This window comes from Phycisphaeraceae bacterium (genome assembly GCA_015709595.1).
Classification (GTDB): Bacteria; Planctomycetota; Phycisphaerae; order Phycisphaerales; family SM1A02; genus CAADGA01.
Genome location: CP054178.1, coordinates 978,574 through 1,036,244 on the forward strand (window position 1 = coordinate 978,574; position 57,671 = coordinate 1,036,244).

At 67.8% G+C, this 57,671-nt stretch carries 40 protein-coding genes and 1 pseudogene (2 of these 41 only partly in view); 24 read left to right on the top strand and 17 right to left on the bottom strand.

Features of this window, described 5'->3' with window-relative positions; genetic code table 11:
• From HRU76_04155 to ruvX, 9 genes are all read left to right on the top strand, one after another.
• On the top strand, positions 1-1,128 hold the 3' portion of the coding sequence (locus tag HRU76_04155) for a fibronectin type III domain-containing protein (protein ID QOJ16826.1). The gene continues 189 nt to the left of window position 1, outside the view; 1,128 of the gene's 1,317 nt are visible here — the last part of the coding sequence; the start codon falls outside the window, past its left edge; it ends in the stop codon at positions 1,126-1,128.
• A 12-nt stretch (positions 1,129-1,140) separates the two neighbouring features.
• On the top strand, positions 1,141-1,872 hold the full coding sequence (locus HRU76_04160) for a hypothetical protein (protein ID QOJ16827.1): 732 nt from the start codon (positions 1,141-1,143) through the stop codon (positions 1,870-1,872).
• 3 nt (positions 1,873-1,875) lie between these two features.
• Positions 1,876-2,796, top strand: coding sequence for a hypothetical protein (locus HRU76_04165; protein ID QOJ16828.1), 921 nt, complete (start codon positions 1,876-1,878; stop codon positions 2,794-2,796).
• Complete coding sequence (locus tag HRU76_04170) at positions 2,793-3,842, top strand: hypothetical protein (protein ID QOJ16829.1); 1,050 nt, start codon at positions 2,793-2,795, stop codon at positions 3,840-3,842. Before HRU76_04165 ends, HRU76_04170 begins: the two co-directional genes overlap by 4 nt.
• Before the next feature lie 103 nt (positions 3,843-3,945).
• The gene (locus HRU76_04175; protein ID QOJ16830.1) at positions 3,946-5,361 is read left to right on the top strand and encodes an efflux RND transporter periplasmic adaptor subunit; all 1,416 of its coding nucleotides are present in this window, start codon (positions 3,946-3,948) and stop codon (positions 5,359-5,361) included.
• Positions 5,358-6,119 carry an ABC transporter ATP-binding protein gene (locus HRU76_04180; GenBank protein QOJ16831.1) on the top strand — a complete coding sequence of 254 codons (762 nt, stop codon included), beginning with the start codon at positions 5,358-5,360 and terminating at the stop codon, positions 6,117-6,119. The genes HRU76_04175 and HRU76_04180 overlap by 4 nt, the downstream gene beginning before the upstream one ends.
• Positions 6,120-6,137: 18 nt before the next feature.
• The gene (locus tag HRU76_04185; protein ID QOJ16832.1) at positions 6,138-7,382 is read left to right on the top strand and encodes an ABC transporter permease; all 1,245 of its coding nucleotides are present in this window, start codon (positions 6,138-6,140) and stop codon (positions 7,380-7,382) included.
• A gap of 188 nt (positions 7,383-7,570) precedes the next feature.
• The gene (locus HRU76_04190; GenBank protein QOJ16833.1) at positions 7,571-9,211 is read left to right on the top strand and encodes a TolC family protein; all 1,641 of its coding nucleotides are present in this window, start codon (positions 7,571-7,573) and stop codon (positions 9,209-9,211) included.
• A gap of 153 nt (positions 9,212-9,364) precedes the next feature.
• Positions 9,365-9,784 (top strand): Holliday junction resolvase RuvX, encoded by a 420-nt coding sequence (ruvX, locus tag HRU76_04195; protein ID QOJ16834.1) that lies wholly within the window; start codon positions 9,365-9,367, stop codon positions 9,782-9,784.
• A gap of 96 nt (positions 9,785-9,880) precedes the next feature.
• Here ruvX and HRU76_04200 read toward each other — a convergent pair whose 3' ends face one another.
• Both HRU76_04200 and pgl read right to left on the bottom strand, forming a co-directional pair.
• Complete coding sequence (locus HRU76_04200; GenBank protein ID QOJ16835.1) at positions 9,881-10,366, bottom strand: DUF1569 domain-containing protein; 486 nt, start codon at positions 10,364-10,366, stop codon at positions 9,881-9,883.
• Positions 10,363-11,298: a 6-phosphogluconolactonase gene (pgl, locus tag HRU76_04205; protein ID QOJ16836.1), complete on the bottom strand. Its 936-nt coding sequence runs from the start codon at positions 11,296-11,298 to the stop codon at positions 10,363-10,365. The genes HRU76_04200 and pgl overlap by 4 nt, the downstream gene beginning before the upstream one ends.
• Positions 11,299-11,480: 182 nt before the next feature.
• Between pgl and HRU76_04210 the strand changes: the two genes are divergently transcribed.
• On the top strand, positions 11,481-12,035 hold the full coding sequence (locus tag HRU76_04210; GenBank protein ID QOJ16837.1) for a hypothetical protein: 555 nt from the start codon (positions 11,481-11,483) through the stop codon (positions 12,033-12,035).
• Between the two features lie 16 nt (positions 12,036-12,051).
• On the opposite strand, the gene HRU76_04215 is transcribed toward HRU76_04210, so the two are convergent.
• From HRU76_04215 to HRU76_04225, 3 genes are all read right to left on the bottom strand, one after another.
• Positions 12,052-14,001 carry an HDOD domain-containing protein gene (locus HRU76_04215; GenBank protein QOJ16838.1) on the bottom strand — a complete coding sequence of 650 codons (1,950 nt, stop codon included), beginning with the start codon at positions 13,999-14,001 and terminating at the stop codon, positions 12,052-12,054.
• 419 nt (positions 14,002-14,420) lie between these two features.
• A complete protein-coding gene (locus HRU76_04220; GenBank protein QOJ16839.1) occupies positions 14,421-16,073 on the bottom strand; it encodes a serine hydrolase in 1,653 nt (550 codons plus the stop codon).
• Between the two features lie 147 nt (positions 16,074-16,220).
• Positions 16,221-17,507 (bottom strand): hypothetical protein, encoded by a 1,287-nt coding sequence (locus HRU76_04225; protein ID QOJ16840.1) that lies wholly within the window; start codon positions 17,505-17,507, stop codon positions 16,221-16,223.
• Positions 17,508-17,763: 256 nt separating this feature from the next.
• Between HRU76_04225 and HRU76_04230 the strand changes: the two genes are divergently transcribed.
• Positions 17,764-18,576, top strand: coding sequence for a peptidyl-prolyl cis-trans isomerase (locus tag HRU76_04230; GenBank protein ID QOJ16841.1), 813 nt, complete (start codon positions 17,764-17,766; stop codon positions 18,574-18,576).
• Between the two features lie 87 nt (positions 18,577-18,663).
• Here the strand turns inward: HRU76_04230 and HRU76_04235 are convergent, their stop codons facing one another.
• From HRU76_04235 to HRU76_04245, 3 genes are read right to left on the bottom strand one after another with little or no spacing between them, the layout of a single operon-like run.
• Positions 18,664-19,476 carry a sulfotransferase gene (locus HRU76_04235; GenBank protein ID QOJ16842.1) on the bottom strand — a complete coding sequence of 271 codons (813 nt, stop codon included), beginning with the start codon at positions 19,474-19,476 and terminating at the stop codon, positions 18,664-18,666.
• A complete protein-coding gene (locus HRU76_04240) occupies positions 19,473-20,465 on the bottom strand; it encodes a hypothetical protein (protein QOJ16843.1) in 993 nt (330 codons plus the stop codon). The genes HRU76_04235 and HRU76_04240 overlap by 4 nt, the downstream gene beginning before the upstream one ends.
• A gap of 20 nt (positions 20,466-20,485) precedes the next feature.
• Positions 20,486-21,931: a hypothetical protein gene (locus HRU76_04245; protein QOJ16844.1), complete on the bottom strand. Its 1,446-nt coding sequence runs from the start codon at positions 21,929-21,931 to the stop codon at positions 20,486-20,488.
• A gap of 94 nt (positions 21,932-22,025) precedes the next feature.
• Here HRU76_04245 and HRU76_04250 point away from each other — a divergent pair, with 94 nt between their 5' ends.
• Positions 22,026-23,996 carry a SpoIIE family protein phosphatase gene (locus tag HRU76_04250; GenBank protein QOJ16845.1) on the top strand — a complete coding sequence of 657 codons (1,971 nt, stop codon included), beginning with the start codon at positions 22,026-22,028 and terminating at the stop codon, positions 23,994-23,996.
• Between the two features lie 99 nt (positions 23,997-24,095).
• On the opposite strand, the gene HRU76_04255 is transcribed toward HRU76_04250, so the two are convergent.
• Positions 24,096-24,719: a PEP-CTERM sorting domain-containing protein gene (locus HRU76_04255; protein ID QOJ16846.1), complete on the bottom strand. Its 624-nt coding sequence runs from the start codon at positions 24,717-24,719 to the stop codon at positions 24,096-24,098.
• Positions 24,720-25,074: 355 nt separating this feature from the next.
• Here HRU76_04255 and HRU76_04260 point away from each other — a divergent pair, with 355 nt between their 5' ends.
• The 3 genes from HRU76_04260 (at position 25,075) to HRU76_04270 (ending at position 34,209) form a co-directional block, all read left to right on the top strand.
• Positions 25,075-26,334 carry a hypothetical protein gene (locus HRU76_04260; GenBank protein QOJ16847.1) on the top strand — a complete coding sequence of 420 codons (1,260 nt, stop codon included), beginning with the start codon at positions 25,075-25,077 and terminating at the stop codon, positions 26,332-26,334.
• Between the two features lie 24 nt (positions 26,335-26,358).
• Positions 26,359-32,580, top strand: coding sequence for a hypothetical protein (locus HRU76_04265; GenBank protein QOJ16848.1), 6,222 nt, complete (start codon positions 26,359-26,361; stop codon positions 32,578-32,580).
• Positions 32,581-32,658: 78 nt separating this feature from the next.
• Positions 32,659-34,209, top strand: coding sequence for a CPBP family intramembrane metalloprotease (locus tag HRU76_04270; GenBank protein QOJ16849.1), 1,551 nt, complete (start codon positions 32,659-32,661; stop codon positions 34,207-34,209).
• A gap of 12 nt (positions 34,210-34,221) precedes the next feature.
• Here the strand turns inward: HRU76_04270 and HRU76_04275 are convergent, their stop codons facing one another.
• Positions 34,222-35,157 (bottom strand): hypothetical protein, encoded by a 936-nt coding sequence (locus HRU76_04275; protein ID QOJ16850.1) that lies wholly within the window; start codon positions 35,155-35,157, stop codon positions 34,222-34,224.
• 384 nt (positions 35,158-35,541) lie between these two features.
• On the opposite strand from HRU76_04275, the gene HRU76_04280 reads away from it, so the two are divergent.
• Complete coding sequence (locus HRU76_04280; GenBank protein QOJ16851.1) at positions 35,542-36,474, top strand: MoxR family ATPase; 933 nt, start codon at positions 35,542-35,544, stop codon at positions 36,472-36,474.
• Between the two features lie 238 nt (positions 36,475-36,712).
• On the opposite strand, the gene HRU76_04285 is transcribed toward HRU76_04280, so the two are convergent.
• The gene (locus HRU76_04285) at positions 36,713-37,225 is read right to left on the bottom strand and encodes a DinB family protein (protein QOJ16852.1); all 513 of its coding nucleotides are present in this window, start codon (positions 37,223-37,225) and stop codon (positions 36,713-36,715) included.
• 187 nt (positions 37,226-37,412) lie between these two features.
• Here HRU76_04285 and HRU76_04290 point away from each other — a divergent pair, with 187 nt between their 5' ends.
• The 3 genes from HRU76_04290 to HRU76_04300 are packed head-to-tail and all read left to right on the top strand — an operon-like array spanning position 37,413 to position 41,257.
• Positions 37,413-39,050, top strand: coding sequence for a 2,3-bisphosphoglycerate-independent phosphoglycerate mutase (locus HRU76_04290; GenBank protein ID QOJ16853.1), 1,638 nt, complete (start codon positions 37,413-37,415; stop codon positions 39,048-39,050).
• Between the two features lie 57 nt (positions 39,051-39,107).
• Positions 39,108-40,016, top strand: a complete 909-nt coding sequence (locus HRU76_04295) for a TIGR00730 family Rossman fold protein (GenBank protein QOJ16854.1) — start codon at positions 39,108-39,110, stop codon at positions 40,014-40,016.
• Complete coding sequence (locus HRU76_04300) at positions 40,013-41,257, top strand: methyltransferase domain-containing protein (GenBank protein ID QOJ16855.1); 1,245 nt, start codon at positions 40,013-40,015, stop codon at positions 41,255-41,257. Before HRU76_04295 ends, HRU76_04300 begins: the two co-directional genes overlap by 4 nt.
• Before the next feature lie 94 nt (positions 41,258-41,351).
• Here HRU76_04300 and HRU76_04305 read toward each other — a convergent pair whose 3' ends face one another.
• Together HRU76_04305 and trkA are read right to left on the bottom strand one after the other, a co-directional pair.
• Positions 41,352-42,902: a TrkH family potassium uptake protein gene (locus HRU76_04305; GenBank protein ID QOJ16856.1), complete on the bottom strand. Its 1,551-nt coding sequence runs from the start codon at positions 42,900-42,902 to the stop codon at positions 41,352-41,354.
• 206 nt (positions 42,903-43,108) lie between these two features.
• The gene (gene trkA / locus HRU76_04310; protein ID QOJ16857.1) at positions 43,109-44,446 is read right to left on the bottom strand and encodes a Trk system potassium transporter TrkA; all 1,338 of its coding nucleotides are present in this window, start codon (positions 44,444-44,446) and stop codon (positions 43,109-43,111) included.
• 303 nt (positions 44,447-44,749) lie between these two features.
• Between trkA and HRU76_04315 the strand changes: the two genes are divergently transcribed.
• Positions 44,750-45,358 (top strand): DUF1579 family protein, encoded by a 609-nt coding sequence (locus tag HRU76_04315; GenBank protein QOJ16858.1) that lies wholly within the window; start codon positions 44,750-44,752, stop codon positions 45,356-45,358.
• A 348-nt stretch (positions 45,359-45,706) separates the two neighbouring features.
• Positions 45,707-47,479 (top strand): exo-alpha-sialidase, encoded by a 1,773-nt coding sequence (locus HRU76_04320; protein QOJ16859.1) that lies wholly within the window; start codon positions 45,707-45,709, stop codon positions 47,477-47,479.
• 65 nt (positions 47,480-47,544) lie between these two features.
• Here the strand turns inward: HRU76_04320 and HRU76_04325 are convergent, their stop codons facing one another.
• The 4 genes and pseudogenes from HRU76_04325 to HRU76_04340 form a co-directional block, all read right to left on the bottom strand.
• Positions 47,545-48,807 (bottom strand): hypothetical protein, encoded by a 1,263-nt coding sequence (locus HRU76_04325; protein QOJ16860.1) that lies wholly within the window; start codon positions 48,805-48,807, stop codon positions 47,545-47,547.
• 143 nt (positions 48,808-48,950) lie between these two features.
• Positions 48,951-50,123: a hypothetical protein gene (locus HRU76_04330; GenBank protein ID QOJ16861.1), complete on the bottom strand. Its 1,173-nt coding sequence runs from the start codon at positions 50,121-50,123 to the stop codon at positions 48,951-48,953.
• A 439-nt stretch (positions 50,124-50,562) separates the two neighbouring features.
• Positions 50,563-50,685: pseudogene (locus HRU76_04335) on the bottom strand (prepilin-type N-terminal cleavage/methylation domain-containing protein).
• A gap of 286 nt (positions 50,686-50,971) precedes the next feature.
• Entirely contained in the window at positions 50,972-51,484 is a 513-nt protein-coding gene (locus HRU76_04340) for a hypothetical protein (protein QOJ16862.1), read from the bottom strand.
• 579 nt (positions 51,485-52,063) lie between these two features.
• Between HRU76_04340 and HRU76_04345 the strand changes: the two genes are divergently transcribed.
• The 3 genes in view from HRU76_04345 to HRU76_04355 are tightly spaced (at most 46 nt apart) and all read left to right on the top strand, a layout consistent with a single transcriptional unit that may run on beyond the window.
• On the top strand, positions 52,064-55,870 hold the full coding sequence (locus HRU76_04345; protein ID QOJ16863.1) for a hypothetical protein: 3,807 nt from the start codon (positions 52,064-52,066) through the stop codon (positions 55,868-55,870).
• A complete protein-coding gene (locus HRU76_04350) occupies positions 55,867-56,604 on the top strand; it encodes a hypothetical protein (protein ID QOJ16864.1) in 738 nt (245 codons plus the stop codon). Before HRU76_04345 ends, HRU76_04350 begins: the two co-directional genes overlap by 4 nt.
• Before the next feature lie 46 nt (positions 56,605-56,650).
• A protein-coding gene (locus HRU76_04355; protein ID QOJ16865.1) for a terpene cyclase/mutase family protein crosses the window boundary here: on the top strand, positions 56,651-57,671 show its 5' portion. The gene runs 74 nt beyond the window's last position; the window shows 1,021 of its 1,095 coding nt (coding positions 1-1,021); the start codon lies at positions 56,651-56,653; its stop codon lies off the right edge, out of view.

Here is a 57,671-nt window from a genome sequence, read left to right on the forward strand (position 1 = left end):
GCGGGCGTGCGCCACTACGAAGTCCGCCGGGCGATCGCGTCCATCGGCGGCAACCGCGTGGCGACGCCGGTGTTCGACGTGGTGGCCAAGGTGCCCGTCAACAACGGGAACGGCGGGACGTACGCCTTCACGGTCACCGACCTGCCGTACGAGATTCGCAAGCGCGACTTCAAGAATTTCCCCTCGCTGGAAGGTGCGCAGGCCCTGCTTGACACGGGCCGACCGACATTCCGCCCCACGTTCCTCTTCGAAGTCGCGGCGGTCGGGAAGGACGGAGCCGCGTCCGCCGCAGCCCGCCTGTCGGAGCCGATACAGCCGATCATGCAGTGGTTCGACGGCGGTCGGTTCTACTTCCTGCTCACACTGATCGTGTTCTGCGGCGCGGTGCTGGTGTTCATCGTGCTGGCGCGCGGGGGCAAGCCGCTGAAGGTGCGCAAGATCGCCGGGCTGGAGGCGGTGGATGAGGCGGTGGGCCGGGCCACGGAAATGGGCCGGTCGATCCTGTTCATCCCCGGCATTCAGGACATGAACGACATCCAGACCATCGCGGGCATCAACGTGCTCTCGCACGTGGCCCGCACGTCGGCGGAATACGACGCCAAGGTCGAGGTGCCCACCAGCCGCTCGCTGGTGATGACCACCGCCCGCGAGACGGTGCAGAACGCGTTTCTCGCCGCCGGACGACCCGACGCCTACAACGAGGATCTGATCTACTACGTCACCGACGAGCAGTTCGGGTACGTCGCGTACCTGCAGGGCATGATGGTCCGCCAGAAGCCGGCGGCGTGCTTCTACATGGGTTCGTTCTTCGCCGAATCGCTGATCCTGGCCGAGACTGGCAACTCGATCGGCGCCATCCAGGTGGCGGGCACCGCGCAGCCGGCCCAGTTGCCCTTCTTCGTGGCGGCCTGCGACTACACGCTGATCGGCGAGGAGTTCTTCGCCGCCTCGGCCTACCTGTCCGGGTCGCCCGAGGAGCTGGGCTCGCTCAAGGGTCAGGACGTGGGCAAGGTGATCGTCGGCGTCGGCATGCTTCTCGGCGTCGTCGCATGGACCCTGGCGGCCATGACCGAGAGCGAGTTTCTGCAGGGAATCGTGGACTTCATGCGAGGCACGCTGCTGGTTTAGGAACCTCCCACCATGAAACGCACCGCACCGCTCATCATCATGGCGATCGGGGGCTTCGTCCTCATCTTCTCGTTCTTCATTCCGTGGGCGCAGAACTGGGGCGAGGTGGTGGGGATCTGGTTCAACATCCTCGCGGGCATCGCCTTCATCCTGGGCGGGGGCAACCTGCTCAAGATCCACCTCAAGAAGATCTCCGACCGCAAGGCGGGGTACGGGTATTCGATCATCTGCCTGGCGGCCTTCCTCGCCACGCTCGCCGTGGGGCTGGGCAAGATCGGCGTCAATCCGAACCCGCAGTATCCCGCCTACGGCTGGTCAGGCGACTATCGCGAGCTGGGCAGCCCCTTCTGGTGGTTCTACGAGTACGCCTTCAAGCCGCTCACCGCGACCATGTTCGCCATGCTGGCGTTCTACATCGCCTCGGCGGCGTTCCGGGCCTTCCGCGCCAAGAACATCGAGGCGGTGCTGCTGCTGGGCACCGCGTTCGTGATCCTGCTGGGGCGCACGTTCGCGGGCGTGCTGCTGACCGCGTGGCTGCCCTCGGCGCCGGCGCAGGACCCCACGTTCTTCCAGCTGCTGATCAACTACCTCAAGATCGACAACATGACGGTGTACATCATGAGCGTGTTCAACACCGCCGGGAACCGCGCGATCATGATCGGCATCGCGCTGGGCATCGCCAGCACTTCGCTGAAGGTGCTGCTGGGCGTGGACCGGTCCTACCTCGGATCGGGAAAGGAGTAGCCCATGGCCGCTGACGCCACCAACCAGGCCGGGCCGGGCGGGTTCGACCTGTTCACGTTCCTCAAGACGCTGGATCGCCGCTGGATCTTCCTGCTGATGTTCCTCGCGGTGGCGGTGCCCATTCTCTTCCAGTTGAAGTTCCCGGAGAAGGCCTCCGGCCTGGCCGAGGCGGTGTACAACGAGATCGAGGCGCTGGAGGAGGGGGACAAGGTGCTCCTCGCCTACGACTTCGACCCCGCCAGCGAGGGCGAACTGGGGCCGATGGCCACCGCCTTCGTGCGGCACTGCGCGGAGAAGAAACTCAAGATCTACTTCATGGCGCTCTGGCCCGTCGGCCCGCAGATGATCGACGACGTGATCAACGACGTCATCAAGACCGACTTCCCCCACATGGTCTACGGCGAGGATTACGTCAACCTCGGCTTCAAGACGGGCAACGAGGGGGTCATCCGCGTCATCGTGACCAACCTGCGCGAGTTGTACTCCACCGACGCCGCGGGCACCAACCTGGGCCAGATTCCCATGATGCAGGGAATCGAGAACATCCAGGCGATGAAACTCATCATCAACGTGTCGGCGGGATACCCCGGCACCAAGGAGTGGGTGCAGTACGCCGCCACCCCCCACCGCATCCGCCTCGTCGCCGGCTGCACCGGCGTGCAGGCGCCGCTGCTGTACCCCTACATTCCCAACCAGCTGCCCGGACTGCTCGGCGCCATCAAGGGGGCGGCGGAGTATGAGAAACTGGTGCTGGACAAGTACGGCAAGCGCAACGCCGCCGGAGAACTCGTCGAAGACCCCAAATACCTCAAGGGCATCAAGCGCATGGGCCCGCAGCTCATCGCTCACGTGCTCATCATCCTGCTCATCGTGGCGGCCAACGTGATCTACTTCGTCGAGAAGAAGCGGGAGGCCCGCGCATGAACCGCGAGTCGATGATCTTCACCGTTCTGCTGGTGGTCGGCGCCGTCTGCCTGCTGGTCAACGGACTGGTGCGCGGCGCCGGCGCCTCGTACGTCAAGGTCACCAAGCACGAGTTCGTCCAGGTGGTCGATCCCGCCTCCGTCGACGGCAAGCCGACGTGGATGCCGATCGCCGTCGCCCGTGCGAAGGGAATCGCCAATCTCCCCGCCGCGGGCAGCCCGGACCATATCACCTGGGATTCGGAGTCCTCCATCACCAAGCGCACGCACGACCAGGAGCGCCTGACCGCGCCGAACCCGGAACAGTACCGATTCTCCCTGGCCCGCACCGCGGGCGTGTGGGCGGCGGGACTGTTCACGCTCGCCATCTTCTCCTTCCTCTACCGCGACAACCCGCTCTACAAGGTCGCGGAAGCGGTGCTCGTGGGCGTCTCCGCCGCCTACTGGATGGTCGTCGCCTTCTGGGACACCATCGTGCCCAACCTGATCGGCAAGCTCTCGCCGGACACCGTGCAGCAGTGGGCGATGCCGGGCCTGGCCGAGGACCGCAACCTGTGGTACCTCATTCCGCTCGTGCTCGGCGTGATGCTGCTGTGGCGACTGGCGCCCAAGGGCAACTGGATCGCCCGATGGCCTCTCGCCTTCATTATCGGAACCACCGCCGGATTGCGCCTGGTCGCCTACATCCACGGCGACTTCCTGGCCCAGATTCGCAACGGCATCCTGCCGCTCTACGTCGAGGTCAACGATGCGTTCAACCTGTGGGAGTCGGTGAAGAACCTGCTCATCGTCTTTGGATGCCTGGTGTGCCTGGTTTACTTCTTCTTCTCCGTCGAGCACAAGGGCATCGTGGGCAAGACGGCCCGCGTCGGCATCTGGGTGCTGATGATCACCTTCGGCGCCGGCTTCGGCTACACCGTCATGGGGCGCATCGCACTGCTGGCGATCCGGCTCGAGTTCCTCTTCGACGACTTCCTCTGGCTGATCGACCCGGAGAACAAGCGCGCCATGCTGATGCCTCTGCTGGCGTCGTTCGGCATCGCCTGATCGCCGAATCCGGTCCGCGACGCTGAATGGTCTGACTCCCCGCTGAAACCCCGGTCGGGTGCAGCCCAATAATGGAGCATCCCGGGGGGCCTGGGGCTGCAGCGTGAAGATCATCATCGGCGTGATTGTCGGCTTCGTGGTGCTCGCAATCGGCGGGCTGGCGATAGCCGGCTTTGTGTTCAGGGACCACATGACGTTTCTCGCCAGCGCGCCCCGCGCCACCGAAGTGCGGGTCGAAACGGTCGCGGCCCGCGAACTGATCGAATCGGTCCCGGCGCCGGGCGAGATCGAACCCAACACCAAGGTGGACATCAGCGCCACCGTGGTCGCCGAGATCGTCGCGCTGCCCTTCCGCGAAGGCGACCTGGTGAAGAAGGGCGACGTGGTGGTGCGTCTGGACGATCGCGAACTCACGGCCCGGCTGCTGGGGGCGCAGGCGTCGCTGGAATCCACCAAGGCCAATCTCGAATCCGTGCGAGCCAGCCGCGCCCGCACCCAGGCGCAGCTGCTCGAACAGCAGGCGCGGCACAAGGGCGTGCTGACCACGCTGGAGTTCGCGGAGAAGAACCTGCAGCGCAAGCGTGAGCTCCACGATTCGGGCGACATCCCGCTGGCCGAACTCGAGACCGCCCAGGAGCGCGTGCGCGAGGTGCTGGCCCAGATCGACGCCTCGAACATGCTCATCGCCGCAGCGGAAAGCTCGCTGCAGGCCGCTGACGCCCAAATTCTGCAGGCGGAGGCGGCGGTGCGCCAGGGCGAGGCGGAAATCCGCCTTGCCGAGGAAGCGCTCCGCAACACCATCATCGCCTCGCCCATTGACGGCAAGGTCACCAAGCTCAACGCCGAGGTGGGCGAGCGCGTCGTCACCGGCACCATGAACAACCCCGGCACGGTCATCATGACCATCGCCGACCTGTCGCGCATGAAGATGATCGCCCGCGTCGCCGAGGCGGACGTGGCCAAGCTTCAGACGGGGCAGAAGGCGCGCGTCACCATCGAAACCTATCGCGACACCGTCTTCCACGGCGTGGTGGACCGCATCGCCCTGCAGCGAACCACCGCCAACGACGGAACCGGCTTCTTCGAAACGGAGATCATGCTCCGGCTCGACGGGCGCGAGATCCGCTCGGGTCACGTGGCCAACGTCGAGATCGAGATCGCCACCCATACCGGCATCGTGGTCCCCAGCCAGGCGGTGGTCGAGCGGGCCGTCGAGGATCTCCCCATCGAGGTGGTCGAAAACAACCCCCACGTGGACCGCAACAAGAAGACCATTCGCGTCGCCTACCGGGTGGTGGACGGCAAGGCCGTCGCCACGCCCGTGCGCGTCGGCCCCAGCGATCTGACCCACACGCTCGTTCTCGGCGGACTTGACGCGGGCGACGTGATCGTGACGGGTCCGTACAAGGTGCTGGACAAGATCAGGCATGATGAGCGCGTGGTGGACCTGACCACGCTGCCCCGCAAGCCCGCCAGCGGCGCCGCCGCGGGCGGCTCAACCGGCGGATCCGCGTCATGACCATCCGGATCCGCCAGATGCGCAAGACCTATCGCGTGGGCGTGGAGCGCATCCACGCCCTGCGTGGGGTTGACCTGGATATCGAGAAGAACGAGTTCGTCGCCATCATGGGCGCTTCCGGCTCAGGCAAGAGCACGCTGATGAACATCCTGGGCTGCCTTGATCGCCCCAGCGCGGGGGAGTATCACCTGGCCGGACGCCGCACCGACCGCATGAGCGGCGCGGAACTGGCCCAGGTGCGCAACGAACTGATCGGGTTCGTCTTCCAGTCCTTCGAGCTGCTACCGCGCCAGACCGCGCAGAAGAACGTGGAGCTGCCGCTGGTCTACGCCCGCGGCGGGTGGCTCAACCGACGCAAGCGCGCCCGCGAGGCCCTGGACCGGGTGGGCCTTGGCGAGCGCGTGCGCCACCGACCCAATCAGCTGTCCGGCGGGCAGAAGCAGCGCGTCGCCATCGCCCGCGCGCTCGTCAATCGACCCGCCATCCTGCTGGCCGACGAGCCCACCGGCAACCTCGACTCGCAGACCACCGCCGAGATCATCAACCTGTTTCAGGAGCTGCACGCCGAGGGGCAGACCATCATCCTCGTCACGCACGAGGAAGATGTGGCCGCCGCCTGCCAGCGGATCATCCGTCTGCGCGATGGCCAGATTCTCTCCGACCTGCCCCGCGCGCAGGATCCCGTTCACCTGGAGCACATGAAGCGCATGGTGCATGCCGCCCCGTTCGCGCCGCGTTCCGTCGCCGACTCCGCCTGACCCGTGGTTCGCCCGCCCATGATCCTCAACCCCCTTTTCCTGGCGCAGACCGTGATGCTCGCCCTGTCGCAGATCTGGGCGAACAAGACGCGGTCGTTCCTCACCTCGCTGGGGATCATCATCGGCGTGGCGTCGGTGACGGCGGTCATCGCCGCGCTTGACGGGCTGAAGACCAAGGTTCTCACCGAGTTCCAGACGCTGGGCGCCAACAAGATCTTCATCATCCACGACCGGCCCGACGGCGAACCGCGCAACAAGTACCCGTGGGAGAAGATCCGCCTCAAGCCGGAGGAACTTGAGGAGATCGCCGCCAACTGCCCGTCGATCAAGCACGTCACGCCGCAGACCACGCTGGGCGCGATCATCCGCGCCGGCGACGAGATGCGTGAAGGCGTCGAGGTCACGGGCATCTGGCCCACCTGGCATGAGATCGAGAATCGAAGCGTGCTGATGGGCCGCCCGTTCAACCGCATCGATGAGGAAATGGCGCGGCAGGTCTGCCTGGTCAACGAGGACGCCATCAAGGAGCTCCGTCTCGACGCCGATCCGACCGGCGACACCATCCTGCTCAACAACCGCCAGTTCCTGATCGTGGGCGTGGTGGAGAAACGCCCCGCCAGCATCTTCAACCAGCGCAACGTGGCCACCGAGGTCATCATTCCGTTCTCCACGGCCCGCAAGATGCAGCCGCCGGACTTCTTCTTCTTCATCCTGGGGCAGACCTGGTCGCCCGACGTGGCGGAGGAGGCCAAGGCCGAGGTGCGCTTCGTGATGCGCAAGGCCCGCAACCTGCAGCCGGGCGACGCCGACACCTTCGAGGTGCAGGCCATCGACCAGTTCATCGCGCAGTTTCAGGCGCTGGCGGCGGGCATCACCGCCATCGCGGGCGGCATCGTCGCCATCTCGCTGCTGGTGGGCGGCATCGGCATCATGAACATCATGCTGGTGTCGGTCAGCGAGCGCACCCGCGAGATCGGGCTGCGCAAGGCCGTGGGCGCGCGCCCCGGCGCGATTCTGATGCAGTTCCTGGTGGAGGCGGTCATGCTCTGCTTCGCGGGCGGGCTGGCCGGTCTGACGATCGCCCAGCTCCTGGCCTTCGGGCTGACCAAGATTCCCAACGCCGGGCTGGAGCAGGCGGCCATTCCGCTGTGGGCGGTCATCATGGCCTTCGCCTTCAGCGCGGCGGTGGGCATCATCTTCGGCATGTTCCCCGCCGTGAAGGCCGCCCGACTCGACCCCATCGAAGCCCTGCGGCATGAGTGAACATGGTCCGCCGATGAACACGGATAAAGAGGATCATGCCGATCGGAACGTGTTCGGCCAGCCATCTCGGGTGCTTCGGCTCGATCCCCTGGTCGCAAGGGAGCACCGTGCCAACCAGCCGCCCTTTCGGTACTCGACCGCTTGACGGGAGCCGACCAGTCGTGACGAACTCTACACGCTTTCCATCCGTGCTCATCTGTGTTTATCTGTGGATGAACCTGACCGGCTGCGAGAACGCCAATCCGCTTTCCCGCAACGACTACTACCTCGAGATCGCCCGTGAGGGCGCGGTGGAGATAATCGACGCGAAGGATTTCGCATCCTCGTCGCGCACGCCGCCCGTGTCGGTGGAGGAGGCGACCGCCGCGATGCGGCGCGACTGGTCGCCTCAGTCAATGGTGCGCCCCGGCGAGCCGGTGTCGCTTTCGCTGGCCGAGGCCCGCGCCGCCGCGCTGGCGGGCAATCTCGACCTGCAGGTGACCCTGTACGACCCTGCCATCGCGCAGGAATCGATCAACGAGGAGGAAGCCCGGTTCGAGTGGGTGTTCACCGCCTCGGCGCGTCGCACGCACGTGGACGCCGCCACCGCCTCCACGCTCGCCAACTCGCAGGCGCTGATCGACGAGTTCGACTTCGGCGTCAACATTCCGCTGCGCACGGGCGGCACGGTCAACGTCAACCTGCCGGTCAACCGCACCGAGACCAACAACGCCTTCGCCACGCTCAACCCGTCGTTCTCGACCGACCTGCGGTTCTCGATCTCCCAGCCGCTGCTGCGCAACGCGGGCGTGCGGCCCAATACGCACGGCATCCGGGTGGCGAAGTACCAGAAGCGCCTGACGGACGCGCTCACGAAGCTCGAGGCCATCCGCGTGCTGGCCAACGTGGACCGCGCCTACTGGAACCTGTACGCCGCCCGGCAGTCGCTGGACGTCGCGCTCAAGCAGTATGAACTGGCGGTGGCGCAACTGGAGCGCGCCCGCCGTCGCGTGGCGCAGGAGACGGCCCCGCGCATCGAGGTGACGCGGGCCGAGTCCGGCGTCGCCCAGCGGCTTGAAGCCATCATCGTGGCCCAGAACGCCGTGAAGCAGCGGGAGCGCGACCTCAAGCGACTGATGAATCGCACAGACCTGCCCGTCAATAACCAGCAGGCGGTGCTGCCCACCACCGAGCCCAACCCGCTGGGGCTGCAACTCGACGCCGGTGAACTCGCCGCCTTCGCCATCGACAACCGCATGGAGATGCTGGAGCAGGAGCTGCGGCTGGCGATCAACGCCAGCACCATCGACTTTCAGCGCAACCAGGCCCTGCCGCTCGTGGTGCTGGACTACTCATACACCGTGAACGGACTGGGAGGCAACCTCGGCAACTCCTTCGACCTGATGGCCAGCAAGCGGTTCGAGGACTGGTCCGCCGGGCTGCGCGCGGAAATCCCCATCGGCAACGAAGCCGCCAACGCCCGCATCAACCGCGCCATTCTCGAGCGGCTGCAGCGACTGGCCACCAGGGAGCAGCGGCGCCAGGCCATCGAAACCGAGGTGCGCAACGCCGTGGACACCTTCGACACCAACTGGCAGCGCGTGCTGGCGGCCAGGCAGGCGGCCATCCTGGCGGGCGAGGTGCTGCTGGGCGAGCAGCGCCAGTACGACGCAGGAGCCCGCACCAGCACGGATGTGCTCGACGCCGCCGCCGCTCTCGCCGACGCGCAGAACGCCGAGATTCGCGCCCTGGTGGACTACCAGATCGCCCAGGTCGATCTGGCTTTCGCGACGGGAACTCTCCTTGGACAGGGTCAGGTGCGATGGGAAGCCAAGGGACTGGAGGAGTGAGCGGAAGACGGTTGGGCTGATGGACCGGCTTTCGGCTTTCGGCTTTCGGCTTTCGGCTGCATTCCCCTCGTCCCGTGTCAGAAGGCCGGAGTGAGGGCTCTTCTGACGGCGCACGGACCATCACCGCACACTCCACCGCCCCTACACTCCGTCATGCGGCTGATGGCGGTTGATCTGGGCGACAAGCGCACCGGGCTGGCCGTGGGCGATGATGAGACGGGCATCGTCACGCCCGTGGAAGTGCTGAACATCATTCGCCCGGCGCAGGAAGCGCGGCTGATCGAGGCGATTCTCCATGCCGCCCGTGAGCACGGAGCCGCCGTGCTGGTGCTCGGCCTGCCGATCAACATGGACGGTTCGGAGAGCGACCGCGCCCGGCTGGTGCGCGCGTTCGGCGCGCGCCTGGAGGCCGCGGCGTCGCCGCCCATTCGCATCGTGTATCAGGACGAGCGGCTGACCAGCGACGCGGCGGAGGCGTACCTCGACCGCTCCGGACGCACGCGCGGGGAGAAGAAACAACGCCGGGACGCCCTGGCGGCGATGGTGATTCTGCGGGATTACCTGAATCAGTGAGAACCGACTGATGGGGACTGTGGCGCGGACGTCTCGCCCGCGACCATCATCCGCACCTGTGGCGCGGGCGTCTCGCCCGCGACCATCGGATCCGGCTCAAGTCCCACCGTGCTTGAGAAAACTGAAGTGCATCTCTGCATGGCGACAGTGGAGTTGCTCCCACTCTTCGTGCGTCAGCGGGCCGAGAACCGGGCTGGGCTGCTCCATCCGCTCGCCCTGCTGCACGCGATCGACCGCGCGCCACAGCTCCGACACGGCGTCGTCCCACGTCACGTCCGGGTCCGGCAGAAGCAGGTCAAAGCGGCCCGGAAGCGTGATTCCCGGCTTCAAGGGCCTGGTGAGCATGTGACGCTTGAACAGCCGCCCCAGCGCCCGCAGGATGAACGGGGCCATGAGGCCCTGGAAGCCGTCAATCGACAGATGAATGAGTTTCGCCACGTGCTGCACGATCTGGGCGGGCGTCCAATTGCCCGTGGCGATGACGGTCGCGCCGTCGAACTGCTGCACGTCGGCCAGCAGGTCGCCCAGCCAGGTGAAGTGCAGGGGACGCCGATCCTTGACGAGGTTCGTGCGAACGGTCATTTGAACTCGTTCTCATCGAAGGGCGGCGCGTCGCCCTCGAGTTCGTCGAAATCCATGCCTGGTCGATCGCGCCATGTCAACGGTTGGCCCGCCTCGGCGCCGGTGGCGGATGATCCCTCACCTTGACCCTGCAAGCCCAGCCCGGCGGCCTCGCGGTCCAGATACCACACCAGGTCGCCTCCGGTGGGGCGCACTCCCAGGATCGGCAGCTCCTGCACCGTGTCGCGCGCCGAGGCCACGCGGCGGATTGTCTCCGCCTTGCTGAAGCCCGTCACCATCACCGCCACGTAACGTGCGGAGTTGAGAAGCGGGTACGTCATCGTCACACGACCGGGCGACGGGGTCTGCCCGCCCCGGTTGAGCCGCACCAGCCGGGCGTCCTCGTTCACCGCGTCGCTGTAGGGGAAGAGCGAGGCGGTGTGCCCGTCCGCACCCATCCCCAGGAGCACGAAGTCCAGTCGATCCTGCCCCTTTTCGCGCCACATCAGGTGCTCGCGCAGCTCGCGCTCGTATTCCTCGTCGCACGCCGGTGAGCACGTCGAGATGGGATGCACCTGCTCGGGCGGAATGTCGGCGTGATCCACGATCGTCTCGCGGATCATGCGATAGTTCGACTCCGCATGGTCGTGCGGCACCAGACGCTCATCCACCAGCCACAGGTGGGTGCGACGCCAGGGCAGAGCGCGGCAGGCGGGGTCGTACATCAACCGCTGATAGAGCGGCTCAGGCGTGCGCCCCCCGGAGAGCGCCAGGTGGAAGTCGCCGAAGCGCCGCACGCACTCCAGACCCTGCACCACCATCTCGGCGGCGATGCGGTCGATCACCGCGTCTACGTCCTCGCACACGATGACATCGCTGGCGCCGGGCAGCCGCGGACCGGCGGGGGGCGGCGTGATCGCGTACGGATCGGGCTTGCGACGTGAGCCAGGCATGGGAAGCCCCTGATTATGCCACGTTCCAGGGCGGATCGCCAGACGGGAAACGTCTGGTTTCGGGTGTGATTGCGTGAATCGAGCGTTGCCGATGCAGCGCCGCCGTGCCGCGCGACGCCCCGGCGGGTACACTCCATGCAGCCCGCGATGGAGCGCGGCCGCACCGCGTACGGAGACCCGCCATGCGCCGACACCGAGAGACCGTCATCCCCGCCCGACTATCCATGCCAGTCCGCCTGGCCCGGCTCGTCATCGCGTGTACCGGGCTTGGGGTGGGAATCGCGCTCGCCTCGTGCGCACCCTTCGCCACCTACCCGCCCATCGAGGGCGCGTCGAGCATCGACAACCCCGCCTACGAGCCGGTCCCGTCGATCATGGCCGCGGCGATCCAGCACGTGCACGCCCGTTTCGGGGGCGAGCGTGAGTACTTCATCAATCTGCCCGCCGGCTGCCCCGCCAAGGTGTACGACCTGGTGATCGCCAAGCTGGGGACGGGCGCGCCCATGACGCAGCCGGACCAGTGGACCTATCACGTCACGCAGGTCCGCTCGCGGGCCATGAACGCCGAGTGCGACCTGGTCTTCCCCCGCGCCGGCGGCGGCGTGGGCCAGATCACCGTGCACCTGCGCAAGGAGTTGACGGGCTACAGCGTGCAGTCGTCCAAGATCTGGAACCTGCCCGTGGAGGCGCCTCCGCCGCATTACGTGCCGGCGCCGACGCCCGGCTCGGGCGGATGATGCGGGCGCTCCGTTCTCAGGCCGCCATCGACATCGCGCGCGACTCGTCGTCCCGGCCCGCCTCCTCCGGCGCTCCCGCAGCGCCGGTCAGGAGTCCATTGACCACGCCGATGAACCGGCGGATGGTGAAGGGCGTGGAAAGCTGAATGACCCGACGGCCTTCCATCAATGAGGGCATGGGCGCGATTCGTCCGCCCGCCGAGAGACAGATGAGCGGTAGTTTCGGCAGTCCCTGGGCCCGTTCGCGCTCGGCATAGGCGCGGGACATGGGTTCTCGATCGCGGGGGTTGCGGAAGCGGATGAGCCCCAGGTTGGCGGGCTCGCCGTCACCCCAGTCCGCGAGCTGCTCGACGAAGATGCGATGCGCGTCGATGGCCGGCGCGGGGGCGACGTACAGGGGACGCAGCGGCCTGAGCAACTGCGACTGATGCACCAGGTTCAGTTGATCCCAGTTCGACAGGTTCGATCGCGCCAGCAGGGCGAACTTGATCTTGTCGGTCTCGTCGCGCGCGGTCATCTCGATGCGCGCGACGACGGACGGATCAAGGTCGAGCAGTTCACAGAGATCCTCGGTGGGAGCAATCGTCTCATTGCCGCTCGAACCGAGCATGAAGGCGTGGGCGAGCCGGTCGGCCAGGCCGAGCGTGGCGACCTCGGTCGCCTCGTTGGAGGCCACCTGGCGGATGTTGCCCGCCGAGACGTGGTGCATGGTGATGGGCGTGATGAGATGGCGCGAGAACTTCCAGGTCTGGAACACCCGCGCGGTCACGTCCGCGTGGGTGATCTGAAGCATGGCCTGCTCCACCTGCTCAAGCGGGAGCATGAGTCGTCCGGCCGCTTCGAGCACCTGCTCATAGGGTTCGCGGGCCTCGGTGAGCAGCACCATGCGCCCCACGTCGTGCAGCAGCCCCATGGTGAAGGCGCCGTCCACTTCCTTCTCGTCGCGTGAACGGGCGATCTCGGAGGCGATCAAGCCGGTGGCGATGGCGTGCTCCCAGAACTGGTCCCCGTCCACCGTGCCGTCGATGGAGCGCACGCTCAGGCGCTCCACCAGGGCCAGGTTGAGAACCGCCTGCCGAATCTGTCCCACGCCGATGCGCAGCACGGCCTTCTGCATGGAGTCCACCGGCTCGCCGCGCGTATACACCGCCGAGTTGGCCAGCCGCAGCACCTTCAGCGCGATGGCGTGGTCGCGGCTGATCGCCTTGGCGATCTGTTCGATGGAGGCGTTCTGGTTGCCGGTGAGTTTGAGCACCTCGCTCACGGCTGGCGAGAAGCCCTTGAGCTCGCCGCAGCCATCGATCATCTCCAGCAGGCGCGACTTGCCGATGGGCGGGCGCAGCGACTTGAGCGCCGCGGTGTCCTCCTCGAGCGTGGGGGGAACCTCGATGATGAGAGGATGCTCACGGTCCGACGATGAACCGCGCGGAGACGCCTCCACCACCGACGCGGCGGTGAGAGAACGCGGCGCACCCACGCCGCCCGTCGGCGACCTCCGGGCATCGACGTGGTCCGGGGACACCGGTTCGGACCTTGTCGCGGCCGGGGGCGGAGTCGCGGCGTCCGTCATCGTCACCGCGGTTCCGGAGGTCGCCGACGGAGCGGCGAGAATGCGATCCAGCTGCGCCAGCACGGCGCGCAGCGAGAACTCCTGTTTCAGCACGATCCCGCGCACGCCGAGTCGGGCGGCTTCGATCAGGCGGGCGCGATCGCGCACCCTGGTCAGAATCACCACCGGCAGCGACCGCGTGCGCTCGTTGCCGCGCAGGGCGCGCAGCACACCCTCGCCGTCGAGTTCGGTAAGCGCCAGGTCAAGCAGCAGCACGTCCATGGGCGCTGTTCGACAGATCGTCGCGGCTTCCCGGCCGCTGGCGACCGTCGTGACGGCGTAGCCGCGCTCGCGGAGCGCTTCGGACAGCAGTTCCCGGGACATCGGGTCGGCGTCGGCCAGGAGGATCGACTTCATGGCGTTCTCCCCGCGAGAACCGCCGTGCGTGATCTGATCCCGAATTGACGGCGCCGCCACCTGGGGCGGTCTCCGGCGGAACATGACGGCGCAACGGCGCCGTCGTCGGGGTAGAGTCACGCATCATGGCGGAACCCTCGCTCATGGCCCTCCACAGGAAGGCCCCAACCTGAACTCCGCGCCAACGGCCCTCGCGGACCATGCCTCCGACAATCCAGGTCGGAAGCGGCGCGATCGAACGCCATCTTCATCGGCTCAAACAGCAGGCCGCTGAACCCGACCTGCGTGATTGGACTTCGATGCAGGTTTGCGGACGTGACGCGCGTCGCTTATCGGCCGCGGGAGATGACCATGTCGCCCCCGGAGGATACGGGAGGCGTTGCACGAGGCGCCATTACCACGATTCCCCACGTCTTCGGTCAGATTCCGCCCAGCGAGAGATTGGCCAGTCGCTCCGCCGCTGGCAGGCCGGTGTCGGCGTTGAAGAGGATCACCACGCCGCACTTTGAATCCGGATACCAGCGCATCAGGCAGCCGACGCCCTGACGAACGCTCGACACCTGGGCGCACCGGCCGAACTCGGTCTCCCGCACCTCGATTCCCAGTCCGAAGTGCCAGCCAGCGAGTGCGGGATGCTCCAGCCCCGGCGCATGCATCGACGCGATGGACTCGATCGTCAGCACGGGTCGGACGCCGTCAGCGTGGCTGCCGAGCATGAACTCGAGCAGCAGGCCCAGATCGCCCGCGGTGGTGAAGATCGGCGAGGCCGGCTTGCGGGGCTCCATCGCCGCCAGGTAGGGCGTGCCGTACTCCGAATGGCCCGTGGCCACGTCGAACCGCTCGCGCGTGACGTAGCCAGTGCGTGTGGCGTTCATGCGCAGCGGCGTGAGCACCCCGGCTCGCACGCGCTCGCCGAAGTACCCGTCGAACTCGTCGCTTTCGCGCTGATCGGCGGTGTCCGGGTTGGCCAGGGCCTTCTCCACGGCGCGCCCCACGGCCAGGTACGCCTCCGGCGCCCACGTGTACTTCACCCCCACGCGGGACGGGTCGAGCACGATGGTGCGGTTGATTTCGTCATCTACGCCCTCGGCCGGCTCGGTGAGACGACGGGCCGCCAGTCCGGCAGTGTGATTGAGCGCCCGCCGGATGGTCACGTCCCTGGCGAAGTCGAGCGAGCCGAAACGCAGCGCGCTCGTCCACTTCGACAACGGGTCATCAAGCGACCAGGCCTGACGCTCATGCAACTGCATGGCCACAATGGCGGTCAGCAGCCGCGCCGGTCCGTCCACGCGAAAGAGCGTGCCCATGCTCAGTCGCTCGTCGCTGCGCTCGTCCTTGCGACCGAAGGCGCCGGTCCACACCACCCTGCCGTCCGACACCAGCGCGATCGAAGCCCCCGGCACGTGATGACGGGCAAGGATGGCCGGCGCCTCCCGCTCCAGGTCGCCCACCGCCGTCTGCCACGCATCCGTGCGAATAGGTCGCGGCGTGACCGCTTCCTCCGCGACCAGCCGCGTCATTCGCTCCGTCAGGGCTGCGAATCGCGGATGCGACCGCAGGGGGTCGAGCGACCCATCCATGGACGTGTGCCGCTCATGCCGCCAGCCCAGGGCGATGGCCTTCTCGTAGGCGTCAAGGGCCTCGTTGATCTTGCCGCGCGACGCCAGCACGCAGGCGAGGTTGTAGTGGGCCGCAGGCCGTTCCGGAACGAAGGCCACCAGCTCCCGCGCCGCCTGCTCCGCCTTCGCCGGTCCATCACCGGGACCGGTCATGCCGCTGATGATCTCGTACACCAACTGCTCGGCGACGCGGCCCCGCGTGCCCCGGTCGGGCTTGCGCGGATCGACGAGCGTGTCGAACTGGAACCAGTACGGATCCTCGCGCGTCAACGGAGCCGACGTACGAAAACGCCCGTCACTTTCGGTGATGCGAATGACGCCCACGTCCGGAATCTGCCCGGACGCCGCTCCGCTTCCCCATCCTCCAAGCCCAACAACGATGGCGGCGGCGACCCGCAGCGCGCTCGAACGCCGCGCGAGACGCCCCCCACCGCTGAGCGTGTTCCGGGTCATTCAGGACACCTCCGACGAGTTCTCGGACCTGCCGTGGGTCTTCCCTCGCAGGCCAGCACCCACCATTCACCACGACGCTTCAACCGCCCTGGGCTGTCACAAAGTCACCTAAGGCAAGACGAGGCCACGTCAATCGACGCGGGCGGCTCAGGGAAAGAACTTCTTGAGCTCCAGTTTCTTCAGGGCGCGCTCATAGGCGGCGATCAACTCCGGCAGGTCGGCGGGACGTTCGGACTCCGGCGACGACGCCAGCACTCGTTTGAGGATGTCGATGGCCTGCTTCATCGCCTTGATGCGCTCATCCAGATCGAGGTCGGCGTTCTCCGACTGCCTGGCGAGCGATCGGGCCTGCTCGACTTCGACCAGGAATGGCGAATCAACCGGAGCATCGCCATTCCCCGGCGGCGAGCCGTCAACACCCGCGCCGCCCGGATCGCCCGGCGCGGCGCCCGCCCCCGGCGGAGTGGAGCCGGGGGTGCCGGGGTGAGCGGTATCTCCGTTATCAGCGACTTCCGACCCGCCATCAACCACGCCCCCGGTTCCACCGGGCGGCAACTTTGTCACACCATCGACGGCTCCGTCACTCTCTCGCGTTTCCCCGATCGTGCCGCCAGGCCCACCACCGCCGGTACTCGGCGCCGGACGGTTCTTCTGGTAGGCGATGATGCCGCTGACGCCCGCCACCGCGAAGGCCAGCACCAGCAGGATCACCAGCATGCGCACGGTCTGCTTCTGACGGGCGATCTGACGCTCGAGCGTGCGCTGACGCGCCGCCAGGTACGAGGCGTCCACGTCGAGCCCGATGCTCGGAGGCGGCGCCGGCTGGGCGGTCGCCACCGCCGGAGCCGACGCCAGCGCCGAAGCCGCCCCGTGCGTCACCCCCTCGAAACGGGAGCCCCCGGCCATGAGTTCCTCGTCGGTTCCGAAACTGGACAGCCCCGGCGCGGTGGGGCGCAGCACCTCTCGCGCGGTCCACTGACCGGGTGATGTGTCGCTCGGGTCCACGTCCCCCGGCATGGGCTTGACCTCAGGAAGCCCCAGGAAGTTGCGATCGAGGTACGCGCCGAACGGCGCCCCGCACTGCGGGCACCCCAGATCCTTCTTGTTCACGGCGGCGTCGCAGTGGTGACAGTACCCCAGCAGGTGAGCCACGCCGGGCGTGTGCTTGGCGATGGTCCAGAACTGCTTGGTCGTCGGCCCGCGGATGATGGTGTACTTCGACACCCGTCCCGCATCGATCAGCTTCACCAGCGTCTCGTAGCTGCAGCCGGGCTGGAACGGGTTGTTGGGATCGCGCACGAACCACGGCCCCATGGCGTTGTGAGTCGCCTGCCGGCTGAGCGGCTCGAACAGCCCCTTGCAGTGGCGGCACCGATCCCCGGAGGGCTGCGTGTCGCCGCAGTACGGGCAGATCACCACCTTGACCTTGGGCATGCGGTCGCGGCCTCCGTTTGACTCGTTCGGCCTGTGCGGATTCCCTTGCACCATGGCAGCGTACCGCGCGCGGATCGTCCGGGGAAGTCTCTGTGCCCTGACGGGACTCTGGTTATACGGATGCGCCGCCACACCGGATTCGGCAGGGAATGACGCGAATCCCACCGAGACGGCGACGGCGCAACCCCCCGACGCCCCCCCAGCCGCCGGGCGGACCGCGGCCCAGCCGCCGGGGACCGGGCGGACGATGGCCCTGGTGGAAGGCAAACCAGTTCGGATGAGCGATCTGGAGCCGCTCCTGCTGGAGATGGCCGGAACCCAGGCGCTCGCCGAAATCGTGCTCGATCGGCGTCTGGAACTGGAGATGACCCGGCGCGGGCTGTCGCTCGACGCCGGGGCCGTCGAGCAGGAGCGTCGGCTGCTGCTGGCCACGCTCAGCCCCAACGCCGATGACGCCGTGCGCCTGCTGAGCGAACTTCGGACCCGCCAAGGGCTTGGCCGGACCCGGTTTGACGCCCTGCTTCGGCGCAACGCCGCCCTGCGCCGACTCGTGCGCGACGAGGTGCAGGTGACCGACGCCGCCCTCCGTCAGGCGTGGGAAGCGCTGCACGGCGAACGTCGGCAGCCGCGGCTGATCGTCACCCCAACGCTCGCCCAGGCCGAGCACGCCCTGCGGCGCGTGGCGCGGGGCGAATCCTTCGCCGACATCGCCGTGGACATGTCCACCGACGTCAGCGCCTCGCGCGGCGGGCTGATTGAGCCGATCAGCGCGGGCGACCCGTCGTTCCCCCCCGCGGTGCGCGAGGCGCTCTTCTCGATGCAGGCGGGCGAGGTGTCGCGCCCGATCATGGTCGATGGCGGATTCGCGCTGCTCCGCCTGGAGCGGCTCGTGCCCGGCACGGGCCGGACCATCGAGGAGGAGCGCGAGCCGCTGACCGAGTTCTCGCGGCGCCGGCAGGAGCGCCTCTTGATGGAGCAGCTCGCGCGGCGGCTGGTGGATGAGGCGTCGCTCACCATTCTGGATGACTCGCTCCACGACGCCTGGCGACGCAGCCGGGGAGGCGAGTGAGACCGGGGCTGAGCAATTGCCGATGCCGGTTGTTGATCCTTGGTGATCGTCTTCCTGCGACAACCAATGACCGGGAACTGAAACCGTTCAGCGGGAGCCGCCGCCCGCCTCATCGCCGTAGTTCCAGAACGTCGCATAGTCAGGCATCAGGTCGAAGAGCATGCGGGCCTGATCACGCAGCGCCGCGTCCGGCTCATCGCGCCAGCGACCGGCGCGCCGGGTCGTGATCGAGCCGCCGTGCAGAGCGTGCTCATCCGACCGTCCGGGCGCGCGGGCGAGAAACCCGCCGATCTCGCCCGTGGCGGCCACGGGAATCGGACTGTCGATGAACCGCCTGACACGCTCGATCGCGCCAGGGTCCGCGGTGAAGTCCTCGTAGCGCACGCGCAGGGTCGGCCCGGCGGCGTGCATATCGAGCTGGAAGGCGAACTGTACGTTCAGGTCCGCCGCCACGCGCTGAGGCGTGTACTCACCCTTCCACGTGCCAAGCCCCTGCCTCTGGCGGTGATAGAGCGAGATGTAGATGTCGCGCGGGTCGCGGGCGGTGAGGATGATGCGCATGGACGGGAAAGCACGCTGGTACGCGCGCCAGCCCTCGTGGCGGATCTCCTTCACGCCCAGCTGGCCGATGCGGCTCGCCAGCGGCGTCACGACGTCATCGCGCAGCACCTCCACCGCGTGGGGCGTGCGGCGCCCGGCGAGCCACCGCTCACGCCGCGCCTCGAGATCGAGGCCGAAGGGGGCGAGCAGTTCAGCGTCGCCGGGTTTGATCGACCAGCGATTCTCGCCGAACTGCGGCTCGATGAAGATGTACGAGTGCGGCAGCGCGGTGAGCGCCTCGGCCAGCACGGTGGAGCCGGTGCGGCGCAGCGACGCGATGTATACGAAGGGGCGGATCATCTGAACGAAGCACCCGATGCACCCGTCGCACTCACGTGCAGCCCGTGAATCGTGTGATGCACATCGCGCGAGAGCGTGAACAGGTCGAGCAACTCGCCCCGGTCGAGATCGAGCAGCGCGATCGACGCAGGCGACAGACCGACGAACAGCCGCCCGTCCGGCAGCAGGTGCTGGCCGCGAACGAACAGCGGCAGCGCGGCGGGGCGAACCGGGCCCACCTGCTCCAGCAGGGCGGCGACGGGAGCGAACTTCGCCAGGTCGATGGAGCGCTCGCACGCCCCGTCAGGACCGTACATCCGCACGCGCCGCCCCCTGGAGTCGTTGATGACGCAGCGATCGCCCCGAAAAGACAGATTGTGCGCCCCGTGCAGCAGCGGATCGTGAACGAGCACCTCATCGCGCGTGACGTTGTAGACCACGCCCAGCCGGTTGAGCAGGGCGAACACCTCGCCATGATGCACGCGCACGGCGTTGAGATGGCAGTGGCTGGGGCTCTTGGCGTGCGATTGATCCAGCCAGCGCGTGCGATTGTCGGCGTGTCTGTCGATCACCAGCGGCGACAGACCGAAATCGCGCTGCAGCCGGGGCGTTTCACGCGGCCACCACGATTCCACCACGCGCCCTGACGCATCCAGCCGAAGCGCGGCGTCAATGGCGGTGGAGCACACCCAGATGGAGTCATCCCGCGGATCATCGCACAGTTCATGCAGACCGACGAAGAGAGGGTGCGAGAGCCGGCCCATCTCCCGCAAATCCTGGTCGAACTGATGCAGAGTGTGATACGAGGCGACCCAGAGCCGCCCGCCCCGCGGCAGGATGCCCCGCCCGCCGCGCGCCCCGCCGCGGGGGTTGCCGTCCACCACGTCCGGATCGTCGGCGTACAGGGGCCTTCGCGCGATGACCCGTTTCGAGCTCCAGTCGAGCGCGACGATCTCGCCGCTCTGCTCGTGCGGCACGGCGCGGACGATGGTGGTGAAGTGGATCAGCACGAACAATGGACCCGGTGCATTTATTGATACGGCAAGGGCAGCGTGGGGTCGCCGAAGAGCATGAACTTCATGCCCTGGAAGAAGATGCTGGCCGGGTACCACGAGTCGGTGGGGACGAGGTCGCGCAGCCGCTCGTGCCGCACGTAGTAATTGATCGCGTGCTTCCAGCAGTCGCCCAGTCGGGGCGAGTCAAGCGTGCCGATCGCCTCGGCGAAGCCGTCCAGCAGCGTCAGCCCGCAGGGCTGGCTGCCGGTGTTGCAGCCGAAGTAGGCCGCCGCGCCGTTCTCGCCGGCGCGCAGCAGTTGCTCGCCCAGACCGGTGGGGTTGTGCCCGCCGCGCTGGTACGGCGCGGGCGGGGGCGGCGGGGCGCCGAATACCTGCCCGGCGTTGGTGCCCGCGTGCTCCACGCCGTCGATGTCCACGTAGGGCTCGTAGGGCGGCAGCGTGGCGAAGCGCGCCGTGGAGCAGCCCGCCGAGAGAATGATCGCGGGATGTTTCGCGTTGTTGATCTTCGTGAGCGAGCCGGTGTGGATGCAGTGCTCCCACCCGTGATCATGCCCGTGCCCAGCGTGGAAGAGCAGCGTGACGCCGTTGTTGAGCAGATCGACCACCTGCTGTTCATCCGGTGGCGGCGTGTCGAAACGTTCATCCCCCCCCCTGTAGTACCGCTTCTGGATCATCCACGACTCGCCAAGCGAGGCGGCCATGCGGTCCATGCGGCTCCGCGCATCGACCCATCCACCCACCATGATGAACGCAGCCGTTCGACCGCGCAGCGCCGCGGCGCCGCGTCCCTGCGCCCCGCCGGACGACGAAGGCGCTTCGTCACGGATGGATCGTTCGTACGCCAGCGTCTTGGCGACCACGATGGCCGTCTCCCCGGGCGTGCTCACCGGCCATCGTCCCAGAGCGAGTTCGGGCAGGTAGTCAATATCGTCGAAGTTGATCGGATCGTTCTTGTTCTTCTCGCCGCGCACCTCGCCGAAGTAGCGGGCGTGGAAGCCGTCCTTCGCGCCGTTCCAGTCCTCGAACGAGCCGTCGGGCTTGGCCACGTCGGCGTAGTAGAGGTCAGAGGGGTAGAACGCATAGTCGAAGGCCGGGGCGGTCACGCGATCGAGCACCATGTAGCGGACGGGCAGCACGTCGGCGTCGCCCACCAGCAGCACGTACCGAGCGGCTCGCTCCTTCCATGCGTCGTACAGGAAACGCTTGAGTTTCTCCGGGTCGTCCACTCCCTCGTGCTGCGCGAGCACGGCTTCAAGCAGGATCACCTCGACTGCGAACTCCCCAGATCGGTGCTCGATGTACGGGGCAAGCGCCTCGCGCAGCGATGAGGGCGTCACCACGATCAGTCGGGGGGGGCCGTCGGGCGTGCTCGAATCGGCGACCGCGACGGAGCCGCCGCCCACCGCCGCAATGGTCGCCGCAAGCCATGCCAGTTGTATGACGCCGCACCAGTTCCGCATCGAGTTTCCTCGCCTGATCGGGGGTGTTGCCGGGCAGACCGCGTCCCGAACGGTCCGGCATGGTATCGTTCCGCCTTCCCGCGGGACATGAGTGATGCCCGGACGACAGCCCTCCATCCGCACGCTGATCGCGCTCATGGTGACGATTCCCATGGCGGCGGTGGCGGCCTCGCTGGTCACGCTGTCGGTGGTCACCAGTCGCCGCGTCGCCGAGGAGCTGGGCGCCAACCTGGTTCGCCACACCACTGTCAGCGTGCAGGCCCAGGTGCGTCAGTACCTCAGCGAAGCGGTGCGCGTCAGCGACCTGTATGCCCGGCGCGTCGCGGATGGCGTGCTGCCCCTGGATGGATTGACCGCGTGGGAACGCCCCATGCTCGATGACCTGCTTACTTCGCCCGATGTGGCGTCGATCTGCCTGGGCACCGAGCGGGGCGACGCCACCTGGCTGCTGCGGGCGCATGGCCGGCTGGAAGTGGGTCGCGTCACCGGCGGGCGCAACGACGAGGCGGTCGAGTACGTGATGACGCCCGACGGCGTCGTGGCGCCCGACCCGATCCGCATCTACTTCTACGACCCCCGGATCCGACCCTGGTACGACTGCGCCCTCAAGCACGATGGGCCGGTGTGGACGCCCATCTACTTCTGGTTCGGCGAGCAGGGCGAGGAGTCGGTCACCGGCACCGGCTACGTGCGGCGCGTGAGCGATCCCGCGACCGGCCTGAACGGCGTGCTGGTCATCGACGTGGCGCTCGGCGCCCTGAGTTCCTTCATCGCCACGCTGCCCATGGCGGAAGTGGGAGCGATTTTCATCATCGACGAGCAGGGGCTGCTGGTGGCGTCGTCGCTCGGGCCGGTGAACTCCGAAGCCGGCGAGCGACTCTCGCTGCGAGGGTCCGCTCATCCCGCCGCCCGCGCCGTGACGCCGATCGTGGAACGGGCCTCGGCGGCGCCGCATTCGATGCACCGCGTTCTCGTGGATGACGCCTGGGCGCGGGCCGCGATCGTGCCGCTCAAGCCCCACGCCGGGATCGACTGGCGCGTCATCGCGGTGCTGCCGGAGTCGGCCTTCATGGCCGAGGCCCAGGCGGTGCAGCAACGGGCGATCCTGCTGGGGTTGATCGCGCTGGCGGCGGCGATGCTGTTGGGCTTCATCCTGTCAAGGCGGCTGGCCGACCCGCTGGTGCGCCTGGCCGATCACGTGCGCCGCGTGGCGTCCGGCGACTTCGACAGCCGGATCAACCTGCGCGCCTCGCGCGAACTGACGCAGCTCTCCGCGGAGCTCAACGACATGGCGTCGGGACTGCGCCAGCGGATGGAACTGCAGCAGTCGCTGACCCTGGCGACGCAGGTGCAGAAGTCGCTGCTGCCCGCCGCCCCGCCTGTCGTGGACGGAATCGAGATCGCGGCGCGAAGCCGGTACTGCGAATCGATGGGGGGCGATTACTTCGACTTCGTACCCGTGGAATCCCTGCCCCGCGGCCGCCTGCTGCTGGTCGTCGGCGACGTGATGGGTCACGGCATCGCTTCCGCGCTGTTGATGACGACCGCCAGGGCCGCCCTTCGCGCCGCCGCTCCCGCGGCGACGGACCTGGGCGACGCCATGTCGCGGCTGAACCATGTGCTCGCGTCCGACGCACGCCACGGACGCTTCATGACGATGACCATGCTGACCGTCGATCCGAGTCACGGCGCGGCATGCTGGGCCAGCGCCGGACATGACCCGGCTCTGCTCTACAGACCCGCCACCGGCCAGTTCTCCATGCTGGATGGAGGCGACATCCCCCTGGGCGTCATGCCCGACCTGGCGTACCAGCAGATCACGCGCGACGGGCTGCGTCCCGGCGACGTCATCATCCTCGGCACCGACGGTCTGTGGGAGGCACGGAACCCGCAGGGCGAATCGTACGGCAAGGATCGGCTCCGCCAGGTGATTCAACGCACCGCCACACCCGGCGCCACCGCGGACCAGATCGCCGCCGCCATTGAGTCGGATCACGCGGCGTTCCTCAACGGTCGGGCGATCCAGGATGATGTGACATTCCTGATCGTGCGTATTCCGGACTGATCCCCACGGCGATTCAGGTCGGCCGCGAATGACAGCCGCCCGCATCCGGGGATGCGGGCGGCTGGAACGAATCACGAATCCGGCTGTCGTGCGAACGATTCACGCTCGGCGCCGACGGCGTGTGCCCACGGCCGCGCCCAGTCCCAGCAGGGCCAGCGCGCCCGGCGCGGGAATGACGTAGCCGATGTCCACGATCCCGTAGTGGTAGCCCGCCAGTGTGCTGGTCGGATACTGCACCGCCGCGGAGTTGTGGAAGCGCATGGTTTCGTACTTGATGACGCCGGTGGGGTACCACTCCGCCGGCAGGTTGTTCCTGAAGTAGTACGCGGCGTTGGTGCCCGGCGAGTGGATGCCCACGGTATAGCGCTCGCCGTTGATCAGCGGCACGGGCGTGATGGAGTGGTACTCCCACACGTTGCCGGGGGTCAGAATCGTCGTGGTGCTCGCAACCAGCGTCATGGTGCTGTTGCGCCACAACTGCAGCGTCACCTGCTGACCCGTGGCGGGGGTGCGCAGGCCGATCTCGGTGGCCACGACGTTGTCGCCCTGCACGGTGAACTCGTAGCCGCGGAACCACGCCTGCACGCCGAAGTTGGTGCTGAACCCGTAATCAACGGGATTCAATCCCTCCAGCGGGTGGATCTTGCCGCCGGCCATCGCTGGCGAGGTCGCCACCGCGACGCCCACGATGGCGGCCGCACTCTTGCAGATCAGTCCTCTCATGTCTGGGTCTCCCCTTTCACCCGGAACAATCGAACGTGGCGCAACCACGCGGCCGCACCCACACCATCCATTGAACCACGTTGATGAAAAAACGCAAGCCGAAAACGATCATGATCCAGTGAAGGTCAGTCGAATCGAATCACCGATGCAAATCACGTTGTTTGAATGAGTTACGCATCGAATGCAACGCGAGCCAATGGCGAACTTGCCCAGTTTCACAATGACGGCGGTCGATTTCCCCATCGGTGAACGCCGCTTCGATGCACGCCACTGCATGGGCGTTGGAGGTATCATGAGCCGCGTTGGGTCGTGATGCCGGCACTCACCAGCGGTCATTCGGCCACGGAGGCGACCAATGACCCTCGCCAATCCTTCGCTGCTGCTCGCCGTCCTCATCTCAAGCGTCCCGGCGTGGGCCGCCCAGGATGACGACACCCCCGTCCGCCAGCCGCGCGGCTGGCGAGGCCTGTGGAAGGTCACGGCTCACGAGGTCACCGACCCGCGGAACCGCGTTCACCCGGAAGAGACGTTTCACGGCATCGTCGCCGTTCGCGGAAGCGTGGCGCAGGTGTACGGCCGTCTTTCGACGTGGGCCATTCCCGTCGAGTCCTTCATCCTTTCCGGAGACACGCTGACCGCCGAGGTGGCGAGCAACTGGACCAACCCTGAGATCCCGCAGAAGGTCAAGGATGAACTCAACAGCCGCAAACTGCCCCACCGCGTCGAACTGAACCTCGCCGGCGATGGAATGACCGCCACGGGCGTGGACAGCGGCCCCTGGGCGCGGTGGAGCCGGGAACGGGAGGAAGTCACCGAAACGTATCACTTCGACCGTCCCCTCACGCTCGAGCGGATCGGGACGATCACGCGCTTCGTGCGCGTGAGCAGCGATGGCGTCAGCCGTCCGATCGTGCGCATCGGCGAGGATGATCCCTTTCATCTCGAACTCATCACCCGCGAGGAAGTGTCGATGCCGAGCGAGCGGCCCTTCGGCACCAACATCCCGCTGGCCCTGGTGGTGGAGGGCGGTTCGGGCGCGTTCAACATGTTCCGTCCCGCCGGCGCACGGACAGCGGAGGCCGGGGGTGGATTCATCCACCGCAGTCCACCCATCCGGCTCAGGCAGGGGCCCGCCGGCGCCACGGCGCGGTTCACCAGCGCGGATGGCGCCGTGGTCATCACCCTGGCGCCGGGCTCTCGACTGCTGGGAGCGTACGGCCCCCCGATCATCGAACGGACCGACCGTTTTCCGAGGATGCTCGCACCGGACGATCACGTGGCGGTGACGTTCGACCCCAGGCCCCCGGTCCGGTTCTACGCGGTCAGCGCCACCGGGCTGCGCCCCGTGGAGCGCATCGCCCTGGGGCTGCCGATGGTGGTGGAGGTGCTCTTCGACCGTCCCATTCCCGAAGCGGCCTGCGAAGTGATCTGCAAGGCCGGCGCGGAGACGCTGCGGCTGGTGGCCCACCGCACGAAGGAAGACCCCCTGCTCTACCGCACGGGCGCCTTTCTGGTGCGCGCGGGGAGCACCGAAGGGCTCGATCCCCCGCTGCCCGGCGAACTGCGCGTGACGCGGCCCGGCACGGATGACGGCGACGAACAGCCGGACGATTGACGCCTTCCACACAGAGGTGTGTCCATGCGACAGCCGCTCTGTTTCCTCTTCGGCGCCTTGTTCTTCACGCTGCTCATCGCGCCGCCCGTGCGCATGATGGCGGCGCAGGATCCGCCGGACCGGCCTTCCGAGCCATCCATCGCCCCATCGCTCGCTGGGCGCTGGGCGGTCTACTACGAGGACACGCTGCTGGGGCCGATCTCCGGCGAGGCGCACGGCTCCGACGACGGCGCGAGCGTGGAGGTCTTCCTCGATCACGGCGGGAATCGCTACCACCTGCGCTCCACCAGCGTGCGATGGGAGGGCGGCAAGGCGATCATCGAACTGGCGGGGCGCTCGCCCGCGGCGATCCGCACCACGCAGTTGCCGCTGGAGAAGATTCCGCATCTCCGCGTCGTCGAGGGCGTCACCAGGATCGACGTGACGACGCCCGAGCGCACCGCGGGAATCGAAGTGTCGCCGCGCGGCGGGATCGACCACGACCGCGTGGTGCTGGAGCTGACCGTCAAGGAGCCGGACACGCTCGAAGGCGAATGGCATTACCGCGCCGACCCGCTCACTGAGCGCGACCGCACCGGGCACGGGCGCGTGGGCCGCTTCACGCAGAGGGACGAGAACGGGCGCCTCGTCGGCGAGCAGCGCGGGCGCGAGGTGTGGCTGCGCTCCCGTCCCGCCATCGCCGCGGTGATCGTGACCGATCGGCAGCTCTCTCGCGATGTCACCGCGGCTCACGCCTTCGCCTTCGGCGAGAAGGACTCGGCGCGCCACCTGGTGGTCTTCGGGCGCAACCTGCCTCAGCGGAATCAGGAGATCCGTGAACTCGTCTCACTTCAGCCGGATGTCCTGCCGGACTACCAGGTGCTGTCGTTCTCCACCGCGCTGAGCCAGCCGCACGTCTACAGCGACCTGTACGACCGGGCCTTGGAGTCACTTCAGTCCGGTGCGGGCGGGCAGGGGCCGCCACTGCGCTACAACACCCGTCCCGGCCCGCCCCGCGCGGATGAAGAGGGCATGGAGCTGGACGCGCTGCTGATCCGCGTGAAGGTGCCGGTGGGAACGGCGCCGGGGCGGTATGACTTCCGCCTCAACGGCGCGCGGGCGTCCTGGACGTTGCAGTACGGCGACGCGACCGGCGCGATTCAGATCATCCACGAGCAGGATGAGGAGCAGACGTACTCGACCGATCGAGTCTTCCCCCCGCAGCGGGTGCGAATCCGCATCGACACCGAGGCGCGGCTGCCGCAGGATTCCTTCCCCATCGTGCTGGGACGCAACGGTGAGGTGGCCGCCCTGCGCGGGCGCGCGGCGGACGGCGGCTCACCCGCCACCGTGGCGGCCAAGCGCACGGCGGATGATCCGACGATCTACCTGACCGACCCGATCCTATTGGCCCGGTCCGACCGGGACGCGGCGCCGGGCGAGGTTTATCTGATCGTGGCTGACGGGGACACGATCCGGGCCACGGCGGATGAAAAGGCGGGGCTCTCGCTCACGCCCACGCAGGTGGAGGCCCGCGTCAGCATCCACCCGGAGTCCATCAACGCCTCGTGGAAGAACGCGCTCAAGCGCGCCGCCGACTGCGCGGGCATCGCCGTGCAGGACTGGGGGCAGGTGGCCTTCGAGACCGCCAGGACCGAGTGGAACCTGGTGCTGACCAACCTGGGCTACCACACGTCGCCCATCATGCAGTTCGTGCGCACGCGCGGCGATCGCGATGTGCTCAAGACCAAGGAGATTCAGGTCGGCGATCACGCCGCCATGCTGCTGCTGCGCGACGGGTTCATCGAGATGATGGAAAAGGAGCTCTCGGAGTGGGCCAGGACCACCTCCGGCCCGGTGCGCGAGCAGTTCCTGTCGCAGATGCGGGCCGCGCTCGATCGGGGACAGGACATCCCGCTTGGGTATGTCCGCATCGTGGACCCTGAGGGCGATGAAGTCGCGCTGCGCACGCTCTTCCCCGCCCTGAGGCCGATGCGCGAGTACGGCATCTCGGAGTTCGAGGCCGATCGCCTGCAGCAACGCGCCCTGGACCGCGCGCTGCTCGAATACCGCAAGCACATGCGCGACGCGGTCTGGAAGGCCAAGGGCGTGGGCGACTGCGACATTCCCGCCCTGCTCGACCTGACGGGCTACGGCTTCAAGCCCGTGGCGGATTACATCATCCCGCGACTGATGAAGTTGGAGGACGTGGGCGACCCGCCGCGCCAGCGCTGGGTGCCGGACCGCGTGGCGCGGGCCCGCGTCGCCTCGCTGTACGTGCTGGGCGAGGCGATCCGCGCCCAGCGCGACGAGGCGGACCTGGACACCGCGGTGGTGATGTCGCTCGCCGCGCTGGCGACCTTGCCGCTCAACGCGGTGCGGGCGGCATGGGCGGCCTACACGGTGCTCGCCGTCGATGCCGCCGACGTGGCGTATGTGGTCCTTCACGAGCTGCCGGAGTTCGTGCGAAGGCAGGAGGACGTGAGCTTCTCGCTTGGGGCATCCGCGGTCACGGGCGCCGATCGCATCCGCGAGGCGGAAGCCCGCGAGCAGCAGGCGTGGGAGCTGCTCCTGAGCGGCGCGGGCGCGGGGCTGGGCGCGGCGGGCAGCTCGGTGGACGCCGTTCGCGCCGTGCGGGGCATCCGCGACGTGCCCGTGGACGAGATCCGCGATGCCGGCGCCGCGCTCGTGCGCCGCCTCGATGAAAAGGGGCTGGATGAAGTCAGCCGCTTCACGCGCGAGGAGGCGCGCACGCTCGGGGCCTATCTGTCCGAAGCGCGCGAGATCGTCCGCCGAGCCGGCGTCGAGGCGCTGACGGACGACCAGCGGCTGGCCCTGCGCAATCGCGAGCGGCTGCTCGATCATCTGGCCGCCCGCGGCGAGGCCCTCAGCGAGGCGGAGGCCGCCGCACGCGCGCTGGACCGGGCTCATCCGCCCGACCCCCGTCCGGCCCTGCCCGCGACCACCGCACAGTTGGAGGACACGGCCCGATCGCTCGCCGGTCGGATCGAGCGCGCCTCCAGCCAGCTCGACGAGATCAGGAACAACCCGCGACTTCAGCCCACCGACGCCATGCCCCCGGACGAGGCCGCTCGCATCAACCGGCAGCGTGAGACGGCGGTGCGGCGAACCGCCGACCACATCGGCGACCTCAAGGCGCGGGAGAAGATTCTGAGCGCCATGATCGAGGAGTCCCGCGCCTCGGGCGGCGCGGCGGCGATCAAGGCCGATGACCTCGACTGGCTCACCGGGCGACGGGCGCGTCTCAACGAAACCGACTACCTCGAAGCGCGGCGAACCGTGTTCGGCGACAACCGGGGCGACTGGAAGCGCGTCACCAACCTCGCGGACGGGTCGGCGTCGGATCAACTGAAACTCCACAAGGCCCTCACCTACCGGCGCGAACAGGTCAACGGCCTGCTGGACGAAGTCATGCGGCGCGTGGAAGCCGAGGAGGGCGTCTCCGGGCTGCGACGCCAGTCCTTCGGCTCCAACAACCTCAAGAGCGACTACGACCTGTCCATCGAAGGACCGGGGGCGGAACTGGTCGTCAAGCGATTCAACGAGGAGTTCCGCAAGCGCTTCGGCGGGCAGGAGAGCGGAACCGTCTTCGACACCAACGTCTACACCGACCCGGTGTACCGCATGTTCCGCGCTGACGCGGAAGTCATCGGACCCGGCGGCATGAGTTACGCCCAGTTCGATGACCTGCGGCAGTTCATGTATGACCAGATGGCCACCGTCAAGTACATGACGCCTGAACAATGGAAGCGTCACCGCGCCCTGCTGGAGGAGGGGGCTTCGGAGGCATCGCGCGGGGCCCTGCGCCGCGTGCTCAACGAGGTGGAGTACTTCCAGGCCTCGGCCCACCAGCAGTTCCTCTCGCGAGTGGGACGGATGCGCGAGGCGCGCACGCCCAACCTCGAGCTGCGCGTCACCAACGATCTCTACGGCGAGACGCTGGAGCAGATTCACGGCCTGCGCAAGGTGGCCGACGCGCTCTCCGACGCGCGGCGCGGCAAGCCCATCTCGATGTCCATGCTGCCGCCCTGGATGCACGGCAGCGAGTTCGCCCTCAAGTTCGACCTCGTCAGTGACCTGATCCGGCACGGCGACCCGCAGGTGCGGCGCTATGGCGAGCAGATTCTCGATGAACTGCAGGCCCGCGTGGCCAATCAGCTCCGCATCAAGCAGGGCCACGCGCTCTACTACGCCAGCGAGGCGTATCAGACCGAAGGCACCATCCGCCATGTGGTCGGCGAGATCCAGGCGGGCGGCGAGGCCGTCACCGCCGAGCGACTGCTCACGCGCCCGCTTCAGCACCCCGAACTGCCGGGCGGTGGGCCGTACCTCAACTCGCTGGCCGAGAACCGGGCCAACATGTACAAGGAACTGAACGCGATGCACGCGTTCGACGAGGCGGGCAACCTCGCCTCGGGGTTCGAGAAGGCGGAGAAGGCCGCCATCAAGGTGGCCAAGTACTTCGTCCGCCAGCTGGATGCCGCGCACCGCGCCGGCATCGACCTGCGCGAAGCGCTCTCGCACGACCTGAAGCTCATCGCCCAGACGGTGGAGCTGGACAAGGCGCGCTCCAGCAGCGAGGCCTTTCAGGAGATGCTGCGCCGCATGGACATCACGCCGGAGGACTTCGTCGCCCGCGCGCTCAATGCCTCGGACGTGCTTTCGCGGCGCGGCATGGAGAACTCGCCGCTCCACGACTTCGCCGACGCGCTGGCCAGGTTCTACCGCAACGGCGACGAACACGCGGCGTCGATCGTCCGCCGCGCCCGCGAGAACCCCGGGCGGCTCGGCCCGCCTGATCCGCCCGGCCTCCCGGGCGGGTCGCGCGCGGCGTCGCAGCCGCCCATCGATGACGAGGCCGTGGTCGCTGAACTGAGGCGGCTGGAGGAGGTGATGGAATCCCGAGCGCCGGCCCGCTACGCCGACCCGGTGCTGACGACGCCCGAACCGCCGCCGGCCTTGCGCGTGGATGACGCCGTGCGCTCCGGCGACGAGACGCTCGACAACGCCATCGCCTCCGCGGATGAGACCATCAACCGGCTCGCCGAAGGCACGGTGGACATGGCCCGCGCCGCCGAGATGGAGAGCACCGCCGACATTCTGGCGCGGATGCGCCGCAACAACCCCACGGCGGATGAGACGATCGCCCCACCGCCCGCGGATCTGCCGCCGCCCGCCGTTGGTCCCGGACGTACCGCGCCGACCGGTCCCAACCTGCCGGGGCGCGACGGCGCGTACACCGCCGGACGCAACAGCGAGTTCTACGTGGGCGAATACGTCGGCCAGGGCAAGTACTCGGTGGTGTACGCCATGCCGCCCTCGCCCGACCGACCGAAGGAAGTCATCAAGATCCTCGCGGGCGAGGCCATCGAGAACGGCGAGGATCCCTTCATCGTGGCCCGCGAGATGGACGAAGCCCAGCGGCTCCTGCGCGACGCGGGCATCGAGCACCTGCCGTCCGAAATCGTCACGCGCAACGTCGATCGGCCCCACATGTTCCAGCGCGACCTGCGCGGCGACCCCAACTACCAGCTCTTCAGCGGACGGCAGGGAACCGACCCCACCGTCTTCACACGCGACCACCAGGAAGCGGTGGTCAAGCTGTTCAAGAAACTCGCCGACAAGGGGCTGATCTGGGAGGACGCCAAGATCGACAACATGTACTTCACCATGAAGGACGGCGAACTGGTCGCGGGCATCCTCGACACCGATCGCATCGTGCCATTCGGCAAGCGCGACATGCGCTGGGCCGAGATCCGCCAGGGCATCGAGGTCGCGCCGTTCTACACCAAGTTCAAGATCCGCTCGCTCACCGATTCGCGCCGCCCGCCCGATATCGGCGATGACCCGACCAAAGCCATCTTCCCCGACGCCGAGTTCTTCATGGAGAAGATGTTCGAGTACGGCGAGCGATGGATCGCCTTCGATCGCGACACGCGAACCTTCCGACGCACCAAGATCGACCCCGACCTGATCGCCAGGCACTTCCCCGGCTTCCGCGATGGACGCAACGTGGACTTCGACTTCGTGAACGGCCGTCCGCTGCCCGAGGCGGAGCGACCGCCCGTCTCATGGCGGGCGCCGGAGGAAGCCCGGCCCGATCCCCTGTTCGACGCCGCGGGAGAAACGCACGACATCGGGCTGCGGACGTGGCGGGATCGGTCGCCCCACGCGGCGGCGTCGCCTCTGCGCGACGGTCGCGACGTGGTCGCATGCATCAGCTGCTTCGAACGACGGGCGGCATAGCGCGCCGGAATCACCAGGCATGGCGGGGCACGGACGACCGGGATCGGCTATCGTGTGCCCGACCCCAGGACACCCTGCATGAGCAGTTTTCCGCCCGCCTCTCCCCCGCCATTTCCACCGTTCAACGCGCCGCCCGATCCCTTCGGCCCGGCGCCGCGGACGCGCATCGCCCTGGGCGGGCTGGGTGCGGCGGCGGCGTGGGTGGTCATCCTCGTCATCACGCTGGGACTGGTGATCACGGTCAACCTGCCCAAGACCGAAATCGAAGGCGGACGCGACGTACTGGGGCTGCGCATGATGCAGATGCAGGCGCAGTACCTGCTGGCGATCGCCCCGAGCGAGCCGGCCTCGCGGGCGAGCTTCCTCGAACGCCGCGAGATTGAGCAGATCAACACCGGTTCGATCGCCCAGCGGCTTCGGTTCGCGGTGGTGGCCGGCGACCTGGGCGGTCCCGCCGCGGCGCTGGGCGTGCTGGATGAACTGGAGCAGCGCGTCAACGATCACAACGCCGAGGCGGCGTCCAATCCGCGGCTCACCCGCGTGGAGTGGACGGCGGATGAGGCCGCCGCGCTGCGCCTGCTTCGCACGCTCTACGACGCCCGCACGGGCGGCGCCCCCGGCAACGACGTGCTCAGCGCCGACGACATCGCCCTGCTGGAGCGCGAACTGGAATGGTTCGCCCGGCTGGCCCTCAACCCCCCGGGCGGGGACGAGGCCGCCCGCAAGGCCGTCATGGCGCCGGCCACGCGGCTGCTGGTCATCATGGTCACGATGGTCATCGCGGGGCTCTGCGTGGGCGGACTGGGCCTGATCGGGTTGATCGTGCTGTTCATCCTCGCGGCCATGGGAACGGTTCGCATGGGGGTCGCGCCGTCACGCGCCCCGGCGGGCGTGTACGCCGAGACCTTCGCCTTCTGGCTGCTGCTGTTCTTCGGGCTGCAGGTGGTGATCGAGACGGCGCCTGTCCCGCCCGGATCGGAACTCTTCGCCGGCGCCGTGGCGTTCTTCATCAGTCTGCTGGCGCTGGCATGGCCCTGCATCCGCGGGGTCTCCTGGCGCGACGCGCGGCGCGACATCGGCCTCACCCTCGGACGAGGCGGCGTGCTCGAGCCCGCCTTCGGCGTGGCGGCGTACGCCATGATGCTGCCCTTCCTCGCCGTCGGCGTACTGGTGACCCTGATGCTGGTCTTCATCGCGGGAGCGGTGTCCGGCGCCGTGCCCGACACGGGACTGGGACCGTTCTCCCCGTCGGGCGGACCGGCCCACCCGCTGCTGGGCGCGGCGGGCACCCAGTGGTGGACGATCATCCAGATGTACCTTGTCGCCAGTGTGGCGGCGCCCGTGGTGGAGGAGATCATGTTCCGCGGCGTGCTCTACCGCAACCTGCGCACCGGACTGGGCGCCCTGGGCCCGGTGATGGCGGCCGTCGTCGGTACCTGCATCAACGCGCTGATCTTCGCGGCGATCCACCCGCAGGGGTGGGTGGCGATTCCCGCGCTGGGGGGCATCGCGGTGGGCATGACGGTGGCCCGCGAGTGGCGCGACTCGCTCGTTGCGCCGATCCTCGTCCACGCCATCAGCAACGGCGTGGTGACCACGATCATGCTCGTGGTGCTGGCGGGCGGGTGAGGACGAGGCGACTCACATCCGCGACGCATCCGGCTCGATGCGGATCACGTCGCGCAGCCGCAGCGACGAACGACGCAGCGCCAGGAAGATCCACCACCCGTTGACGACCAGGTACGCCAGCCCGATGAGCAGCATCACCACGCTGCTCTGCACCAGCACCTCGCCCACGCGCTCCAGGGCCGGCAGTCGCCGGTATTCCGAGATCGCGTCGGCCAGCACCCCGACCATCAGCGCCAGCAGGGCGAGGGACATGGCCCGCATGCCCTGTCGTCCGCCTCGCGCCTCGCGGTAGACGCGGCTGCGTGAGCCCACGATGCGCAGCAGACGCCCCTGTCCGCGCAGCGCCAGGGCGCCGCCCAGGGCCATGGCGGTCGCCAGGGACGCCTCGGTCCATTCGGCTCTCGCGCCGACCGTGACGCCCGCTCCCCCGGTCAGCGCCAGCAGCACCAGCGTGCCGGACGCCGCCGCGATCAGCATCTGGCCCGCGGCGGACACCAGGCACTGGGATCGCGGCGTTCGATCCTCGCCGCTCCACAGGCGCGACCCGAGAAACAGGCACGCCGACGCCCCCAGCAGCGAGAGCGCCGACGCCCCGCCGGCCAGAATCGCGGTCTTGGACCTTGGATCAACATCCACCAGCAGCCGCAGGATCGGCTCCCGATTCCCCCAGCTGTCCACGGCCAGCAGGGCCATCGCGGCGATCGCCAGGTCCAGCGTCATCACCAGCAGGATGGTGGACCCCACCAACCGCTGATCGCGCAGGCGGGGCAGGCGGGAGGCCTCGGGATCCACCTCGGCGGTGACGGTGGCTTCCACCGGCAGCCCGCACTCGGGACACGGGTGCTCCACGCGCACACCACGCAGGTTGTAGCCGCATCCCCGGCAGTGCAAGGTGCATGCGATGACCGCACGTTTGATGACCGGGGGCGACGGCGACGAGTCGCCCATGAAGCGGCTCCAAGGCCCGGCGGGGCACGGGGCGAACGGACGGGATCGAGGCATCCGCCGGGACGGATGGATTATAGAGGATCGTCATGGGCAACCGCCATGTGACCCGATCAACCCGCCGAACCGATCCTCGATCAACGCGGCGTGGGGTGCTCCATCTGCTTTCGGGGGTCGCGTCCGCTTCCGTCGAGCGATCCGTCCCGGCTATACTCGCACCTTCGCCGACCCGTGCCGGTTCATGTCTTGCGTCGGCTCCCGGCGTGCTTCCCGCGTGCCCCCAGCGGCGTCATGCAGGCGGACCGGGATTCCTGCCGCTTTCCCCGGCCCGTGCGGAGATCACGCGTGCGGGGGGACAGTCCATCGCTGAGGAAGGATGCCGACCCCATGGCCCTTGAGTCGCTCGAACGCCTGCGCCAGAACATCACCAGCGTCTACATGGGCAACGTGGCGGCGGTGGACCGCATCATCGTGTGCCTGCTGGCCCGCGGACACGTGCTGATCGAGGACGTGCCGGGCGTGGGCAAGACCGTGTTGGCCAACGCGCTGGCCAAGTCGCTCGACTGCACGTTCGCCCGCATCCAGTGCACGCCGGACCTGCTGCCCAGCGACATCACGGGCGTCTCGATCTTCAACCGCGACGGTCGTGCGTTCGAGTTCAAGAAGGGGCCGATCTTCCACAACATCGTCATCGCCGACGAGATCAACCGCACGACGCCCCGCACGCAATCCGCCCTGCTGGAGGCGATGAGCGAAGGCACCGTGTCCGCCGAGGGCGAGACCTACCGCCTGCCCGAGCCCTTCATGGTGCTGGCGACGCAGAACCCCTACGAGTTCGAGGGCACGTACTTCCTGCCCGAGAACCAGCTTGATCGGTTCATCATGCGCATCTCGCTGGGCTACCCGGCCCCGGATGATGAGAGCCGCATTCTCATCAAGCAGCCCGCCCGCACCACGCTGGCGGAACTGAAGCCGGTGATGAACGGCGCGGACGTGATCGCCCTGCAGGGACGGGTCGATCAGGTGAAGGTCGACCAGTCGCTGCTGGACTACATCATTGCACTGGCCACCGCCACGCGCGAGAACGAGGATCTGCAGGTGGGCGTCAGCCCCCGCGGCGCACTGGCGCTCACGCAGGCGGCCCGCGCCACGGCGGTGCTCAACGACCGTGACTACTGCGTGCCCGAGGACATCGTCTCCAACGTGATCCCGGTCTGCGCTCACCGCGTGATCTCGAAGACCTACATGCACACCGGGGACACGCTGACCACCAAGCGACTGATCCAGCAGGTGCTGGAGACGGTGCCCAGCCCGGCGTGATGAAACTCGGAGCGGCGGCGAAGCCACCAGTGGCACAGGCATCAGTGGCACAGGCGTCTCGCCTGTGATCCTCGGATCGTGCTCAACGCCCGATCTGGCGATGCCAGTGCGCGGCGTGTCGCTACACCGCGACTCACCCCGATCCGCCCGATCCGTGTGATGACCCTGCTCGACATACTCCAGTCGACCTTTTGAAGTCGGCTGGTCGATCGGCAGGCGGGGACGCCTGCCCACTGATTCACCCGAACGCCGAAGGTAGGCCGAAGCCCCTGCGCAACGTGGCGAGCTGCCCGCCGTGGTACCCCTCGTGCCAGGCGGCGAAGTGACCCAGATCGCCCAGCGTGGGGGCGTAGTTGCGCCAGTTCTCCGCCGTGGGCGTGTCCATCTGCTCAGCGGTCATCGACTCCAGCCAGCGGACGACCGCCCCGTGCCGCTCGTCCATCGCCTTGAGCACTTCCGCGTACGACGGGTACTGCGAAGTGTCCGAGGTGGGCTTGGAGCCGTAGCCGAAGATCGTGTGCCACTTCTCCGGCAGGGCGAAGCCGGCCGCGCCGCCGAACTCCTTGAGGAACCAGTCATCGGTGCAGGCCAGATGGCCCGCAATCCACAGGGCGTGGTTGACGCACGAGCCCGGCTGCTCGCAGCAGCGATCAGCGGGGATGCCTTCCAGCAGTTTCTTCGTGGCCCCGCGAGCGAAGCGGACCTGATGAACGGCGCGGGCGTTGGGATGCGCGGCGACGGTGGCTGACATGGCGTGATTTCCTCTTTCTGAGCGGATGAAGAACCGGACGTGATCCGGGTTGGATGCCGGATCATGTAGTTTGGTTTCTGTACGGTACACGAGGAATCCCGGCGCGTCAAGGGGTGAACACCCGTCCGTTCATCCGAGAGAATGGCTGAAACCGGACGCCGAAAACTACGCCCCTATCGTTCCCACCATGACCGCTTCGTCACCATCCCCCGCGCGCCCCCCCGTCATCCTCATCATCCGCGACGGATGGGGCGAGAACCCCCATCCCGAGCACGATGCGTTCAACGCCGTCAAGATCGCCCGCAAGCCGGTGGATGACATGCTCCGCCGCGACTGGCCGACCACGCTCATCACCACGAGCGGCGAGGATGTGGGACTGCCGAAGGGCACCATGGGCAACAGCGAGGTCGGGCACCAGAACATCGGCGCCGGACGCATCGTCGATCAGGAGGTCATGCGCATCACCCGCGCCATCCGCGATGGATCGTTCTTCGTCAACTCCGCCCTGCGCGGGGCGTTCGAGCACGCCCGCTCCCGCGGCACGAACGTCCACATCATGGGGCTGGTCTCCGACGGGCAGGTCCACAGCGACCTCGATCATCTCTTCGCCCTGATCGACCTGGCGAAGCGCGAGGGGTTCCCCGGCGAGCGGCTGTTCATCCACGTCTTCACTGATGGACGCGACACCGGCCCGCGCACCGGGCTGGGGTACGTGGAGCGGCTGGAGGCGAAACTGCGGGATGCCGGAGTCGGGCGCATCGCCACGGTGATCGGCCGGTTCTACTCCATGGACCGCGACCACCGCTGGGAGCGCGTGCAGCGCGCATACCAACTGCTCACAGGCCGCTCGACGGGAAGCGGAGGACCGCCCATCCGCACCGCGGACTCCGCCCGTGAGGCCATCGAGTGGGCCTACGCCAACCCCATCGACGCCAACCGGCAGGGGGACGAGTTCATCCCCCCCACCCGAGTGAAGGGTGTTCCCGGCACGATCTGCGACAGTGACGCGGCGATCTTCTTCAACTTCCGAGGCGATCGACCGCGCGAGATCACCAAGGCCTTCGTGCTCGATGACCAGGCGTGGAGGAACGTTCAGGGCGGCGGATTCGATCGCGGCCCGCGACTGGCCAACCTCTACTTCTGCGGTATGACGGGCTACGAGGCGGGACTGCCCATGACCGCCGTGGCGTTCGACAAGCCGCCCCGGATGGTCGGCATTCTCGGCGAGGCGGTGTCGAAGCACGGGCTGACGCAGTTCCGCTGCGCCGAAACCGAGAAGTTCCCGCACGTGACATTCTTCTTCAACGACTACCGCGAAGAGCCCTTCCCCGGCGAGAGGCGGCTGCTCTGCCCCAGCCCACGGGATGTCTCGACCTATGACCAGAAGCCGGAGATGAGCGCACCAGCGGTGTGCGAGGGCGTCCTGCAGCGCCTCGCCGCCCCGGACTGCGAGGCGCTGCTCGTCATCAACTTCGCCAACCCCGACATGGTGGGCCATACCGGCAACCTGCACGCGGCGGTGAAGGCCGTGGAAGTGGTGGACGCCTGCGTGGGGCGGATCATCGAAGCGGCCTTGAAGCGGGGCGCCTCGCTGGTCATCACCGCCGACCACGGCAACGCCGAGCAGATGTGGAGCCCCGAGCACAACGCGCCGCACACGGCGCACACGGTCTACGACGTGCCGCTTCACGTGGTGGGCGAGCCGTGGCGAGGCCGCCCGCTGAGACCGGGTGGACGCCTGGCGGACGTGGCGCCGACGGTGCTGGCGTTGATGGGACTACCCCAGCCGCCCGAGATGACGGGGCGCTGCCTGCTCGGCACGTGACCCGCGCAGCCCGGTTCTTCCGATACAGTGTCAGGACGACGAAGGAGTTCACACGCGATGAACGATGACCTGGGCGGCCGCGGCGCCGGGAATCCGCATGACCGAGCACCGTCGAGGCCCGACCACAACGGCAGGCCCCCGCGCTGGGGCAAGGCCTCGGGCACGCCTGAGGAGCAGTACTTTCTTGAAGGCCCGCGCACCCGCCGCTTCGAATTCTTCCGCGCCATCCGCATCCTGATGGAGTTCATCCGAGGGTTCCGGCGTCTTCACTTCGTGGGTCCGTGCGTCACGGTGTTCGGCTCGGCACGATTCCACGAGGACAACGAGTACTATCAACTCGCCCGGCGCGTCGGCGCCGAGCTGGCCGGCGTGGGGTTCACCGTCATGACCGGCGGAGGCCCCGGCATCATGGAGGCGGCTAACCGCGGCGCCAAGGAAGCCGGAGGCACATCCATCGGCTGCAACATCGTCCTGCCCATGGAGCAGAAGCCCAATCCTTACCTCGACCGCTGGATCACCTTCCGCTACTTCTTCGTGCGCAAGGTGATGCTGGTGAAGTATTCCTACGCCTTCATCGTGCTCCCCGGCGGGTTCGGCACCATGGATGAACTCTTCGAGGCGGCCACCCTCATCCAGACCGGCAAGATCCGCGACTTCCCCATCGTGCTCATGGGACGCGAATACTGGCAGCCGCTGCTGGACTTCATGAATCACCGGCTCGTGGCGCAGGGCACCATCGACGCCAGGGACATGGAGCGCATCTTCGTCACCGACTCGCCCCGCGAGGCGGTGGCTCACGTCGTCGAGGCGGCCACGGGACGATTCGGCTTCACCTGGCGCACGGCGGCGCCCAGGCCGCACTGGTACCTGGGCGAGCGAGCCGCCGCCGCGCCGGTGGTGGAGCCAGTCGCCGCCTCACCGGGCGGCGGGAGTGAACGATCGGGCGGCCCAGGAAGCACGCCATGACGCCAACGTCAACACCTCGTTCGACCGCGGCCGCCCCCGCGTGGAGCACGCTCCGACGGACCGATGACGTCGTGCTTCTGCATGCCGCCAGCGCGGGCGAGGTGCGGCCGGATGACCCCCTGCCGGCGTTCGCACGCGCGCTCGTCACGATCCACCGCGCCGGCATCGTGGGCGCCAAGCGGCTCTCCCACGACGGCCGCCTGCACTCGATGGGCGAGATGGTCATCCACCCCAAGGGCTTCCACTCGATCGGTCGCGGACTCCCCGCCGAGGCGTTCGGCTACCCGGAGGAGGTGGACGCCATCACCGGCGGTGTGATGGCGGTTCGTCCCGATCTCTTCAATGAACTCGGCGGCGAAACCGCGTTTTCCGGCGCGCTGGACGCGCTGGCCGCCTGCCTGGAAGCGCGGCGTCGCGGCTGGCGCATCATCACCCTTCCCGAGGTGATTGTCGCGGACGACGCCAAGGTCGATTGCTCCGCCGCGGAACACGAGTCGCTCGTCCTTCGCTTCGGCTTCGACTGGCGCTCGCCCGACCTGGACGCCGTGAGGCGTCTGCACGCCGGCACGGGGCTGCTGTGGAACGCCCGGTTTCTCGGCGGCCCGGCCCGCTATCTCAAGTACGAATCCCGCCCCGCGCTGCACTGGAAGTCCTACGCCGAGGTTCCCACCTACCGCTCGCGGGCCGAGGCCATCGTGAAGTTCATCGCCGAGCAGGCGACGACGCTGCTCAGCCGCGGGACATCGGGCGTCGCCGGACTCGCACTCCTCGACTTCGGTTGCGGCGACGGGCTGTTCTCGCACCTGTTCGCCCAGCGCGGCTTCAGCGTGACCGGCGTGGATGTGGAATCATCCGCCATCGCCCAGGCGCGTGAGAAGACCGACCAGCAGGCCTACCCCGGCCCGCGTCCCGCGTTTCGACCCGTCGAACCAGGGCCCCTGCCGATCCCCGCCGCGTCGATCGATGTGGCCGTCATGCTGGATGTCATCGAGCATCTGCCCAACCCGGTGGCGGTGCTGCAGGATCTCCGCTGCGTCCTCAAGCCGGGCGGGGTGCTGGCGGTCGTCACGCCCGAATGGCAGTACGGCGGATGGTCCGATGCGATCTATCACATCTGCGAGTACACGCTGGATGAACTGGCCAGCCAGGTACGCACGTGCGGCTTCGCGCCGGCCCAGGCGGGGCGCGTCGGCGCGCCGTATCGGGACGTGATCCTGGTGGCGAAGTCCGGGGCGTCGTGACACCGCAAGCGCCCGAGGCGCCGAGTGAACCGCCGCGGTGGCCGGGTGAGCCGCGACCGCGAGCGAGCGGAAGTCCTATCGGATGCGGAGCACGTCACACGCGCCGCCAGAACCGCGGGGTGACAAGGGCCACCAGCGTCACGATCTCCAGTCGCCCGAGCAGCATCATCATGCTCAGGGTGATCTTGCTGCCATCGGTCATCCAGCCGTAGTTCGCCATCGGCCCCACCTTGCCGAAGCCGGGGCCGGTGTTGCAGAAGGTCGAGAAGTTGGCCGAGATGGCGGTGGTCAGGTCGAGCGTGCCTCGCGGTTCGAAGACATAGAGCAGCAGCGTTCCCACGCCGTGCAGGATGACCATGCCGACGGCGAAGCCCATGCAGGCGAGCTGGACCTCATCATCGACGATGCTGCGACCGATGCGCACGGGTCGAACGACGCTGGGGCGGAAGGCGCGCTCGAGAATGGCCATGAGCGCCTTGATGATGATGAGCAGGCGGATCACCTTCAGCCCGCCCGCCGTGGACCCGGCGCAGCCGCCAAGGATGGACACGAAGGCGATGACGGCCCGGACTTCATCAGGCCAGCGATCGAAGTCCGCCGTGGCGAAGCCGGTGGTGGTCTGCACGGAGACGACGTTGAACACCGCCGCCTGGAGCGCGTAGCCCACGCCCGCCTCGACATGCTCGCCCGTGGTCTTGACGACGACGCGCCCCACGATGCCCGCCGCCACCACGATGGTGCAGGCGGCGAGAATGCCGAAGTACAACCGCAGTTCGCGGTCGGCGAGCACCTCGGCGTACTTCCGTCGCAGCAGGTGGTAGTACAAGGCGAAGTTCACCCCGCCCAGAATCATGAAGATGGTGATGACGATGTCCACCGCCGCCGAGTCGTAGTGGCCGGTGCTGGCGTTCTTCGGGCTGAAGCCGCCGGTGGAGATGGTGGAAAGGGCGTGGCACAGCGCATCGAAGGACGACATGCCGCAGAGCAGCAGGGCCACGATGAGCACGGCGGTCATGCCCGAGTAGATCTGCAGCAGCACGCGGGCGGTGGAGCGGATGGTGGGCATCACGCCCTCATCCACCGGGCCGGAGACCTCGTTGAAGAACAGCCGCTTGGCGCCCACCCCCACGCTGGGCAGCACCGCAATGAATACCACCACGATGCCCACGCCGCCGATCCACTGCGTGAAGGCGCGCCACAGCAGCAGGGCATGCGGGACCGCCTCGATGTCGGTGAGGACGCTGGCGCCAACGGTGGTCAGCCCGCTCATCGACTCGAAGTAGCAGTCCACGTAGTTCAGAAAAGGGTGGCCCGGCGGAACGGCGTCATCCAGATGCGCCCACACCCAGAAGGGCAGCGCGGCGTACCCCGCCCCCAGCAGCCAGGAGAGGGCCACCAGCAGCAGGGCCTCGCGCCGGCCGACATCCTCAGAGCCGCCCCTGGGCGGGCGCGTCATCCACCACACGAAGAACGCTCCCACCAGTCCTCCGCCGCCCACGAAGAACAGCGCCAGCTTGGCGGCGGCGTTGACCTCCTCGCCGCGGAACCACTGGACGAGGTAGAAACCGCCCGCGACCAGCAGGAGCACGACGCCCAGCACCATCTGCAGGGCACACAACTGGTTGACGACGAGGCGGAGATTCATGGTGCTTCAGGAATCATCCACAGATGAACACGGATCAACTGGATGGAACAACAGATCGTGGGCGGCTGGCTCTGGGGGATTGGGCTCGGATTGTTGTCATCGGTGATGAAACTCAGAACTCGGCCTTTTCTGCGGCATCCACTTCATCCGTGTTCCTCGGTGGACTTCTTCAATGCGGACCGAGTTCATCCGTGGTTTCATCATCCTCATCGCAGGTCCAGCACCTTGCGCAGGGCTTCCTCCTTGCCGTGACGCCCCACCACGAGCAGCGTGTCTCCCACCTGGATGACGTCCTGGGCGCCGGGCACGTGGATGGCGCCGTTGCGCTGGATCGCCGCCAGCATCCAGTTGGGGCTGAGCTTGACCTCGCGCAGCGGCAGACCCACGACCTCCGACGCGGCCTTGATGCGCACGCGGTACACGTCCACCTCACCCTCGGCGAGCGAGGCGAGCTGGGTAAGCGGGCGTTCGTCGATGGCGCGCTCGATCTCGCGCACCGCCACGGCCCGCGGGCTGAAGGGCTTGTCGATGCCCAGCCGCTTGAGCACGTGCAGGTACTTGGACTGCTCCACCACCGCCACCGCCTGACGCACCCCTGCGCTCTTGGCCAGAAGACAGCCGAGGATGTTCTCCTCGTCATGAGCCAGGGCCACGAAGGCGTCGGCATCGCCGATCCGCTCATCCTCGAACACCGTGCGATCCGTCGGGTCGGCCTGCAGCACAGTGACCCAGTCCAGTTCGCGGGCCAGCTCCTGGGCGCGCTGCCTGTTGGTCTCGAAGAGCCGGATCGAGATGTTGCGGTTCTTGAGCGCCCGGCACAGCCACACCGCCATGGGCGGCCCGCCCATGATGACCACCCGCCGCCGCCCGAACTTGTCGTCGTGGAACATCCTGCGGGCCACGGGAAAGTGCGCCGGATCGCCCACCAGCACCACGGAATCGCCCGGCTCCACCACGGTATCGGCGGCGGGGACGAAGGCCCCCTGCTTGCGCACCACCGCCGCCAGCCGCGTTCCCTTGGGCAGCCGCAGCTGCGCCAGGGGTATCCCCAGGGCGTCGGCCTCGCGCGACACGGGAATCTGCTGCATCTCGATCTGCCCGCGGGCGAAGTTCTCGATCGCCAGCGCCCCCGGATTGCGCAGCGTCTGCCCGATGGCCACCGCGGTGGAGTACTCCGGGCAGATCAGCCGGTCGATGCTGAAGTGCTTCTCGTAGTTGAAGTCGCGTCCCTCGAAGTAGTCGCTCTGGTGGACGCGGGCGATGGCCTTGCGCGTCCCCAGCCCCTTGGCCACCGAGGCGGTGATCAGGTTGACGTCGTCCTTGCTGGTGGTGGCCAGGACCAGATCCGCCGACGCCGCCCCGGCTTCCAGCAGGACTCGGGCCTGCGAGCAGTCGCCCGCCAGGGTGCGCACGTCCAGCGTGTCGCCCACCTGGGCCAGCCGGGCCCGGTCGGTGTCGATGATGGTGATGCTGTTGTCGCGGGCGACGAGCACCTCGGCCGCATGTCGGCCCACCTCGCCGGCTCCGCAGATGATGATGTCCATGTCGTTCTTCCGGCGAGTGGTCTGACCCCGGTCACAACCTCCCGCACCAACCCCCATCCGGGCCCCGCCACCCCTTCCCGCAGGCCCTGATCAGGGTCGCGGGCGCCTGACCCCGTGGGGATCATCGTACACCCTCCGGGAACCTCGCCAAAACCCCTTGATGTTCGCATTATGTACGGGTATCATCCGTCCCACGGCATGCGACAATGCCTCGGGCAGGGCGGACGCAGGGTTCGCAGGGGGCCGGCTCGTTTGCCGGTCGCGGGGCTGCTCGCTCAGAAACCACAGCAGAAAGGATACGTCATGAGGATTCGCTCGTTCATCGGCGGTTTCGCGCTCGGGTGCGTCACCTTGCTCGGGGCGGCCAACGCCTTCCAGCAGGATCCGCCCGACATGGAGCAGATGGAGAAGATGTGGCAGGAGGCCATGGAGAAGTACGGCACCCCCTCCGACGAGCACAAGATGTACGCCAAGCGCGAAGGGTCGTGGACTTTCATCGGCGAGCACTGGGTGACTCCCGGCGTCGCGGGACCGCCCTTTGAAGGCACCGCCGACTTCACCATGCTCCTCGACGGCCGATTCCTCGGCGGGCACCACACCAGCAAAGGCCCGATGGGCAACTTCGAGGGCTATGGCCTCAACGGCTACGACCGCATGAAGAAGAAGCACACCTCCATGTGGGTGGACAACATGAGCACCGGCATCGTCACCATGGAAGGCGACGCCACCGGCCCCAACACCTACGAGTTTCACGGCATGATGCCCGACCCCATGAGCGGCAAGTACGTCAAGTACCGCTCCATCGAACGCGTGGTTGATGAGGACACCCTGGTCATGGAAATGTACGGCCCCGGGCCGGACGGCAAGGAATTCCTGACCATGAAGCTCACCTACAAGCGCATCAAGGACTGACCGGCGCCCGCCTCTCTGCGAGAAGAGAAGCGTCCACCGATGAACGCGGATGGACGACGATGGAGATCGAAACGGGCGTTCTCAATCCGCCCAGGCGTCTCGCCCTGATCGGCCCCCTTCCGCATGGGAGGGGGCTTTTTTTCGTGCCGCTCGGGGTCTGCCGCGAACCCGAACCGCCCGATCGGATTGCCCGCACCCGCGCTGAAACATCCCCGTTTCTCCGTGTCCATCGGTGGATGAAACGCTCCGGCCACGCACGAAGGAAGGAAACGCCGCTCCGCGGGATTCCTGTTTGGTTCATCCGGCCGATCGGGTATTCTGTGAACGCTGACACTCGGAGAAGACACGATGCGTTCTCGGACCTTGATTCACCGGCTGCCATCCGCCGCCCTCCTCGCCGCGCTTCCTCTCCTGCCCGCGGCGGCCGCGTTGGCTCAACCACCGATCATCGGTCCACAGAAGCGCATCGACCCCGGCGGCGGAACATTCGCCGCCAACGAGACCACCGTCTCCGCCAGCGAGTTCAACCCCAACGTCATCGTGGCGGGGTGGAATGACTGGCGCCGCTCCACCGCCAGCGAGATCATCAACTCCGGCTTCGCGCTCTCCTTTGACGGCGGGCAGACGTGGACGGACTTCCTGCTTCGCCCGCCGCCCGGCTTTCAGACCAACGTCGAAGGCGACCCCATGACCGCCTACGACGACCGAACCGGCGCCCTGTGGGCCGGGGCGCTGGCCTTCGGGGGCACGCACCTCTATGTCGCCCGGCTCAACCCCGGCGACACCCAGTTCCAGCCGGCGGTCATCGCCCGCTCGGGCGGCGGACTCGACAAGTGCTGGATGGCCGCCGGCCCGCGGCTCAACCAGCCCAACACCACGCGGCTGTTCATCGCGCTCAACGTGGGCATCCTCTGGTCCGACGACATGGGCGCGACATGGAGCGCGCCGATCAACCTCGGCTCGGGGCTCGGCTTCCTGCCGCGCGTCGGACCCAACGGCGAGGTCTACGTGGCCTACTGGGACGGCGGATCGGGCATGCGCCTGCGCCGCTCGCTCAACGACAGCGCGTCCTACACCGACCACCTCGTCGCCACACGCATGGACGTGTGGGGCACGCAGGACGGCTCACGCTTCCCCGGCCAGTTCCGCGTCCCTTCCATGCTCTACTTCGACGTGGACCAGAACACCGGCCACCTCTACGCCTGCTACTTCGACACCACCAACCTCGTGGGCGGCAACCGCAACGTGGACATCTACTTCACCAAGTCCACCAACCAGGGGACGACGTGGACCACGCCCGTCGTCATCAACGGCGACAGCAACCCGCCCGGCGACCAGTTCTTCACCTGGCTCGAAGTGGACAAGGACGGCCGCATCCACATCGTCTTCGCCGACTCGCGCCACACCGTGCAGAATGACAACGTCATCAACGGCATGTTCGACGTGTACTACATGTACAGCGACGACGCCGGAGCCACCTGGCACGAGCACCGGCTCACGCCCCAGTCGTGGAACAGCAACAACGACGGGCTCAACCGCTCCAACCAGTTCATGGGCGACTACTTCGGGCTGGCCGCCGCCGGCAACCGCATCTACCCGGTGTACCTGGATACCTCAGCCGGCGACCCGGACATCTTCACCAACGTCATTATCTTTCCCGAGAATCAGTCCACGCTCACGGACGTGCGCGTGACCACGGGCGTTCGCCTGGCGGGCGACCTGGATTCGCTGCGCAACTCGGATGACGTGGTCTACCGCACGCGCTCCGGCTTCGGACGCACCTTCACCGACCTGCACAACCTCGACATGCAGGTGGACGGGGTGACGAGCGTCGAGAACCCCGCCACCATCGACCTGACCATCGAGTCGCGCATCAACCAGCCCACCGGCGCCGCCCGCGTGTGGCTGCGCAACTGGAACGCCAATCGCTGGGACGTGGTGCGCAACTACACCGTGGGAAGCACCGAGGGCGTGGAGACGATCACCGGCATCCCCGCGGCCAGTTACGTGGACAACAACGGCCTGATCCGCGCCCGCATCCGCCACGTCGTCACGGCGCCGGTGTTCGCGTTCACGTTTGAGTCGTACTTTGATCAGGTGAAGATGGAGGTTGGGGAGTAGGGTCCAGGGACGAGCCGCGACCATCATGGAGCGGTCGGCGCGCCGTGGCGCACCGCCGCTTCGAGCTACTCCGTCCACAACAGGAGCAATCGCACCGCCGATGGAAGCCCGTCGAGCACGTCGGGAGGCATCGCCAGCCGCACCTGCCGACACGTCGCGTGGACGTGGTTGCGGTATTCGGACCAGATTGGGCGAGCCGGGTGCTCGGCGGCGCGACGCGCCCTCAGCGCGTCGATCTCAGCCGGGTCGGCGGCCTCCGTCATCGCCTTCAGCCACTCACGCCGGGGCGTCGGGGCGTCATAACTCTCAACGGCTCGCATCATGCGCTCTCGAATCTGATCCTGGCGGGCCATCGCCGAGGTGAGTATCGCCTCGACCGCGGCGCGAACCGACTCCGGGCACTCGATCGCGCCCAGTTGCTCGCTCAACATGTCGATCGGCGAGGGGGCGTAGATGCCGGGGTGGCGGCGGCTCTCCACCTCACTCCGAAAACGCCGCGCCTGCTCGGGATCGAGCGCCGCCATCACGGGCTCGAACCGCCCTGCCGCGTCGCGGATGCCGTACATCAGGTCGAGCGTCCGATAGTGTCGATCTTCCCACGCCTTGCGATGGTTCGCCGGATCCCGCCGCGCCAGGTGCTGACTCTCGGGCCTGATCGGCCATTCGTCGAGTTCGACCTTCGCCCGCCGATACGCCTCCACCGCCTCGGCGTAGCCGTCGATCCACTGCTGGGCTGCCTCGGAGAGTTTCGGCGTCGAGTCCGGTTCCACACCGATCGCCTCGAAGATGACCCTCGGGTCAAACGCCCACGCAATCCGGTGCCAGGGGTGCTCCGCCACGAACGTACTCAGCCGCACGTCACGCTTGATCTGACGCCACCATTCACGTCGATCAGAATCAAGCATCGCATCGATGCGTTCGGTCAGCTGCGCTTCGAGTTCGGCGCGCCGCGCCGACCACGCCTCCCACGTCGCGTGCCAGCCGAGATCGGGCTCTTGAAATGGCTGGTCGGGGTTTTCGGCGCGCCAGGCGTTGCGCTGACGCTGAATGTCGGCCATGCGAGCGTGCGTCTGAGCCAGCGCTGCGTCGAACGACCGCCGGTATTCGTCATAGAACGCGGAGAACAGCGCGGCGGCGGCGTCATCATCGAATCGCAGACGCTCCTTCGCCAACTGAAAGTCCGCCGACGTGAGCATCGGTCGGAACTCGGGCAGGGCGAGGAACTCCGGCGTCAGCAGGCCGACTCGTTCCGAGCGTGCCGATTCGCCCGAGTCCGTGAGGATGGCGCCCTGTGCGGCGACGACATTCGGGGCAAGCCACATCATCATGGCGAGTATCACCCTGAGTCGCCAAGGAAACGTCGGGCATGCTCGCACCATGCCCAGTCCATGCAGACATGTGCCACGGACCACTCCCTCACGGTCGCGGCTCGCTTGGGGGCGATCTGCACAATAAGGAGGAAGCGGTGTCATCATTCCCGTGTCTCCCCGTCGAGAACCCGGCCCAGTTCCGCCTCGATCTCCGCGCCGAGGGCGCGATAGGCCTGCAGCGCTTCCCGGTGGCGGGCATGTTCCTCGAACTCTCCGCTCGGCGCCAGTTGAAGCATCGCGCGAGCCAGCCACTCGCACTGACGCATCACGCCCGGCGTGCCGTACAGATCATCCTCGGCGGCCATGAGACGTCGGCGTTCCGAGGCCCGACGCGCTTCCAGCCCGGCCCGCATCGATTCGATCCGCTCACGCTGCTCGTCGTTCAAGTCGTTACGTGCGAGCGCGGCCTCGATCAGCACATCGATGCGCGTGGGGCGCAGAATGGCCGGGTACATCCGACGCTCGTACTCGCGCCGGAATCGTTCGGCGTTCTCCTCGGGCATCGCTCCGGCGATCATCGGCGCAAAGCGGGCGACAACCTCCCGCATCGCCGGTCTGGACCCCAGACGCCTGACCCACCACGCCGTCATCCCTTCGAGATCACGTTCGGCGATGAATCGCTGCCGCGACAGATCCGCGGTTCGAGCGGCGGAGTACGCGGGGCGGGCGATCGCATGAATCGCCTCCTCGAACTTCCGCAGCAGCACGGCGACGGCGGGCGCCTCCAGCGCGTGAGGCGCAATCTCCTCCACAAGTGCAATCAGATCGGGAGGATTCCCGGAGTCATCACGCCCTTGAGCGAGTGACTGCCGTCGGTAGAACGCTCGCTCCAGCCAATCCACTTGTGCCGTGCGACCAGGGGAGGCCTCTCGCAAGTCGCGGAAGTACCGATCCAGCAGGCGCTCCACCTCGCCCTGCCGGGCGTTGATGAACCGAACGCTGTCGCTGAGTGACCACGGCTCATTCAAGGTGCCGGATGGGTCGACACGGTCAAAGCCCGATCGCCAGCCGTAGAAGCCGGTGTGGACCGCCATCAACGCGTCATAGTCGGCGGTGAATCGGTCGAACACTTCACGGGCCCGCGCCGCGTCCGCTTCATTCGTCAACTCCAGGCGGTGGACGTGTTCCTCGAACATGCCCCGCGAGATCGGCGGCGCTTCCTGCGCGACAACCGCGGACGAAGCAGCCCACGACGTCAGCAGCGCCACGACCACGCACCACCAACGCAGTGCGGTCCACTCCCATGTGCCGGATGGTCGCCCTACATGGCTCATGCACCTACCGCTCCCGCTGCAATTCTAGCAGGCGGGAAGCGACGGAGCGCGAGTGTGCGGCTCACTGATCCAGAATGAAGTAGTACCGCCCGTCGTCCAGCTTCTGGAAGTTCCCCTCGAACAGGCCGCGGTCATCGAAGAGCGAATCGACCTCGAGCATGTAGTCGTCGTTCTGCGTCTCGCCGTCGCCGTTGAAGTGAACGCCTACCGCCGTGAAGATGCCGAAGTTGTCGGCCTCGGTGTCCCATCGTCCGCCGATGGGGGTGATTTCGGCGAACTTGGCGGGGTCGATGTAGGGCTCCAGCTCGGCGGGGAGCTCGCCGGTGTTGCCGTTGGGGACGTTCATGCGGCTCTTGGCCATATAGACCAGAATGCCGTCGCCGAAGATTCGGGCATCGCTGATGAACGCCACCTGACGGGCTTCCTTGCTGAACGTGCCGAACGACGGGATGACGATCGCCGCCAGGATGGCGAGGATCAGCACCACGATCAGAATCTCGATCAGGGTGAACCCGCGTCGGGCGAAGCGCGTGACGGCGTGTCGGCGGCGGTCGATCGACATGGGTGGTGGACCTCGTGGCGCGTCCGACCCCGGCGCGGCGCGCTCACTCCGACTATCGGATACGATCGCCCGGCACGGCATCGCGCCCGGGCAATCCGCGCCGGTGATGGCCCTTGCAGCCCGCAGGGTTTCGCGCCGCGTGCCGATAATGCGAAGCGTGCGGGTGCCAATGAACGCGCCAGGCGGTGCTTGCGCCGTGCATCCGTCAAGAGGGGAACGCCCTCACCAACGAACAGGCCCGCCGGCACATGCCGACGGGCCTGCAAAGATCAGAGAAAGCGAGGGCTCAGCCGCGACGACGCCGACGGGCGCCGATCAGACCGGCGCCAGCCAGCAGGGCCAGCGCACCAGGCGCGGGAATGGGCTTGATGATGAACACCGCGTCACGGTGCAGACCATCAGGCGTGATGCCGTCATCGAACGACTCGAAGAACCGGAAGGTCCAGGTGCCGTTGTAGTTGCCGCCGTTGAAGGCGTTGGTGGAGCCGCCGGCGACGAAACGACCGGCGCTGTTGCCCCAACCCAGCGCGTTGCCCGCGATGACCACGCTGACGTTGTCCGGCGAGGTGATGCGGATGCGCATCTCCGAACCCCACGAGGGCGAAAACGCCTCGAAGGAGAGAGCGAAGGCAAAACCGATCACCGTGGCGCCCTGGCCGGCGTTCAGGTTGACCTGAACAACGGTGTTCGAACCCGCACCGTCAAGACCGTCGCTCGTGGAGCCGGACAGGTCAACGATGTCAGCGCTCGCCGTCGCCGCGAAGATCATGGAAAGGGCCGCAGTCGTGAGCGTTCTCATTTCTCTTTACTCCCTCAGTCTCAGACTCTGGTCGGTTTCTCTCTCCCCCGACGGGACTCCAGCCCACCGCAGGGTCACTGACGATTCTAACCGACCGCGTGGACGCCACAAGTGGAAAATCCGATTTTTTCAAGGTTTGCGATCGATCCGCTGACCGCCGATCGGGCCCCGAACCGAGCCGTCAAGATGGGCAAAAAGGGGAAGAGTGGGGTCACTTGCATCGGGGGCGAACGACCGCACCCCACCTGAATCATCCACACTTCATCCACATCTGGGGCCTGCGGATGTCCGGGGGTGTCCGAGGGGTTCCGGGAGTGTCCCGAGCTGTTTCCACTCTAAAAGGGCTCAGAGTCCGTGACGGCTCCCTGTCCTGGTATCCCGGCCAAGGGCCAGGCCATCGGCCATCATGCCGGAGGTTTCCCGCGGTTGGGAAGCGATCCTCGCCATTTTCCCGTGCCGGAGAACGCCTTGCCGAACGAATCCTGTATGAATCTATAGAGTAGGGGCCGCCTCGCTGCGTAAAAGGTGAGGAGGCCCTCGAGCGCGCCGCAAACCAGCGTCCATCGGTCGGAGTCACCCATGCGCGAGATCGTCCGAGAACTCAACCGCCTGCGCGACCGATCGCGGTTCATGCTGCTGCTGCAGCGAGGCAGCACGGTCGGGGCGTGGGTGCTCGGCACGGCACTGGGGCTTTCGCTCCTGGACTACGTCCTCCGATTCCCGCCGTTCTTCCGCGCTCTGTTGCTGGCGATCGGGCTGGCGGGTCTGGGCTGGCTGCTGGCTCGTCGGCTGGTTCCGGCGATCGGCTTCCGCCCCACGCTGACGGACCTGGCGCTGCGGGTGGAGCGCGCGGCGCCGGGGCTGTCTGGGCGTCTGGCGTCGAGCGTCGAGTTCGTGGCCGCGGGCATGACGACGACGAATCCGCTCGCGCAGCGCACCGTGGAAGAAACGCAGCAGCGACTGACGGGCGACCCCTTCGCCGCCGCCATCGACCCGCGTCGCACCTGGCGCGACGCCTCCATCGCGGGCGTGCTGCTGGCGATCGTGGCGATCCTCACGCTCGTCTCGCCCGCCTCGGCGGGCACGGCGGCGGCGCGGCTGCTCTGGCCGTTCGGCGGAGCGGAGTGGCCAGCGCGAACCGGCGTCGCGTCGATGATGCAGGGAGTGACCGTCCATCCGCGCGGACAGGCCCTGGCCTTGCGAGCCAGGGGCGTCAAGGCGCCGGGCGACGCCACCGAGGCCATGCGACTCATCGCCCGTTACCGGCTCGTTGAAGCCGACGCGCCTGGCCCGTGGCGCGAAGTCGTCCTGCGTCACCAGGGCGATTCCATCTACGAACAGCTCGTGGATACCGACGCCCAGGCGATCGAGTTCCGTTTCGTCGCCGCCGACTCGCAGACGGAGCCGGAGCGGATCATCCTCTCGCCGCCCCCCGCGATTCTCGCGGCGTCGCTGCTCGTGACGCCCCCCGCCTACGCCGCAGCGCACGTACCACAGGCGCGTCTGGAACTGGGTCCTGGTGTGGATGAGCGGGGCTTCACCGAGGCCCCCCTGCTGGCCGGCTCGCGGGCCGAACTGCGACTGACCCTCAATAAGCCGATCCCCGTCGAGTCCGCCTCGGACGCGACGTGGCTGCGCGACACGCTGGGGCTGCCCGGCGATAGTCCGCTGCCCGACCTGGTGGTGGAGGACGGCGAGCGACCCGTCTGGGTGCTGCGATGGACGCTGGAGCGCACGCTCGCCCTCAACCTGCACCTGGTGGACGAGCACGGGCTCTCCAACTTCGACGAGATCGCCTACCGCATCGACGTGGCGACCGACCGCGAGCCAGGCGTGGCCATCATCGAGCCGCCTTCCGATCAGACCGTGCTGCCCACCGCGGTGGTGCCGGTGATCGTGGAAGGTCGCGATGATGTGGCCCTGTCGGGTGTGGGCCTGGAGATGTTCCGCGCAGGCCGGACGCCCGAGGCGCCGTCCCATCCGCTGGGCGAGAAGTGGCAGGCGGCACAGGAATCCATGACGCGTCTGGAGCACCGCGTGGACCTTGCCGCGCTCCAGGCCAGCGAGGGCGACGTGATTGAAATCGTCGGCGTGGCCGAGGACGTGTACGAGCGCGACGGTGTGAGGCACGACCGGGCGCGATCGGCGCCGAGGCGTCTGCGCGTCATCAGCCAGCGTGAGTTCGGCGAGGCCCTGCTGCAGGAGCTCAAGGCCCTGCGTCAGAACGCCATCCGCCTCGAAGGCCAGCAGGCGGAGCTGCAGGACGACGTCATCGACGAGGGCGTGCAGCCGGGCGTCAGCCGGGCGCAGGAGCGCATCTCCGAGCGGCTCGCCGAGCAGCTCCAGGCGCTGGATCAACTGCGCCAGCGGCAGCAGATGAACCGCTTCGAGGACGCCACGCTGCAGTCGCTGGTCGAGCAGTCGCGGGATCTGCTCGAGCACGCCGGTCGCGCCAGCGCCCAGGCGGGGGCGGCCATCGAGCGACGGCAGCGCGACCAGGCGACGCAGGAGCAGAACCGGAACCAGAGCCAGCCAAACCCCTCGGGCGAGCCGACGGGTGAACGCGCAACGACAAGAGGCGATCGTCAGCAACCTGGTCAGCAGGATCAGAATCCGCCGCCGCGTCAGGGGGAACCGCGGCAAGCCGGTCAGCAGCAGCCGGGCGGTCAGCCGCAGGGTGGCCAGCAACAGCAGCAGGCCGGTGAAGCGGAGCAGAACCCGCAGGCCGGTGAGCCGCGGGAACAACGGGGACAGCCGCCCGAACCCGAACTGCGTCAGCCGGACGAGCGGGACCGCGAGATCGTCGAGCGTCAGCAGGAGGTGCGCGAGGAGCTGCGCGATCTGATCGAGGCCCTGGACCGCAACGAGGACACCTGGGTGATGAACCAGCGCATCCGCGACCTGCTGCAGGAGCAGGAGCGGCTGCAGACGGAAACCCAGCAGCTGGGCAACCAGACCACCGGACGCTCGCTTGACGAACTGGAGCCGGAGGAGCTCTCCGAACTCGATCGCATCCGTCAGCGGCAGGAGGGGCTGGCGGCCCGCATGCGCGACCTGATCGACGACCTGCGTCAGCGGGCGGAAGGACTGGAGCAGGTGGACCCCGCCGCCGCTCAGGCGCAGCGCAGCGCGGCCAACACCGCCGAGCAGCGCGAAACCGACCGCACCATGGAGCAGGCCTCGCGTCAGGTGCGCAGCAACCAGTTGCAGAACGCCCAGAACTCGCAGCAGCAGGTCCGCAACGACCTGCAGCAGATGCTGCAGGATCTTGATCGCAAGCGGGCCCGTGCCGAAGAGTTGCAGCGTCGGCTGGAGTCGCTGGTGCAGTCGATCGAGCGCCTGGTGACGGTGCAGGAGTCGGAGCTTGGTGCGGTCATCCGCGCCAAGGAGGGCATCGACGCCGCCGGACGCGACCGCGCCATGATCCGGCTCAGCCAGAACACGCAGGCGGTGGCGAGCGAGGCCCGCGCCGCCGGGCAGGAGGCGGCCCGCATCGCCCGCGCGCTGGACCGGGCGGCGGACGCCCAGGCGGAGGCCGTCACGCACCTGCGGGCCGCGCCCCCCGCGTATGACCTGGCCGAAGGCGCCGAGACACGGTCGCTTGACCTGCTCAAGGAGGCCCTCGCCCTGGCGAAGGAGCTGGAGCAGCAGGTCGAGGAGGATCTCGTCCGCCAGAAGCGCGAGGAGCTTCTCGCCGGGTATCGCGACCTCGCCGAGCGACAGGTGGCTCTGCGCGACCAGACGCTGGAACTGCAGCAGCAGGGCGAACTGGATCGCCGCGCGCTGGTCGAGGCCAGGCGTCACGCCAACGTGCAGGATGAAATCCGCCAGGCGCTGGAGGCGATCAAGGCCCGCACGCAGGAGATCAGCGACTCGCCCATGTTCTCGCACGTGCATGGGCTGGTGGACGCCGCCGCCCTGCAGGTCATCGAGCGGCTGCGCGAGGGGGACGTATCGATCCACGTGACCGACCGTCAGCGCAGCGTGGCGGAACTGATCGGCCGTCTCGTCTCTGCGCTCGAAGAAGAGATGGCGCCGCCCAACGAGTTCGAGGAGGACAACCAGGGAGGCGAAGGCGGTCAGGGCGGCGGGGGCGGCGGACAGGGGCAGCAGCAGCAGCCCCAGCCGCTCGTGCCTCCGCTGGCGGAGTTGAAGCTGCTGCGCGGACTGCAGGAACAGATCTACAGCGAGACCCGTACGCTCAATGAGGCATCGGGCCTCGACGACGCCGCCCGGCGTCAGCGGCTGCGCGACCTGTCAAGGCAGCAGCAGTCGTTGCTGGAGCTGGGGCAGCGGCTGCTCGAAGCGCTTCAGCAGCAGCAGGGCGGCCCCACGCCGCCCGGCGACCCGCGCACCGACGGCCCGACGGAAGGAGGCGCCCAGTGAAGCACGTCACGCGCACGGTTCTCATGGCCCTGGTGCTGCTCGGCACGCCGGCTTTCGCGCAGGACTCGCCGCCCGCGCCGCCCAGGCAGGATGATCCGAAGAAGGACGAGGCGAAGAAGGATGACGCCGCCAAGTCCCTCGATGAACTGCTGGGACTCGAGGAGGATGATTCGTCTCGCGGCGCGGCGGAAGCCGCCGAACGCGAAGCCAGGGACGCCCTCGACCGCGCCTTGCGGGCCAAGGAGATCTCCGACAACTTCCGCGACGCGATCCGCCAGATGGGCGTGTCGGCGGAGCTGCTGGGCGAGAAGTTCGACGCCGGACTGGGCACCCAGCGCGTGCAGGAGGAGATCATCCGCAAGCTGGACGACCTGATCGCCAGCGCGCGCAAGGAGCAGTCCAACAGCAGCTCCTCGTCGAGCAGTCAGTCGTCGAGTCAGCAGAACCGGCAGCAGCCGCGCCAGCAGCAGCAGAACAACCAGCAGTCGCCGTCGGACCAGAACGACTCCAGCCGCAACAACAACCCGGCAGACTCGACGCAGTCCAACGCCCCCACGCAGCAGCCGGAAGGTGAGCTCAAGTCGCTGCTGGCCGAGGGCGGGGTGGAGTGGGGCTCGCTGCCCGAGCGCGTGCGCGACCAGTTGATGCAGGCCATGCGCGACCAGCCCTCGGCGCTCTATCGCCGGTTGACGCAGGAGTACTACCGTCGTCTCGCGGAGGAATCGTCGAACTAGTCCCGGCTGAAGCGAAGACGCACGTCGGCGTACGGAGCCAGTGCTGATGCATCACACGCTCATCCAACTCATCGCGGCCGCGGCGCTGGGAATGGCGTCGCCGCTCGTCGCCGTGCAGGATCCCCCGCCAGGCGGCGGAGCGGGTTCCGGGGGTTCCGGGGGCGCGCCGCCCGCCGGAGCGCAGAATGACCCCCTTGCCGGTGAGATGACCGACGCCTCCGACAAGGCCGTGGAGCGGGGCTTCCAGTTCCTGCTTTCGCAGCAGATGTCCGACGGCTCCTTCGGTCGCGGGCGGCTGGAGTCCAACGTCGGCGTCACCGCCCTGGCCTGTCTGGCCCTCATGTCCGACGGCCACCTCCCGGGGCGCGGGGAATACGGCGAGGCGGTGCAGAAGGGGCTCCGGTTCATCCTCGACCGCGTCACCGAGACCGGCTTCATCGTCGGCGAGACCACTTCGCACGGGCCGATGTACGAACATGGCTTCGCGGCCCTGTTCCTTGGCGAAATCTACGGCATGAACCCCAGCGACGAGCGCGTGCGCGAGGCGCTGGTCAAGGCCACGCACCTCATCATCAACTCGCAGAACGACGAGGGCGGCTGGCGCTACTACCCGGTCCCCTTCGACGCGGACATCTCCGTCACCATCTGCGAGGTGATGGCCCTGCGCTCGGCGCGCAACGCGGGCATCAAGGTGCCCAAGGAAACCATCGACCGGGCCGTCGAATACGTGCGCAACTGCCAGAACCACGACGGGGGCTTCCGCTACATGCTGGGCACCGGGGGCAGCGCCTGGCCCCGCACCGCGGCGGGCGTGGCCTCGCTCTTCTACGCCGGCATTCACGAGGACAACGCCATCGACCGCGGGCTGGACTACATCGCCCGCAACGCCATGCCCGGCGCCGCCAACCGCACCGGCGAGGCCCACTACTTCTACGGCCACTATTACGCCGTGCAGGCCATGTACCTGGCGGGGGGCAAGCACTGGGAGAGGTGGTGGCCCGCCATCCGCGATGAACTGGTCCGCAGCCAGTCCAGCAACGGCTCGTGGCCCGACCACTACGCCAATG

Excerpts from the sequence above, each read along its gene's own strand:
- HRU76_04325 (QOJ16860.1), bottom strand. The coding sequence starts at position 48,807 with ATGATGATGTGGCTTGCCCCGAATGTCGTCGCCGCACAGGGCGCCATC.
- HRU76_04160 (QOJ16827.1), top strand. The coding sequence starts at position 1,141 with ATGAAACGCACCGCACCGCTCATCATCATGGCGATCGGGGGCTTCGTC.
- HRU76_04185 (QOJ16832.1), top strand. The coding sequence starts at position 6,138 with ATGATCCTCAACCCCCTTTTCCTGGCGCAGACCGTGATGCTCGCCCTG.
- HRU76_04260 (QOJ16847.1), top strand. The coding sequence starts at position 25,075 with ATGACCCTCGCCAATCCTTCGCTGCTGCTCGCCGTCCTCATCTCAAGC.
- HRU76_04330 (QOJ16861.1), bottom strand. The coding sequence starts at position 50,123 with ATGAGCCATGTAGGGCGACCATCCGGCACATGGGAGTGGACCGCACTG.
- ruvX (QOJ16834.1), top strand. The coding sequence starts at position 9,365 with ATGCGGCTGATGGCGGTTGATCTGGGCGACAAGCGCACCGGGCTGGCC.
- HRU76_04225 (QOJ16840.1), bottom strand. The coding sequence starts at position 17,507 with ATGCCCAAGGTCAAGGTGGTGATCTGCCCGTACTGCGGCGACACGCAG.
- HRU76_04220 (QOJ16839.1), bottom strand. The coding sequence starts at position 16,073 with ATGACCCGGAACACGCTCAGCGGTGGGGGGCGTCTCGCGCGGCGTTCG.
- HRU76_04345 (QOJ16863.1), top strand. The coding sequence starts at position 52,064 with ATGCGCGAGATCGTCCGAGAACTCAACCGCCTGCGCGACCGATCGCGG.
- HRU76_04250 (QOJ16845.1), top strand. The coding sequence starts at position 22,026 with ATGCCCGGACGACAGCCCTCCATCCGCACGCTGATCGCGCTCATGGTG.
- HRU76_04180 (QOJ16831.1), top strand. The coding sequence starts at position 5,358 with ATGACCATCCGGATCCGCCAGATGCGCAAGACCTATCGCGTGGGCGTG.
- HRU76_04290 (QOJ16853.1), top strand. The coding sequence starts at position 37,413 with ATGACCGCTTCGTCACCATCCCCCGCGCGCCCCCCCGTCATCCTCATC.
- HRU76_04320 (QOJ16859.1), top strand. The coding sequence starts at position 45,707 with ATGCGTTCTCGGACCTTGATTCACCGGCTGCCATCCGCCGCCCTCCTC.
- HRU76_04265 (QOJ16848.1), top strand. The coding sequence starts at position 26,359 with ATGCGACAGCCGCTCTGTTTCCTCTTCGGCGCCTTGTTCTTCACGCTG.
- HRU76_04285 (QOJ16852.1), bottom strand. The coding sequence starts at position 37,225 with ATGTCAGCCACCGTCGCCGCGCATCCCAACGCCCGCGCCGTTCATCAG.
- HRU76_04280 (QOJ16851.1), top strand. The coding sequence starts at position 35,542 with ATGGCCCTTGAGTCGCTCGAACGCCTGCGCCAGAACATCACCAGCGTC.
- HRU76_04170 (QOJ16829.1), top strand. The coding sequence starts at position 2,793 with ATGAACCGCGAGTCGATGATCTTCACCGTTCTGCTGGTGGTCGGCGCC.
- HRU76_04305 (QOJ16856.1), bottom strand. The coding sequence starts at position 42,902 with ATGAATCTCCGCCTCGTCGTCAACCAGTTGTGTGCCCTGCAGATGGTG.
- HRU76_04165 (QOJ16828.1), top strand. The coding sequence starts at position 1,876 with ATGGCCGCTGACGCCACCAACCAGGCCGGGCCGGGCGGGTTCGACCTG.
- HRU76_04270 (QOJ16849.1), top strand. The coding sequence starts at position 32,659 with ATGAGCAGTTTTCCGCCCGCCTCTCCCCCGCCATTTCCACCGTTCAAC.
- HRU76_04215 (QOJ16838.1), bottom strand. The coding sequence starts at position 14,001 with ATGAAGTCGATCCTCCTGGCCGACGCCGACCCGATGTCCCGGGAACTG.
- HRU76_04315 (QOJ16858.1), top strand. The coding sequence starts at position 44,750 with ATGAGGATTCGCTCGTTCATCGGCGGTTTCGCGCTCGGGTGCGTCACC.
- HRU76_04235 (QOJ16842.1), bottom strand. The coding sequence starts at position 19,476 with ATGATCCGCCCCTTCGTATACATCGCGTCGCTGCGCCGCACCGGCTCC.
- HRU76_04245 (QOJ16844.1), bottom strand. The coding sequence starts at position 21,931 with ATGCGGAACTGGTGCGGCGTCATACAACTGGCATGGCTTGCGGCGACC.
- trkA (QOJ16857.1), bottom strand. The coding sequence starts at position 44,446 with ATGGACATCATCATCTGCGGAGCCGGCGAGGTGGGCCGACATGCGGCC.
- HRU76_04275 (QOJ16850.1), bottom strand. The coding sequence starts at position 35,157 with ATGGGCGACTCGTCGCCGTCGCCCCCGGTCATCAAACGTGCGGTCATC.
- HRU76_04340 (QOJ16862.1), bottom strand. The coding sequence starts at position 51,484 with ATGAGAACGCTCACGACTGCGGCCCTTTCCATGATCTTCGCGGCGACG.
- HRU76_04295 (QOJ16854.1), top strand. The coding sequence starts at position 39,108 with ATGAACGATGACCTGGGCGGCCGCGGCGCCGGGAATCCGCATGACCGA.
- HRU76_04210 (QOJ16837.1), top strand. The coding sequence starts at position 11,481 with ATGCGCCGACACCGAGAGACCGTCATCCCCGCCCGACTATCCATGCCA.
- HRU76_04200 (QOJ16835.1), bottom strand. The coding sequence starts at position 10,366 with ATGACCGTTCGCACGAACCTCGTCAAGGATCGGCGTCCCCTGCACTTC.
- pgl (QOJ16836.1), bottom strand. The coding sequence starts at position 11,298 with ATGCCTGGCTCACGTCGCAAGCCCGATCCGTACGCGATCACGCCGCCC.
- HRU76_04300 (QOJ16855.1), top strand. The coding sequence starts at position 40,013 with ATGACGCCAACGTCAACACCTCGTTCGACCGCGGCCGCCCCCGCGTGG.
- HRU76_04255 (QOJ16846.1), bottom strand. The coding sequence starts at position 24,719 with ATGAGAGGACTGATCTGCAAGAGTGCGGCCGCCATCGTGGGCGTCGCG.